Consider the following 57,671-nt stretch of genomic DNA (forward strand, 5'->3'; position numbering starts at 1 on the left):
CGCGGGATGGAGCAGCCCGGTAGCTCGTCAGGCTCATAACCTGAAGGTCGTAGGTTCAAATCCTACTCCCGCAACCAAACTTTAAGGTCGGATAATCCCAACGCAGCCCGGGCAGACTGCAATTGATCCCCCAGATCAATCGCTTAACGTCTCAAACTCGCCAGCCGAATAGCCTGCAACGTCGTAGGGCATCGTCAGGGCGTCGAAACGGGTTTTCCGTTGTAGCATGATGCTGTGTTGAGTCTGCCTGATCTGTCCCGCCTCATGGGTTTCAGTTTCCCGTGTTCCGTCGTCACCTATGCGTAAGCGTCCTATCGGGGCCCAGAAGCTCCACTTTCATTCTTTTCCAACCAGCTTAAGACTATCGAACAAGCGATTGGGGCAAGTTGATTGCGTCCGTCTATTGTATCATTTGCTGGACCGACAAAACTGATGGCAAAGTCATCTGGAAACAGGCCGGTTGGTTCGGCACGTCTCCATGTGCCTCTTTTAGGTCCCGGTACACAGTCTGGACAGAAATCGGAGAACTACGAATATCGAACTCCGTGCTAGAGAATTACCTGTATTTTACATACCCCTTGGCTGAGCACCTACCAGAATCGCGCGTTTTCAGGTATGAGTCCAAGCATTGATTTATTCTTTGAGGTAATGCCATGACCATTGTTCGCACCGTAATTGAGTACCGTGCTGCGCTCCGGGAGATTGAATACCTGTGGGATTCTGAGCCTGATACTGACGAAGGTAAGCGGCTGGAAGAGTACTTGTCCGCGGTCGAACACTACGAGCAGCTTTCCGATACGGCACCCGACAAGCAGGCCATTGCCTAAACCTGTGGCATCACATCGCCGTGAGTGCTGCTCACAGTTCTAGGAGAATAGAGATGAACAGGAACTACATAATAATCGCTGCAGTGATTGCTTTTGTCTTAGCTATCTTCATGATGAGGTCAGGCGACGAGGATGCAGGGGGTGATGAAGCTCCACCAGCTGCGGCTACGGAATAGGCGCATCTCGGGGTGGAGAGCGCCAATGCGTAAGTGTTGCATCTAACTCGTAAGAAATGATCTCCCTTATACATTGGGGGCGGTCCATATTGCCGCGTAGTGCCAATATGAAAAAAATTCCGCAGTCGGCCCAAACCAAACCTTGGACAAGTTCTCTTTGCCGCTGCGCGGCATCAGTCAAAACAGACGTTCGCACATTCGGCTATGCGCAAGTTGGTGGAACGCCACCAGGTGAACAACAAGCCACTTTATAGCTGATCATCTTTCTCAGACCCGTTTACGTCGCTTTTGAGATTTGAGAACGCTGACGAAGGATCGTTTGATCACCGCTTGGGCGGTAAAACCCATTTCATCCCGTCCGGCTTTTGGACGCGATTGAAAATTTCTTCTAATATGTCCTCCAAGTGCAATATGGGATTGAGTTGCTGCGCCGCTTTTGCCGATACGAACGAAGTCCCCACTGCATTTGTGAATCAGAGCTGAACCAACTCCGGTGATAGGCCGGTCGGCAATCAGAAAAGTTTAAGAAAAATATAGTTAAACATTTGATTTAAAACATAATTTTGACTTTTCCCACTCACAGGGAACGCACCACGCAGTTTTACCTCTGATCCGGTCCGCAACTGGAATTGGAGGCTTCGAAATGCTGGATAAAAGGAATCTCTTTCGCCCTCAGCGAGCGCCGGCCAGAGCAAATTGCAAACCTACGCACCGCGGAATCAAAGCTATGGTGGCGGCGCTGATTGCAGGATTACTGACTTCGGCGACTTCTGTCCCTTCGCCCACGTTAGCTGACGGGCTGATGGTTGTTGGCAGCGACCGAGGCGGATATCTGCATGACCGTTTGATCGAGATCGAAAACCTGCAAAAAAACGACATTCAGGTCGAAATTCGGGGACGTGTCTGCTTTTCGACCTGCACGATGTTTCTGGGCCTTCCTGGAACCTGTGTGAACCCTGACACGACATTTGGATTCCATGGACCTTCGCGCAGTGGTCGGCGGCTTGCTCCAGAAGACTTTGACTATTTCAGTCAGGTCATGGCGGCGTACCATCCAGAACCGCTCAGGACGTGGTTCATGGAAAAAGGGCGTAAGCGCATCAACGGCGTTTTCAGGATAAAAGGCACCGAGATCATCAGAATGGGAATTCCTGCCTGCCGGACCGCCTGAATGAAGCTTGCTTAGACCTGCGCGCAAATGTTAGACGCCTTGGGTCTTGACCACCGGCTCTTGAATTCAGTGCTAGCCGGTCGCAGTAGCCACTCAGGAGGCCCCCCTAACGTGCTGTCATCTCTGATTCAACGTTTCGGGCGACGCGCGGTCTTTGCCGCTCCGATGCCGGACAGGCCAACCTGTGTCATTGGTGATGTGCATGGTTGCATAAGACAGTTGCAGAATCTGTTACCTAAGATCCCAAGGGATCATCGGGTCATCCTTGTCGGAGATTATGTCGATCGTGGCGAAAACAGTGCTGACGTTCTGCGTCTGATCCAAAACCGCCCGGAATTCATCTGTCTGAAGGGAAACCACGAAGACATGATGTTGAATTTCCTGCGTGACCCTGAACAACATGGCCCGCGCTGGCTGCGCTATGGAGGTCTGCAGACGCTGGCTTCTTTTGATGTGCGGAACGTGCGCGCTGAAATGGCCGCTGCCGAGCTGGTTGCCTGCCGTGACAATCTGTTGGCGGAAATGGGACCAGAGCTGGTCCAATGGGTATCGGAACTAAGGGCCTTTGACTATTCCGGAAACGTTCTTGTGACGCATGCTGGTGCAAATCCGAATACGCCCGCCGATCAGCAACCCGAAAAAACCCTGATATGGGGCGACCCAGAATTTCGGACAACCGACAGGCGGGACGGAGTGTGGGTTGTTTACGGACACACAATTGTCGATCAACCTACAGTCCGGCGTGGACGGATTGCCGTGGATACCGGAGCCTTTGCCACCGGCGTATTAAGCGCGGTCTGCCTGGACGGTGGTGAGCCAACATTCATCAGTGCCGGCTCTTAGCGGGTTTAACGCAAATACACTGTTGAAAACACAAGGAAATTAAAAAGGTGCGCAGTTTCGGACCCTCACCGGCGTTCGTGGCGCGAGGCATCCTTTTTTTCGGTCAAACCAAGCCGGGCCTTGTCAGGTCATGACGGTTTCAATAGGAAAATTAGGAACCGCGTTAAATCATAGAGCTTTTTATGTTGATCTGTCCTGTCCTTCTTTGTGGAGGCTCCGGCACGCGCCTCTGGCCTTTGTCCCGAAAGAGCTACCCGAAGCAATTCGTTCCATTGGTCGGCGAAGAGACTCTGTTTCAGGCGTCTGCCCGCCGGTTGTCCGGAACAAACGCGGAATTGGAATTTGAATCGCCGGTGGTTCTGACCAACTCGGACTTTCGGTTCATTGTTGCGGAACAGCTGCAGGCCATCGGCATTGATCCCGGAACAATCATGATCGAACCTGAGGGTCGCAACACAGCGCCAGTGGTTCTTGCGGCGGCACTGTATGCTTATGCCAAGGATGAGGCCGCTGTATTGCTGGTTGCCCCTTCCGATCACGTTGTACCGGATGCTGCTGAATTTCAGGCTGCTGTTGCCCGTGGTCTGGAGGCGGTTGCACAAGGCAAACTGGTGACGTTTGGCATTACTCCGACACATGCGGAAACGGCGTATGGATATCTTGAGCTGGCCGCGGGTTCGGGCGGTGACGGAGCGCCTGTTCCGTTGAAGAAATTCGTCGAAAAGCCGAACTTGGCCCGTGCGACCGAAATGCTGGAGGCCGGGAATTACAAATGGAACGCGGGCATTTTCCTGTTTCGTGCGGCAGATATCATCGCAGCCTTCCAGGCCCATGCGCCCGATCTGATAAAACCGGTGAAGGAAGCGGTTGAAACAGCAACGCCGGACCTGGGGTTCCTGCGCCTCAACCCTGAAAGCTGGGCGCAGGCCGAAGACATTTCGATCGACTATGCCGTAATGGAAAAAGCAACAAACTTGTCGGTCGTGCCTTTCGGCGCTGCATGGTCGGACCTGGGCGGCTGGGACGCCGTATGGCGCGAAAGCGGCCCTGACGCACAAGGCGTGGTGACCAGCGGGGGCGCAACAGCGATTGATTGCCACAACACCCTTTTGCGGTCGGATAGCGAGCAGCTGGAAATCGTGGGTATCGGACTGGACAATATCATCGCTGTCGCGATGAATGATGCGGTTTTGGTTGCCGATGCATCGCGGGCGCAAGACGTCAAAAAGGCGGTGAGCGCGCTTAAGGAAAAAAACGCGCCCCAGGCGACGGAATTCCCAAAGGACCACCGCCCGTGGGGGTGGTTCGAAAGCCTGGTGGTTGGCGAGCGGTTTCAGGTGAAGCGTATCCATGTGCACCCTGGTGCATCGCTGAGCCTGCAATGCCATTTCCACCGTTCCGAACACTGGATTGTTGTCGAGGGTACCGCCCGTGTGACAATCGATGATCGTGAGCAATTGGTGACCGAAAACCAGTCTGTCTATATCCCTCTCGGGGCCACGCACCGGATGGAGAATCCGGGAAAGGTTCCGATGGTCCTGATTGAAGTGCAGACCGGCACATATCTGGGTGAGGATGATATTGTGCGCTACGAAGACAAATACGCGCGGGGGCAGGGGGCCAAAGGCTGAACCGCGCCTGAAGTTTCAGTGTAATGTTCATTCAAAACTGCGCGGCAAGGATCAAGTACTCCGCCGCGCAATTTTTCTTTGCGCGGGGGGGGGGGTCTGACGGCGCAACGCGCGGTGCGCTGGCGGATCGTTAAACTGATAATCCTAACGTGCCGCTGACTGACACAGACAGCGAGACATGAATCAAGATGACCAACCCATTCAGCAACCGAGCCTCCAGCCTGTCCGGCCCTGCGCGTGACATTGTTCCCGTTGTCGCTTCGGACAATTCGGATCTGGCCGATGTAGCAATCGGTCTCTACGTCGAATTCGGCGGAGCGATTGTTCTGACCACCGTTCGGGGCGAAACCCGTACAGTTCAGGTGTCGGACTTTTCGATCCTGCCGGTGGGGACAACGCGTGTACATGCAACCGGAACTACAGCGTCCGGTATCCATGCGATGGTATTGGCCTAAACGCAGGTCAATCAAGTCAAGGTTCGAAGGCGCGCAGCCAGTGACAACCGTTTAGTCTGCGCCAAACAAATCCCGGGTAAACACCTTGCCCGCGACATCCTCAAGTTCGGGGCTGTACCGGTTGGCAACGATCAAATCGGCTTCGGACTTAAAGGCTTCGAGATCCCGCACGACACGAGACCGGAAAAACTCCTCCCCCTCCAGCGCCGGTTCATAAACAATGACCTCGACTCCCTTGGCTTTCAGTCGCTTCATGATCCCTTGGATCGAGGACTGACGGAAATTGTCGCTGCCCACTTTCATGACCAACCGGTGAATACCAACGACGCGCGGGCCTCGCATCAGAATCTGATCGGCCAAAAAATCCTTTCGCGTCCGATTTGCGTCCACGATGGCGCGAATGAGGTTTTGCGGAACATGGTTGTAGTTGGCCAAAAGCTGTTTGGTGTCTTTTGGCAGGCAATAGCCTCCATACCCGAAGGAAGGGTTGTTGTAATGGCCACCAATGCGCGGATCCAGTGAAACGCCTTCGATGATCTGGCGGGTGTTCATGCCACCAGCCATTGCGTAACTGTCGAGCTCGTTGAAAAAGGCCACTCGCATGGCGAGGTAGGTGTTGGAAAACAGCTTGATCGCCTCGGCCTCATCCGGGTCGGTGAACAGGACGTCCACATCTTTGGTCACGGCACCTTCCAGCAAAAGCTCGGCAAACACCCGCGCCCGGTCCGAACGTTCGCCGACGATCACGCGGGACGGGTGGAGGTTGTCATAAAGCGCTCGCCCTTCACGCAGGAACTCCGGTGAGAAAATGAAATTGTCGCTGTCCAGATCGGCGCGCAGCGCCTGAATATACCCCACTGGGATCGTCGATTTGATGATGATCGTGGCCTTGGGGTTGATCGCGTTCACTTGCCGGGCAACGGCTTCGACGCTTGAGGTGTCGAAGTAGTTGGATTTGGCATCATAATTCGTCGGGGTCGCCACGATCACAAACTCGGCGTCTTCGAAGGCCGGTTCTGTGGTTGCCCTGATCGAAAGGGCTCGGTTTGCAAGAAAGTCTTCCAGTTCGGCATCAACGATGGGGCACTGGCCGGAATTGACCATTTCAACCCGCTCTTTTGAAATGTCGATTGCAGTGACATCGTGGTTTTGAGCCAATAGCACCGCATTGGACAATCCCACATATCCGAGACCTACAACTGCAATCTTCATTCCTTTGCCCTCATACTCGCAAACCGGTGTGTACTTCACCTGCTTTATTGCTTGCCGATTGTAAATGCGGGTGTGTGTGCCGAAAACCCCATCGTTACGAAATTATTCGAGGTTCCGATCCGTTGGATGCAGGTCCGAACCAAATGCTGGCCATCTAAGGCGTTCGTTCTGATCTGAGGCGCTTCAAGCCAAGTCAGTTCCATGACTCCAAATGAGATGAAATCAATCAAGATACTGAAAAAAAACAATTTAGTGGTAATGATAATAATATGGATGATTTTCTGGAATTCGGCATTCTCAGGTTGAAGCTGGTATGATAACGGTCAGCCAACACTTGATTTAGGAGATTCAGGATGATCAAAGCGTCTCTTCTCTTGTTAGGCTGATTCCATCCTGAAAAAGAGGGGGTTTCATGCTTTTTATCACGAACAGATTTCCGACCCAGAGTATTCGCACCCGTAAAGGACGCCGTTTTACCTTTGATCTGGACAATAACGCGCCTTCAAACTCGGTGTTTTACTGTGAAAAGGGCGAAGATGAGCATCACACCGAAATCACCAGTAAAGAGCTGCTGCGGCGTGTGCGTGACAACAATTGCCGCCAGATCCTGCTGTATCTTCACGGGTTCAACAACCTGCCGGAGGATGTGTTCGAAACCACGGCTGAGCTTCAGCGTCTGTGCGATCAGGCCAAACCCAGTGAAGTGATGGTGTTACCCCTGATCTGGCCCAGCGACGCCAAGCAAGGGATCGTTCAGAAATACTGGGATGACCAGAAATCCGCGGACCAAAGCGGGTTTTCCTTTGCGCGGGTGCTGGAGCGATTTCTGGAATGGCGCAACAGTGAGGATAACGAGCCCGAAATCGCCCCCTGTCTGAAACGGATCAACCTTCTGGCGCATTCGATGGGCAATCGGGTTTTGCGCCAAACGCTGATAGAATGGGATCGGTACGATCTGGCGTCGGGCGTGCCCCTGTTGTTTCGCAATACCTTCATGGTCGCTGCAGATGTCGTTAATGAATCCGTGCATGAAAATGAGCCCGGTGTGCTGGTCAGCCATGCTTCGCGGAATGTGGTTGTCTATTTCGCCTCTGACGATCTGGCGTTGCGGGCCAGTAAGGCTGCGAACCTCAAGAACAAAGTTGCGTCTCGCCGGTTGGGTCATACCGGGCCAGAGAACATCGACCGAACCCCGCACAACATATTTCAGGTTGATTGCGACGATATCAATACGGCCTATGACACGCCTACCGGCCACAAATATTTTGGTCCGGTTTCGCCGGGTGGCGAGGCGGGCCTTGTGTTCCGGCATATTTTTCAATGCGTCCAATCCGGGCGCGTTTTCCCGGATGATCCGCATCAGCGCTCGGTCATTTTGCGCTGAATCAGGCGTTCGCGATATGTCGGCTTTTCAAATTTGATCAGAAATCCAAATAGTTCACAATCTGGTGTTGCAACCTTCAGAATGATCTGGATGATCAGCACTACCAAGACCGGCAAAACCGGTCTGCCGTTTCATGGAACGGTACTAACGAAAAAACGGGGAGATTATAATGATCCTGAAGAACCTGATGATCGCTGCCAGTGCGACCGCATTGATGGCGGGTGCCGCATCGGCGGAAACGCTGCGATGGGCGCGTGCTGGTGACGCGCTGACGCTGGATCCGCACTCGCAAAACGAAGGCCCGTCACACACAATACGTCACCAGATGTACGAGCCGCTGATCATCCGCGACGTAACAGGCGCGTTTGAACCTGCACTGGCGACCGAGTGGGGTCCCAAGGCTGATGACCCGAATGTCTGGGTCTTCAAGCTGCGCGAGGGTGTGAAATTCCATGACGGCGCAGACTTCAACGCCGAAGACGTGGTGTTCAGCTTTGAACGGGCCAAGCAACCCAATTCCGACATGAAAGAGCTGATCGGCTCGATCACCGAAGTGCGTGCGGTTGACGATTATACCGTCGAGATCGTCACAGACGGTCCGAACCCGATCCTGCCATCGAACCTGACCAACCTGTTCATTCTGGACAAGGGCTGGGCCGAGGCGAATGACACAGTCAATGTGCAGGATTTCGAAGGCGGCGAGATCACCTATGCCACCACCAATGCCAACGGTACGGGGCCTTATGTCCTTCAAAGCCGCGAGCCTGACGTCAAAACCGTGATGGTGCGCAACGACAACTATTGGGGCATCGGCCAGTTCCCCATGGAAGTGACCGAGATTGTCTATACCCCGATCCAGAACGCTGCGACCCGTGTCGCGGCGATGTTGTCGGGTGAGGTGAACTTCCTGCAGGATATGCCGGTGCAAGACATTGACCGCGTCAATGGTGCCGATGGCCTGATGGTCAAGCAAGCCCCACAGAACCGTGTGATCTTCTTTGGCATGAACCAGGGTGCGGACGATATCGAAGCAGACAACGTAGACGGCAAGAATCCTCTGGCCGATGTGCGTGTGCGTCAGGCGATGTCGATGGCGATCAACCGTGATGCGATCAAGCAGGTCGTGATGCGCGGCCAATCGCAGCCTGCGGGCATGATCGCACCGCCATTCGTGAACGGCTGGACCGAAGCGATGGACGGCGAATCCGCCACTAATCTGGAAAAAGCCAAGGAACTGATGGCAGAGGCAGGTTATGCCGATGGCTTCTCGCTCCGGTTGGACTGCCCGAATGATCGATACATCAACGATGAAGGGATCTGTCAGGCGGCCGTTGGGATGTTGGGCCAGATCGGCGTGACCGTGAATCTGGACGCAAAGCCCAAGGCCCAGCACTTCCCGCTGATCACCGACGGCAAGACAGATTTCTACATGCTGGGTTGGGGTGTTCCGACATATGACTCGGAATACATCTTCAACTTCCTTGTCCACGGTCGCGAAGACGACATCGGCACATGGAACGGAACCGGCTATCAGGACGACGCGCTGGACTCGAAGATCAAGTCGCTCGCCTCGAACACCGACCTGGACGCCCGGAATGCCGACATCGCCGACATCTGGCGTGTCGTGCAGGATGAGGCGCTTTACATCCCCATTCATCACCAGGTTCTGAACTGGGGTATGGCTGACGGCGTCGGCATCGAAGTGGATGCCGAAGACCAGCCCAAGGTCAAATACTTCACCATTAAGTAAGTCAAAACCTTTGACGATCAGACAGGGCGCGATTTTCGCGCCCTGTTTTTTGTTGCGATCTGAGATTTCCTTGCGCATGCGGCAAAAACCAAGAAAACTCGACCACAGAAACAGGGAGACATAACAATGATCCTCAGGAACAGCGCCATTGGCATTGCAATGCTGGCTGCCACCAGTGTTCAAGCTGCAGATTTCAAATGGGCCTCCACCACGGACCCGCAAACCATGGACCCGCACGCGGTCAATTCGGCTCCGGTTCTGGGATTTCTTAACAACGTCTACGAAGGGCTAGTCCGGCGCGACAAGGACATGAGCGTTCAGCCCGCCCTGGCTGTCAGCTGGGAGCCGATTGGCGAAGGCGACGGCTGGCGCTTCAAGCTGCGTGAGGGTGTGACCTTTCACGATGGCAGTACCTTTGATGCGCAGGACGTTCTGTTCAGCTATCAGCGTGCCTCGGGCGAAGCCGCGGATACGCGAAGCTGGTTTGCGCCGGTCAGTGAGGTGATCGTGGTCGACGATTATACTGTCGATATCATGACGACCGCGCCGAACCCGTTGTTTCCATCCTCGATTGCCAACTGGATGATCATGGATCAAGGCTGGACCGAGGCGAATGATGCCGCCGTCCCAGACAAAGAGGCCGGCAATTATGCGACGATCAATGCCAATGGCACCGGTGCATTCAAAGTCACCGAGCGCGAGCCGGGTCTGAAAACCGTACTGGAACCTCACCAGGGCTGGTGGGGAGATGTCGAACACAATATCACCCGCGCCGAGTTTAACCCGATCCAGAACCCTGCGACCGCCGTTGCGGCGCTGTTGTCGGGCGATGTGGATATGATCAACCCGGTGCCAATCCAGGACGTCGCGGGCCTGCAAGAAGACAGTGATGTCGAAGTCATCAAGGGGATCGAGGCCCGCGTGATCATGCTGGGCTTTGATCACGAGGCTGAGACGCTGAAATATACCGACGATGAGGGCAAACCCAATCCGTTCCGCGACCCGCGCGTCCGCAAGGCGGTGGCGCAGGCGGTGAATGTCGATGCCATTCTGGCCACCATCATGCGCGGCAATGCCGAAGCGGCCTCGCAATTGGTGAGCCCGGCCATGAGCGGTTATTCCGCGGCTCATGCCGATCGTCCCGCATTTGATGTCGAGGGTGCCAAGGCTTTGCTGGCCGAGGCAGGCTACGCCGATGGGTTCTCATTTGGACTGAAATGCCCCAATGACCGCTATCTGAACGACGAAGCGGTGTGTCAGGCCGTAGTCAGCATGCTGGCCCAGATCGGGATCACGGCCGAGCTGGAAGCGATGCCTGTGCGCAATTACTGGCCTGAGCTGCGTGAAGATAACTATGACATGTACCTGCTGGGCTGGAGTCCCGGCACATTTGACGCCGAGCACCCTGTTCGGTTCCTTGTCGCGACGCCAAACGAAGAGAAAAAGCTGGGCAGCTGGAACTTCGGCGGCTTCTCGAACGCACGCGTGGATGAACTGCTTCCTGCCATCCAATCCGAGCTGGATGAGACGAAGCGTCAGGCCATGCTGGACGAAGTGGCTAAGATCATTCAGGACGAACAGGTCTATGTGCCCATGTATGTGCAGCCACTGGTCTGGGGCACGCGCAGCAATGTCGAGCTGACACAGCGCCCGGACAACTTCTTTTTGCTGCGCTGGGTGACGGTGAACTGAAGACGCTTGAAACTTGGATTGGCGAGGGCCGGTTCGGCACCGCCAATCCGCATTAAACCCTGCTTAAAACCAATGACGCAGGAAATAAGGATCGCTTTGATACCTTCCCGTTGGCGATACCTTGACCATCCGGTCGACGCGTGCATAGAGAAGCGGATCAATGGGGAAAGTGAATGTTCGCATATATCGTCCGAAGGATGTTCCAGTCCGTGATCGTACTGCTGGTCGTGGGTCTGGTCGCATTTTCTATGTTCCGGTTTGTCGGCGATCCGATCGACAACATGCTGGGTCAGGAGCGTACGCAAGCCGATATCGACCGGCTGCGGGCTGAACTGGGGCTGGATCAGCCTTTTCCGGTTCAGTACTACAAGTTCCTGAAAAATGCCGTTCAAGGCAATTTTGGCGTGTCTTATCGTCAGGGACGTCCTGTCTCGACCATCATAGCCGAGCGCGCGCCGGCCACACTGGAACTGGCTTTTGTTTCCGGCTTTCTGGCAATCACCATGGGGATTGCGCTGGGCGTGTTCACAGCCATCCGACGACAAGGGATTGCTGCGAATGTCATCATGACCGTTTCCCTGATCGGGGTGTCCCTGCCGACCTTCCTGATCGGGATCTTATTGATCTACATTTTCTCGGTTGAATTAGACCTCTTACCCAGCTTCGGGAGGGGCGAGACCGTTATGATTGGCAACTGGTCCACCGGCTTCTTGACGACTTCTGGCCTCAAGGCGCTGATCCTGCCCGCGATTACGCTGGGTCTGTATCAGATGACCCTGATCATGCGCCTGGTCCGGTCGGAAATGCTTGAGGTGTTGCGCGCCGATTATGTCCGGTTTGCACGCGCTCGCGGTTTGTCGGACCGGGTGATCAACTTCCGCCACGCGCTTAAGAACACTATGGTTCCCGTGATCACGATCACCGGTCTGCAGCTGGGCTCGATCATCGCGTTCGCCATCATCACCGAGACGGTGTTCCAGTGGCCGGGCGTTGGCCTGCTGTTCATCAACGCGATCCAGTTTGTCGATATCCCTGTCATGGCCGCTTATCTGATGTTGATTTCGGTCATGTTCGTTTCGATCAACCTGATCGTCGATCTTCTTTATTATGCCATTGACCCGCGCCTGCGTGTCGACGCGAGGGCCACATGACCGATACCATCGAAACCCCGACCGCCCCCACCAAATCGCGATTTGCCAAGTTCTGGGACAGCGATTTTGCGTGGTCCTTCCGGCATTCTCCTGTTGCGTTGATCGCCTCACTGGTGGTGCTGATCCTTTTGCTGGCTGCCGTTTTTGCCCCGGTCATCGCGCCCTATAATCCGTTCGATCCGGCATCGCTGAACCTGATGAACGGCTTTACGCCGCCGGGCACGCCCAATGCCTTTACGCAGGAAACCTTCTTTTTGGGGACCGACGATCAGGGACGCGACGTATTCTCGACCATTCTATATGGCATGCGCATCTCATTGTTTGTTGGCGTGTCAGCGGTGATGCTGGCGCTGATCATCGGTGTCATCCTTGGGCTGGTTGCGGCGTATTTTGGCGGTTGGGTCGAAACGCTCATCATGCGAATTGCCGATGTGCAGCTGACTTTCCCGGCCATTCTGGTTGCGATGCTCATCTTTGGTATCGCCAAGGGGGTTACGCCCCCCGAATACCGCAACGAGATGGCGATTTATGTTCTGATCATCGCGATTGCCCTGTCTGATTGGGTGCAATTTGCGCGGGTCGTACGCGGCGCTGCGCTGGTGGAAAAGAACAAGGAATACGTACAGGCCGCCCGTCTGATCGGGCGCGGGCCAATTCCGATCATGTTCCGCCATATACTGCCCAACGTCCTCAGCCCGGTTCTGGTTATTGCCACGATTTCGCTGGCGCTGGCGATTATCGCCGAGGCGACGCTCAGCTTTCTGGGCGTGGGTGCACCGCCGACCCAGCCGTCGCTGGGAACACTGATCCGTATCGGGCAGGGCTTCCTGTTCTCGGGTGAGTGGTGGATCCTGTTCTTCCCGGCCTGCACCCTTTTGGCGCTGGCCCTGTCTGTCAACCTCCTGGGCGACTGGCTGCGCGACGCGCTGAACCCCAAGCTGCGGTGATTACATGAGCCTTCTGACGATCAACGACCTGACGGTCGAATTCCCGACGCGCCGCCAACTGTTCACCGCTGTGGACCACGTGGACCTGTCCGTTGAACCGGGCGAAATCCACGGTCTGGTCGGCGAATCCGGTGCGGGCAAATCCACAATCGGAGCGGCCATCATGGGTCTGCTGGACCGGCCCGGCCGGATTGCCAGCGGCACCATCAAGCTGAGCGGTGACCAGATCAGCGGCCTGGATGCAGTCGCAATGCGCGGCCTGCGCGGCAAAAAAATCTCGATGATCTTCCAGGATCCTCTGACCTCGTTGAACCCGCTGTTCACCGTGCGCGAACAGCTGACCGAGACGATCCAGGCCCATCTGGGCGGAACGGATGCCGAGGCGAACAAGCGTGCCCGTGATCTGATCGACCGGGTGGGCATTCCTGACCCGGACACGCGGTTAGACCAATATCCGCACCAGTTCTCAGGCGGGATGCGGCAGCGTGTTGTGATCGCTCTTGCGCTGTGCACCGAGCCAGACGTGATTATCGCGGATGAACCGACCACGGCGCTGGACGTGTCCGTTCAGGCGCAGATCCTGGACTTGATCAAGGAACTGGCGCAAGAACGGCAGGTCGGCGTTATCCTGATCACCCACGACATGGGCGTGATCGCGGATACCACGGACAAGGTGACGGTTATGTATGCGGGTAAGGTGGTGGAAACCGGCCCGACGTCTCAAGTCATGGGTCAGCCCACGCACGAATACACCAAGTCACTGATCGCCGCTGTCCCGCGCCCCACGTTGAAACTGCACCGCTTCCCGCAGATCAGCTATGGAGGGCGTGAGACCCGTTTTGCCATCGACGATATGGCCCGGCACTGGCCCAAGGTGGACAATGACACCAGCAAACCGGTGTTCGAGATTCGCAATCTGACCAAGAAGTTCCTGCAGCGCAAAGGCCTGCTGCCGTGGGACCGCACTTATTTCACTGCCGTTGACGATGTCAGCTTTGACATTCGTGCGGGTGAGGTATTCGGGGTCGTGGGTGAATCCGGCTCTGGCAAGTCTACCATCGCGCGGATGATCGCGGGGCTGTACCCCGTTGATGGCGGTACGATCACCTTTGAGGGGCAGGTGGTCAGTGATCTGACCAACAGGGCCGCGTTGGATGCGTATCGCAAAAACATTCAGATGATCTTTCAGGACCCTTATTCGTCGCTGAACCCCCGGATGCGGGTAGACGATATCGTGGCCGAACCAATCCGTCATCACAAGCTGATGGAAGGGTCCGATGTAAAACGCCGCGTGGACGAATTGCTGGATCAGGTGGGACTGGGCCATGAGGCCGGGCTGAAATTCCCGCACGAATTCTCAGGCGGTCAACGGCAGCGTATTTCGATTGCCCGTGCTTTGGCGACACAGCCGCGGTTCTTGATCTGTGACGAACCAACCAGCGCCCTGGACGTGTCCATTCAGGCACAGATCCTGAACATCCTGAAAGACCTACAGGAACATCTGGGCTTGACGTTGCTGTTTATCAGCCACGACCTGCCGGTGGTACGTCAAATGTGCGACCGGGTGGCCGTGATGAAGCAGGGCAAGGTGGTTGAGTTGCAGGAAACCAACGAACTCTTCGCCAACCCGCAGACCGAATATGCAAGCGAGCTGCTGCGGTTGATGCCGAAACTCGACGATCTGTCGACGGATGGGCTAGAGGCCGAGACCTAATTCCAAAGACCCAATTGCCCGTCACTCGGGCAATTGGGTGTGCATATACATTAAAATATTCAAACTTTGCAGACTCATCCGGGTTTGTTGTGCTACGTCTGTCTTTGGAGTTGGGGGCTTCAGAGGGGCGAAATGTCTCAGGACCTTAGGGACTGGCTAAGCGCACTTGGATTATCTGACTACGCGCAAGCCTTTTTGGATAACAAAATTGATTTTGGAATTTTACCCGATTTGACGGGTGAAGACCTGATCGAAATCGGAGTCACTGCTGTCGGCGACCGTCGGCGGCTTTTGCGCGCGATTGCCGAGCTTGAGACGTTCGAAATTGCCCCGCCATTTCAGCCTCAGGAATCCCTGGAGCCTGCGAAACGGCAGGTAACGGTCATGTTCGCCGATCTGACCGGATTTACTCGTTTGACCAGCGAACTGGATGCCGAAGACATGCACGCGCTGCTCAACGCGTTTTTCACCAGGGTGGACAAGGTCGTCGAAAAATACGGTGGCCGGATCGACAAGCATATTGGCGATGCGGTCATGGCAGTGTTCGGCGCGCCGATCTCGCACACGAATGATACCGAACGGGCCGCGCGGGCAGCACTGGAAATTCACACGGTTCTGCCTGGCCTGAACCCTCCGCTGACCTGCCATATCGGGATTGCATCAGGGCAGGTTATTGCCAGTACAACAGGCAGTCAGGCGCATACGGAATACACCGTGACCGGTGATGGTGTGAACCTGGCCTCGCGCATCACTGACATGGCGGCGCCGGGGGAAACTTTGGTTTCACATGACATTCAGCGTGCGTTAGGGCCGCTTTTTGTTGGTGAGTCGATGGGCGAAAAGGCAATCAAAGGCCTTGGTGATCCGGTTGAGCTGTGGCGGCTGGACCGGATGGCGCGCAACATCCGGTCGCGCAGGCATCGCTTTGTGGGCCGCGAGCGAGAGCTGTCCCTGTTTTCGGCAACGTTCGATCGATGCCAGCGGCACGGTAAGGGTGAAGTCCATATCGTACTGGGCGAGCCGGGTATTGGCAAAACGCACCTGTCGGAACAGGTGGCTGAGCTGGCCGACAGCCTGTCTTATTCCATCCACAATGGCGTGGTCATGGATTTCGGCGCGCGCGAGGGGCATTCAGCCATCCAATCCGTGACACGCAGTATTCTTGGGCTGGAGCCGACGGATGATACGGAAACCTGTGCATCTGTCGCGAAGGATGCAATTAGCAAGGGTTGGGTAACAGCGGCGAATGCCGCGCACCTGAATGCCCTGCTAGAGCTTGAACAAGACCCCGGTCTGGCCGAGGTCTATGCGGTGATGGACAATGCAACCCGTCTGCGGGGGCGTCGTCAGGTTATAGACGACCTGATTTCGGCCCGCAGCCAAAAAACGCCTTTGTTGATCCATATCGAGGATATCCACTGGGCTTCACCCGAGATCCTGACAGCTTGCGCCCATATCGCGGCGATGACGCGCAATCTGCCCTGCGTGTTGCTAATGACCAGCCGCGTGGAAGGCGATCCGATCGACCGCGAATGGCAACTTGCGACGGATGGTGCCCTGATATCCAAGCTGGAACTGGCGCCAATGGGGGACGAACAAGCCCGACAACTGGTCGAAGAGTTCACCGGGATCGACCCGGAACTGTTAGACGCCTGCGTGAAACGCGCCGGAGGCAATCCGCTGTTTCTTGAACAGTTATTGCGCAATATCGATGTGCTGAAACAGGAATCCGTTCCCGGCAGCATTCAGGGCATTGTTCAGTCCCGTCTGGATTCGCTGGACCGGACCAGCCGAACGTCGATTCAGGCGGCATCCGTGCTGGGGCAGAGGTTCTCGCCCGAAGTTTTGAATTTTGTTCTGGGTGAAGGGCATCTGGATACCTCGACCCTGATCCGCTCTGCCCTGATCCGCGAGGCTGAGGCCGATCTGATGTTTGCCCACGCGCTGATCCGCGACGGATCTTATGCAACTTTGGTGAAATCTGAACGCGCCCGCCTGCATCGTCAGGCCGCGAGTTGGTTTGAGGACCGTGACGCCACTCTGCGGGCACAGCATCTGGATCGCGCGGGTGCGACCCATGCGGCCCAGGCTTATCTGGAAGCCGCGGACAAGCTGATACAGGTTTTTCAGTTCGACGATGCCAGCCCGTTGATCGAACGGGGGCTGGAACTGCCAGCACCCGCAGGGGTTCGCTTTGATCTGTTCTGCGCCCGGGGTGAGACGCACCGGTTGCAGGGCCTGTCCAATGATGCCCTGCGTGAATTCAAAGAGGCCGCAGAATTGGCCGAGACGGATGAACAAATCTGCCGGGCGCAAATCGGCTTGGCGCAGGCCGCGCGGCAGGCCAGCCTGTATCAGGAAGCTCTGGAAAGTCTGGACATTGCCGAGGCAGCTGCGGAACGCTGCGGGTCTGACCGCGACATTGCTCAGATCAACTATGTGCGCGGCAATGTATACTTCCCGCTGGGGCAGGTGACAAAGGCGCTTGAGAGTAACGAAAAGGCTCTAACACTGGCCAGAAAGCTTGAATCCGCGCGACTTGAGGTTGGTGCGCTCAGTGGATTTGGCGATGCCAATTTCATGAATGCCACGATGCAAACTGCGACAGGGTTCTACACGCAGGCAGTCGAACGGGCGCGAGAAAAGGGTTTGGTCCGCGATCTGGCCGCGAACCTGCACAATCTGAGCGTCGCGCGCAGCTATACCGGTGATGTAGCGCAAGGAAAGTTGGATGCGCAGGAAGCCATTGAAGTGTCACAGAAGTACTTCGCCTTTGTCCCAGAATGCGTGGCGCAGACCTGTTTGGGCGTTGCGCACACTTTCTTAGGGGAAATAGATCAGGCGTTGGACGTCTTTACCCTGTCTGCCGAGATCGCGAACCGCGTTGGAGCGAAACGCCTAGAGGCGCAGGCGCTGGAACATCTTGCCCGCACGCAGGTTTATGCCGGGCAGCTGGAACAGGCGCGTGAAACCGGTCGCCGCGCGGTCGGCATTGCCCTTGAACACGGTCGGAATTTCGTCGGACCAAAAGCGCTGTCAGCTTTGGCCATGGCCGAAGAGGACCCCGCGACGCAAGATGATAACCTAAAGCTTGGCGAGAAGATCATCGCCGAAGGCTGTGTTGGCCATAGCCATCTTCATTTCTATACGGACGCCGCTGCCGTCATGCTGGCGCGAAAGCAGTGGGACGAAGCCACGCGATACGCGGATGCCCTGGCAGCTTTCACTGCAGATGAGCCTTTGCCGATGGTCGATCTGTCGATCCTGCAGGCTCGAACACTGGCTGAATGTGGGGGTTGGGGTATTCCTTTGACGGCACATGAAGGATTCGATGAATTGAAGGCGCGGTTTCAGGACCTGGGCATCAAACAATCGCTGGTCGGGCCGCTGGACTAATCAGGTGAGGGGCTGAATGAGCATAGAAAAGAAAGTCTGGCTGATCTCGGGTTTTGTTACGCTGGGTCTGGCCCTTGTTCTGTTCAAACTCTGGATTGAACTGAATCATTTTGACGAGGATCCGACGCAACTGCCAGATCAGGCGTCGGTCGACGCTTATCTGCAAGACCTTCCAAATTTGCCAAGCTATCAGGTCAAAACTGGCATATTCATCAAATCTTTCAGTTTTACCGGCGCCAGCGATGTGCATGTCAGCGGTTATATCTGGCAGCATTATGAGGATGGTGTGCATGACGCCATCAAACCAGCCGAAGGCGAAGTGGGGTTCATCCTGCCGGAAGCTGCCGAGGCAGCGAGTGGCCTGATTGAAGAAGCCTACAGGATAGATCAGGGCGGGTCCGAGTTGATCGGCTGGTACTTTGAACAGACCTTGCGCCAGGCCTTTGACTATACCAGTTATCCGTTTGACCACAAAACCGTCTGGGTCCGTTTCTGGCCGGGTGAGTTTGACGTAAATGTGGCTCTAATCCCTGACTTTTCGGCCTATCCGGCCACTGGGCCGGACGATATCTTTGGCATCGACAACCGGATCGTCATGGGAACGTGGGAGCGTGAAAACACATATTTCGACTATCGCCTGTCCGATCTGGATACGACCCTGGGCATCGGAAAGAACGAATATCAGACCAACCTGCCCGAGCTGCACTATAACTTCGTCATCAAACGGAACTTTGCGAATGCCTTTATCGTTCACATGATCCCCCTGATTGTTGTGACGATGCTGCTGTTCGGGGCCGTCATGACGGTCACGCGACGCCCCAATCTGGTGGAACGGCACGATTTCAGTACGTCCAGCGTTATCGGCACTTGCTCGGTCCTGTTTTTCGTGATCCTGCTGGCACATGTACAACTGCGCGAAGGGTTCGCCGGATCGCCCGTGATCTACATGGAATCGTTCTTTTTCCTGATGTATTTCCTGCTGCTGGCAGTGTCGGTAAACACCTACTTCTTTGCGGCCGAGGCCGTGCCGTCCCTGTGGTTCATCCACTATAAAGACAACCTGATTCCCAAGGCCTGCTTCTGGCCCTTTGTCCTGTCGTGCATGGTGATCATCACGGCCTATAACCTCAGCCTCAAGGACATCCCTAAGGATGAGGCCGGGATACAGGTTCAAAACTAGGTGGGCGGCTGCCACCCGGGTTTTTGTGTGCCTGTCGCCATGTCCAGCGTGTATTCCCCGACAACCCCGGCTACGCCCTGATCCAACTGGTCCAGATACTTGGTGGGCTGCGCGATCACGTAGGCATAGGCGGGTTTTTTCACACCGTCGATCAGCACATTGATCCGTTTGCGGACATAGACATTCTCGGGTGATCCGGGTCCGTGGTAACCTTCGAGCTGGTCTAGCTGTTTCAGGCCCGATGAGGTCACCCGATACACTTCTCCGCATATTGGATGGCCGCGCCCTTTCTGGTCGACCAGCGTGGCCATCCTGTGCAGGAAGCCACAGTTCGGATTGTCGCAATGCGGCTCATGCGGCACGATCAGAGGCATTCGCTGTCGCGTCACGGCCTTGCCAACGAAATCATCCAGCACATCGGCGTGGGCTTCGTGGTTCGGGAAGCCTTTCTTCAACGAACCATAGGTAAAGTAGAGATAGGTGCGCTCACGGTCATCAACCACATCGTCTTCGCCCTCTTCCTCAATCTCGGTCAGCGTGTGGCTGTTGGCCCAGTCATCCAGCATGGCCAGCACGTCTTTTGATATTTTGGCGTCTTCGATTTCATGGGCGTTTTGCAGGAAATGGATGCAAGCGCTGGCATCAATGCCATCCGCTGCCAGCAGAGTTTTGACCATTTCGACCGAGTTGTTCATCACCGCCACGTGCAGGCTGGTAAACCCATGGTCGTTGGTCGCATTCACGTTGATACCGCGCCGTATCAGCTCTTGTGCAGCCTCCAGATCAGGTTTGCCCAGGTCCTGCCCGTTTTCGTTCAGCTCGCCTTCGCCGCCTGCTGCGTAGTGCAACAGCGTGTCGCCATTGTGGTCATCCACGATGTCGATCCCGGCCATGCCATTGTCGATCGCCTCGAACACACGATTCCATTGTTCGAACTCATCCGATGCGGCGGCTTCTTGCGCCCATTTGCAGATGTTGTGTTCCTGATCGGCCAGTTCCTCGAACGCTTCGTCCAGAACCTCCATGATCTGGTCCGGGGTCGCCATCATGCCAATCCCCATCATGCCGTTTGACAGCCGCCCTTTCCGGGGACCGACCAGATCAACACCCAGATCGCGCAGCTTTTCGACATTCCTTTGGGTAGTGACATTGTTCCACATGTTGGTGTTACACGCCGGGCAAAGGATCGCCGGTTTGTTCCGGTACTGCCAGGCAACAAAGACCGAGGTCAGAAGGTTGTCGGCAATCCCATTGGCAATCTTGCCCATTGTATTGCAGGTCACGGGCGCCACGATCACGCAATCGGCCCAGTCACACAAGGCAAGATGCGAGGCGCGCAGGGGCATTCCAAATTTGGTGTAGCGAAAGTTCCATTCGTCGTCATCGCGGTAATAGTCGTTGTGCGAGATATAGTCCTCGACCTTTTCCGGCTCGTACCCCCGTTCAATCTCGACGCCCTTTTCGATCTCGATATCGCGAAAGAACTTCTCAGCGGAAACCGACGGGATCAGTTTCACGTTGTGGCCAGCGGCGGTAATTTTCTTTACCAGTTGCGGCACCTTGTCTGCGGCAGAAGACCCGCAGGCACACAGCAATACGTTGCGTTTTTCGCTGGGGGCATCGGTCAGCCCACCCTTGGGATAGCCAAAGATGTTCTTGTCCAGGCTGGGAGATTCATTGCGCAGCAGAACCGGCAATCCGGCCTTCTTGATGTCTTTTTGAAATTGACCATTAAGGATTCTGTCTACGATGTCCTTGCGCGTGCCCTGAAACACATTCTGGAAAAACAGATATGGAACCGTTTCCTTGCCGGTTCTAGCGATCAGTTGCCTGCGCATTTTCATGACATTTGCCCCGTGCCCCTCGACATCAACCAGCTTGATGTCGGTGATGCCGATATTGGCCAGAATACTGCGCAGCATGTAGGACCAGGGGTCTTCATCCGCATAGAACAGAACAAGCGGGTTTTTTTCGGTGATATGGTCTACGTCGGACGGATCTTTTGGGGCTTCACGTTCTTCGATTACCAGCAACGCAGGTTTCGTAATGTCCCGAAGACCGCGGAACAAATGTCCGCGTGGCGCTTGCCACACTTGTGAGGTCGCGGGGCTCATGTCCACAACCGTCACCATATCGGTGGCCTCTTTATATGCGATACACAGGCACCAGAACTCCTCCAACAGGGCCGTTTCGCGGAACGCATTCTTCGGGGGGCGAATGACCTCAGACCCCAGTACCTTGTTGAAATCGATATTGATCATCAGGTGACGACCTTTGTCATCGTTCAGGCTTAGCAATTGGTGGCGGAACCAGTCTTCGGGTGATTTGATGCTTTTGTCCGAACGATTGGCATAGCTGCGGAAAGTGCTGCCCAGATGCACGTCCGGTTCCTGGCTGAGGTACCGTTGCGCCATCGCGTGCATTTGCCGGGCGGTCGACACGCGGCTAAGCGCCTCGGCCAGATCGGTTTGTGTTGCTCTCAGCAGTTTATCCTCGTCAACCTGTTCATCCCCAAGGATGGCCAGGCTTTCGGCAAGAACGCCCATCGAGTTCATGTTCGGGCTGGCCCGTCGGAACAGGTTACGCCGCTTTTTGGGGTCCTTGGCCAGGTATTCCGTACTGTCGACATAATTGCAGTCCTGCTTCAGGGTTTGCAGGTATGTTTTGACAGCGTCTAGCGCCGAAAACCGCAGCATCCCCCGTGATCGCATCGATGTTCCGTCGCGGTCGGTCATCCCGGCCCACAGTCGATCAATGGTTGTCACCCATAGCTTGCCGTACTTTTCCGGGTGAACGTCCATCATATGAACGAGGCCGGTGCTGGGGTTGCACTTTGCGATAATGGCGAAATGGCCGCCCGGCATGTTTTCCTTGCCATGTGCGACACCGACCTGAAAGTTCGCCACAAGGATATCGTTCTTTCCACCCAGCCGATTGGATTCGTCTATTGCCTCAAGCAGCAGATCCACGGATGTCGTGGCCTCATCCATGAAATAGGCCTGCACCTGAATGACATCGCGCAGGTCCTGGGTATGGATGAATGTGCAGGCAACATCGAATAGCTCGCCCAGCGATATTCCGTCGTTTACGACAAACGAGGTTGGCAAGCCGCATTCGCGAAAGATGTCGTTGACTTCGTAGCTGAATCCAAGCGCCGACATGCTAAGGGCTGCCGCAGTCACGCTGCAGCAATTGATCGGCTGTTGATAGTTTTTCAGATGCACGCTGACCAGATCGCCAAATAGCGTATCTTCACAGGCATCTTTGATCTTTTTCGGGATTGCCTTCCATTGGTGTTTGGGCAGATAGGCCAACCGGGTGCCCGGAGTGGCCAGGGCCTGAAGACTGACGGGAATGTCCTCGATTTCGAGATGTTCTTCGTAAAAATAGTCCCCGCTGTCTGCGGTCGCCAGAACCGCTTTGTCCTGCCGAAGCTGAACCATGCCGCCAAGGACCACAAACATACCCTCAGAGGGCAGGACCGTCTCTTCGGATACTTCGTAGAATTCGAATTTCGAATGAATGACTGATGAATCCTTGGATGGCAGGACCTCATCTATCAATTTCAAATCGTCTTGGGATGGGTTGAATGATTGAGAGCTTTCAATTGGATCTTTAGGCACGTCTTGTCCCCCCTGAACTTCGCCGTGAAAATTGTCAAAGACCCAACGCAGAAGCTTGTTCTTGGGTCAGGCACCCATCGGTCATACAGAATAAAAAAACCGGCCTGACGTAATTTCCCGCGCTGGGCGGACCGATTGAACACATTGATATGCGCGAACAAAAGGGTCCAATTGAGCGCACTGTATAATATCTGAATATAAAAATCACTGGCGTTGTTGAGTGGGCCAATTGCGTTGCTGCCATGGGGTGATCACGTCGTTCATCGTACCGCCGAGTGCGGAGGGTCGCACAGGTGGTACGACGAATTGACAAAAACCTTGTCAATATGACAAGCATAACCACGATTTCGTCAAGATTGCCCCTGCGTTTCGGACAGAAGCGGCCTCATACTTTTAAAAATGAAAGAGGAGGCGCGTTTTGAGCTGGAACATTTGTGTCATCGGAGCAGGCAAGATCGGTCAGATGATCACGACCTTGCTGAAGTCATCGGCCAATTACTCGGTCACAGTGGCCGACCGCGATTTGGCTGCGTTATCGGCATTGAACAAGCAGGGCATTTCGACCCGGCAAATCGATGTGAGCGACGAAGCGCAACTGACCGAAGGTCTGGGTGGGTTCGATGCCGTAATCTCCGCGGCCCCATTCTTTCTGACGCCGAAAATTGCCAAGGCGGCCAAGGCCGCTGGTGCACACTATTTTGACCTGACCGAAGACGTCGCCGCGACCAATGCGGTGCGTGACTTGGCACAAGGCAGTGATACGGCGTTCATGCCGCAATGTGGTTTGGCACCGGGTTTTGTCGGTATCGCGGGGGCATCGCTGGCGGCGGAATTCGATGAAATCGACAGCCTGCATATGCGGGTGGGCGCGCTGCCGCTCTATCCAACCAACGCGTTGAAATACAATCTGACCTGGTCCACCGACGGGTTGATCAACGAATACTGCAACCCTTGCGATGCCATCGTGAATGGTGAACGGGTCAAGACCGCTCCGCTGGAGGATTATGAGCTGCTTGGCCATGACGGGGTGGAGTACGAATGCTTCAACACCTCTGGCGGATTGGGCACCTTGCCCGAAACACTGGACGGCAAGGCGCGTGCGGTGTCCTACCGATCAATCCGGTACCCGGGCCATTGCGATATCCTGAAATTGCTTCTGAAGGACCTTGGCCTGGAACATCGCCGCGACCTGTTGAAGGATATTTTTGAGACTGCGCTGCCGCGCACCGATCAGGATGTGGTTTTGGTCTATTGCACCGCAAAGGGCATGATCGACGGCGCGCTGCGCGAGAAATCCCTGATCAACAAAAGCTTTGCCCGCACGATCAACGGGCAGGTCTGGAGTGCCATTCAGGTCACCACCGCTGCAGGCGTTCTGGGCGTGGTTGACTTGATGCGGACCGGCGCACTGCCTGCGAAGGGCTTTGTCCGGCAAGAACAGGTGAACCTGTCCGATTTCCTGAACACCGAATTTGGCCGGCTCTATCGCGCCGGCGACGTAACCGAACAGAACAAGGCGGCCTGAGATATGAAAGACATCGTGATGACAGCCCAAACAACCCTCGCCAATCTGGATCTGACCGAGGCCGAACTGACCGGCGGTACGCTCAAAGTGACGTCTCCAATTGATGGCAGCGTGTTGGCCGACGTGCATGAGACACCCGTTGCCGACATGGACGCCATCTTTGCCCGTTCTAAAACGGCGTTCAAAGAATGGCGGACAGTACCGGCCCCGCGCCGGGGTGAGCTGATCCGCCTGTTGGGAGAGGAACTGCGCGCCGCCAAGGACGATCTGGGTGCTCTGGTCAGCTGGGAGGCTGGCAAGATCACCTCGGAAGGCTTGGGTGAAGTGCAAGAGATGATCGACATCTGCGACTTTGCCGTTGGTCTTTCGCGTCAATTGTACGGCCTGACCATTGCGTCCGAGCGTCCTGGGCACCGAATGATGGAGACGTGGCATCCGGCAGGTCCGGTTGGCGTGATCTCGGCTTTCAACTTCCCGGTTGCGGTGTGGTCGTGGAATGCGGCATTGGCGCTGGTTTGTGGTGACCCGGTGATCTGGAAGCCGTCCGAGAAATCTCCGCTGACCGCGATGGCGTGTCAGAAGATTTTTGAACGCGCGCTGGCCCGGTTTGGCGATGCGCCGGACAATCTGCTGCAAACCCTGATCGGTGGTGCGGCGCTGGGCGAGGCTTTGGTCGCAAGCGAAGACGTTCCGGTTATCTCGGCCACAGGGTCCACCCGTATGGGTCGCGCCGTCGCGCCCATCGTGGCGCAACGCTTTGGCAAGTGCATTCTAGAACTGGGTGGCAACAACGCGATGATCGTTGGCCCCTCGGCCGATCTGGAAATGGCTGTCCGTGCGGTTGTGTTCTCGGCCGTCGGTACGGCCGGTCAGCGCTGCACCACGCTGCGCCGCCTGATCGTACATAACTCGATCCGCGAGGAGTTAGTGGGCCGTTTGAAAAAGGCCTATGCGGGCTTGCCCATCGGCAACCCACTGGTCGAAGGCACGTTGATTGGCCCGTTGGTAGACGAAGCCTCGGGCACGGCCATGATCGCTGCGCTTGAAGCCGCCAAGACCGAAGGTGGCACCGTGCACGGCGGTCGTCGCGTGACCGATGGTGTACCTGCCGGTGTCTATATGGAACCGGCCATTGTCGAAATGCCAGGCCAGACGGCGGTTGTTAAAACCGAAACCTTTGCGCCCATCCTCTACGTCATGGGCTATGACGATTTTGATGACGCGATCGAGCTGCAGAATGACGTCCCGCAGGGCCTGTCCTCTTGCGTGTTCACCCTGAACATGCGCGAGGCCGAGCAGTTCTTGACGGCAGCCGGTTCAGATTGCGGCATCGCCAACGTCAATATCGGCCCGTCAGGTGCCGAGATCGGCGGAGCCTTCGGCGGTGAGAAGGAAACTGGCGGTGGGCGCGAAAGCGGCTCGGACGCGTGGAAAGCCTACATGCGTCGTCAGACGAACACTGTGAATTACTCGGCTGAGCTGCCCTTGGCGCAGGGCGTCAAGTTCGACATCTGAACCAGTTATCCAGCGGCACCTTAAAGCGCCGCTGGATGTTCCAGATTAATCGGCAAAAAGATAATCAAGGCTCATGATGGCTTGCGCCTTGTCCAGCGACACGCCCAGAAACTCGGCAATCGCGGTCTCATTCTCAATATTTGAGTTGGTCTCGCGGATACGCAGGTATCCGTCAAACTCTGCCTCGCGGATCAATTCGGATTCGTGCACCAGTGAACTGCGCAGCGCCGGGATCAGACGGGCCACGGTTTCCCGAGGACTGCTGTCCCCGGCCAACCCAACCCGGCGAGCGTGACCGATCAGATAGTCGTCGGAATACTCGCACTCGATTTCAAGAACATGGCTGCGGGCCTGAACCGAGCAGAAATCCTGAATGATATCCAGATCTGCGGGATCCACGCACAAGACCAGCTTGTTGGAATCAAAGCTTTCAAACAGCATGCGGGCCACTGCACGCCGATGCCGTGTGCGCTTGGCCAAAGACGATTCAATGCCGCCCAGATCAGGCAAAGAAGTGTCTTCTTCGTTGAACAGGTATTCCACGCATGGAATCTCGGTTTCCGAGACGATCTGGTCCACCAGACGCTTGGCGACATGCCATTTCTTGCTCACGATCAGAAACACTTCGCGCTCAGGGCCCAGGGAATTGCCCGCCTCCCAGAACCGCTGCGCATAGCGCCGCCCCACCCGGCCTCGCCCGGTCAGAAAGCTGTACAGGTTGCGGCCTTCGTCCGAGATGTGAAACGTCATCCCTTCGGTTGCGTACATCTGACCCAACCTGTCCTTCAGCTCATGGGCTTCGGGGCTGATCTTGCGGGCGAACAGGTAATCTTGGGATAGCAGCAAGTCATAGTGATCGTTGTAGAACGTCACCGGCATGCCATAATCCGAGAACATCAGAAACGTGGGCGTGCGGTTGTCGATTTCAGTCTTGGGGATCAGATGGCGCACCAAAGTCTGAAAAAAGGTCTCGTCCGGAATCCAGGTGGTCGAGAAAAACCGTTTCACATCCGGGCGCTTTTGCAGAAAATCCAGGATCATTTCGATGGTCCTGCGGCGCAGGCACCACCATTGGCTGCCGATCATTATCTGAACGTCTGACGGAATCTCGCGCGTCAGACCAAACCGTTTTTGCAGATTGTACGACCCGTAAAACAGCTTGGCCTGTGTGCGTTCGTTGAAATAGTGCCGATAGATCAGCCGGTCCTCGACCATGCCGGTCTTGATCCAGTTGCTTTCCAGGAAATCATGGCTTTCGACGAAATCAACGTCGTGTTGATTCAGAAAGTCGTGGAAGTATTCAGCCGATTTGATCGGCATGCAGTCACCCGACACCATGTAGAAATGAGTGGCGCGGGGAAACGCATCCACAGCGGCCTGCAGGGCATTCAGCGTGGCCTGAACCAGTGACCACGCCCCCCAGCCGCATTTGATGCGCTTGCTGGCAAACGTGACATTGGGGTTGTCTTTCAAAGCCTCGCGAATGCGTTCGAAAGCGGCCGCACTGGCACGCGCGTCAAAGTGGATCGCCATGCAATCCCCGGCTGCGGTCAGTTGCTCGGCCTGCGCGATGATTGCGTCAGGGTCTTTGTGACAAAGCAATATGTAGGCAATTCTTGCCATATTGGCCTATTGTTTTCCGTTTCTGCCCGTTTCCAACCGTGATACTGAGGATGAGCGATTGAATAAATAGAATATTTTTGGTTTTTTGGTTTCGAATGCTGGCGCGTCAATTATGAGACCAGATCAGCAAAGGAGGCACAGCAGATGGGTTTTCCCGGTACATGGATGACCGAAAGCGAAAGCATGGTTTACCGTGTGGTGCCGAAATGCGCCTGTTCGACCATTGGTCAGATCATGTTTTATTCGGATCACGGGCAGTTTTTTGACGGTGATATCCATGACGCGAAGGACGGGATGCACAAATGGGCCTTCGGTCCAAGTCAGGATCAGATCTCGGGAAATGTCCGCAATCACAAGTCCTTGGCCTTTACTTGCGTACGCAATCCTTATACCCGAATTCTAAGCTCGTTCTTCGACAAAATCTGCGGCATTCAGCGCAACGGCAAGCGGTATCGGGGCAATTTGGTGCCCACGCTTATCTATAATTACGGGATCGAAGTTGGCGGCGACGATGGCAAGGGTGAGTTCGATCAGATCGCCAGTTTCCGTCGGTTTTTGCTGTTTGCGCGTGATACGATCCGCTGGCGCCGCCCGATGGATCCTGACATTCACTGGTCGGCCATGTCCGGGCATGTTTCTACCTTCATCGTGAATGGTGGGCAGTACGATCAGATTTTCTGGACTGAGCAGTTCAATGAAGGAATGCAAAGTGTCCTTGATCGGTTAGAGACACCGCACGCTGTGAATTTGTCCGAAATCCCGCGATTCAATGAATCCGAAGGCCATGGGCCCAAACGTGCGCATCCGGTCGAGGACTACTTTGACGACCTTTCGATGCACTTGGTCTACGAAATCTACAAACACGATTTCGAGTTGTTCAAATACGATTTTGAGAACCCGGGCAACAAGATGCCAATTGGGGAGATTGATTTGGACGAAGTTCACGCCAAACTGGGCGATTAGACGAACTGATCAGCGATCGATCAGCCGCTCTTTCAGGCCGGTCGGGTATAGCTCTGGACCGCCGATATCCAGAGCATCCAGACTGAACCATCCTGCCGTCCAACTCAGGCCATTGTCTTCGGTGAATGAAATCGGCGCGTCGGGCCAGTTCAAAAGCTCGGGGCACTGAATCTCGGCCACAAAGATGATCTCATGTCCCTGATGCCCTTCATGCTGGTACAGGTTCTCGATCACCAGCGGTTGCCCACTGACTTCAACTGTCACATCGAGCTCTTCCCGGAACTCACGTTTCAGCGCGTCACGCCATGTTTCGCCGAATTCGACCGATCCGCCCAAAGGGCGAACACCCTTGATGCGACCGTCGTCATTTGGGACTTCGGCAGCAAGAAGGCGGTCCCACCGCCAATGCAAGCCGATGGCTTTGACACGGATACCGTTATGAGGGCGCCAGAATGTCATACTTGTCACCGATTTTGCCATGGATGCCGTTGAATACAAAAGAAAAAGGTCTCGCTAAACGAACTAGAGAGACCTTTGAAGTTATTGCAGTTTGGGTGGTTTGGAAACCGCTTCTTCAGACTTGGCGCACGGCACCTTTCGCGGCACTTGTCGCCAGCTTGGCATAGGCCTTTAGCGCGGTTGACACCTTGCGCTTGCGCGGTGCGGCCGGAACCCATCCCTTTTCGTCCTGCTCTTCGCGGCGGGCGGCCAGTTCTTCGTTTGACACGGCCAGATGAATCGTCCGGTTGGGGATGTCGATCTCGATCTTGTCGCCTTGCTTGACCAGCCCGATTTCGCCACCCTCGGCGGCCTCAGGTGAAACGTGGCCGATGGACAGACCCGAGGTGCCACCCGAGAAACGCCCATCGGTCAGCAGGGCGCAGGCTTTGCCCAGACCTTTGGATTTCAAGTAAGACGTCGGATACAGCATTTCCTGCATCCCCGGACCGCCGCGCGGGCCTTCATAGCGGATCACCACCACGTCGCCTTCTTTGACCTTGCCGGTCAGGATGTCGTTGACCGCCTGATCCTGGCTTTCGCAAACATAGGCCGATCCGGTGAACGTCAGGCTGTTGGGGTCAACGCCTGCCGTTTTTACGATACAGCCATCTCGCGCGATGTTACCGAACAGAACCGCCAGACCGCCATCTTGGCTGAAGGCGTGTTCCTTGGACCGGATCACGCCACCTTCGCGGTCGGTGTCCAGTTCTTTGTACCGGTTCGACTGGCTGAAGGCCTGTGTCGTGCGTACGCCGCCCGGCGCGGCCTTGAACAGGTCCTGCGCCGCCGGGTTGTTCGCAACCTTGATGTCCCAGTTGGCAATCGCCTCACCCATCGTGCCTGAGTGTACGGTGCTGCAATGTTCGTGCAGCAGCCCGGCCCGGCTAAGTTCGCCAAGGATCGAGAAGATGCCACCGGCGCGGTGCACATCCTCCATGTGAACATTTTCGGTGTTGGGTGCGACTTTACAGAGACACGGCACCTGACGGCTCAGGCGATCCATGTCGGTCATGGTGAAATGCACCTCACCCTCATGCGCGATAGCTAGCAGGTGCAAAACCGTGTTGGTCGAACCGCCCATGGCAATATCCAGCGACATCGCGTTCTCGAACGCGTCGAACGTTGCGATTTCGCGTGGCAGGAAGCCTTTTTCATCCAGATCATAGTGACGCTTGGTGATCTCAACGATCCGACGACCGGCCTCAAGGAACAACTCTTTACGGTCGGCATGCGTTGCGAGCGTGGAACCGTTGCCCGGCAGCGCCAGTCCCAGAGCTTCGGCCAGACAGTTCATCGAGTTTGCGGTGAACATACCGGAACATGAGCCACAGGTTGGGCAGGCGTTTTCTTCGATATGCTGGACCTGTTCGTCGGTGAATCTGTCGTCGGCGGCGGCGACCATCGCATCCACAAGGTCGATCTTCTTGGCGTCCAGATCGGCGATGTCGATCTTGCCGGCCTCCATCGGCCCACCCGAGACAAAGATCGCCGGGATGTTCAGGCGCATCGCGGCCATCAGCATGCCGGGGGTGATCTTGTCGCAGTTCGAGATACAGACCATCGCATCAGCGCAGTGGGCGTTGACCATATATTCGACCGAATCCGCGATCACTTCGCGCGAGGGCAGGGAATACAGCATCCCGTCATGGCCCATGGCGATACCGTCATCCACCGCGATTGTGTTGAACTCTTTCGCAACACCGCCAGCGGCCTCAACCTCGCGCGCGACCATCTGGCCCAGATCCTTCAGGTGCACGTGGCCGGGTACGAACTGGGTGAACGAGTTGACGATGGCGATGATCGGTTTGCCGAAATCGTCGTCACCCATGCCGGTGGCGCGCCACAGGCCGCGAGCACCGGCCATGTTGCGGCCGTGGGTTGAGGTTCTGGATCGGTACATTGGCATGATGCTGTTTCCCTTTTGCCCCGGTTGCGATACTCGGGTTGCGTACGTTATAGCGCACGTACCACATGTGCGCTATAACGCACAAGAGGATTCGAGAGACGATCAAGATGGCACCGGACGAAATTACGTTAAAACTACGCGATGTGCGGGCGGCCTCGGGGTTGAGCCTGTCCAAAGTGGCCGAGATGACGGGTGTCAGCAAAGCCATGCTGGGTCAGATCGAACGAGGCGAATCCAGCCCGACCATCGCAACGCTGTGGAAAATCGCCAAAGGGTTTCAACTGCCGCTGAGTGCGTTGATCGGAACGGCGGCCCTGCGGGATACCGCCATGACCGACGTGTTTCACACGGTGACCTTTCCCGGCAGCATTGAGGTCAAGATCGTCTTTCCCTTCGATCCGGCGCTGGGCGCCGAAACGTTTCACGTCGACCTTGCCCCAAACCAAAGCCACGAATCCGCAGCCCATGCCGCAGGGGTGACCGAAGAAGTGTTTGTGCTGAACGGATCGCTTGAGATTCTGCGTGATGGTGACTGGGTACCGCTACAGGCCGGGCAGGGCCTGCGCTTTGCAGCCGATCTGCCGCATGGTTACAGGGCGGGGACGAATGGCGCTGCGTTTCTGAACATGCATCATTATGCACAACCAGCCGAAGTCACCTGAGGCAACGCGCTCGCTGGAAAGGTTGGGCGAGATGAAACAAGTATGTGACCCAAGTACACAGCTATGACTTTATGTCGAGGTGGCACACAGCGCGGGTCGCGCTGTGTACGGGTTCTTTTGCACGAACCGATCAGTTCGACGCAGATTGCAGCTTAGAGCTGTACTCGGACAGCGAGCTGGAAACGATATCGTACCACTCGCCCGACTGCCGCATTTCGTTCAGGCCATTGTTCAGCATCGAGATATACTGCAGCCCGTATGGGTTGGATTTATGGGCCAGCAGGCGAATGGTGGACAGATGGGTGAAGTTCTCATTCTGAACCACCTCGTTTTCCATACCCAAAGCCGCAATTGCCCCATTGGCTTGCTGAATAGCCATCCCGGTGGCGTCCGCGGTTCCGTTCATGACCGCCTCGATGCACTCTTCCGGGGTGCGGGGGCGAACAAGCGTGATTTTGGGTTCGACCAGGCCGGCCTCTTCCAGGTCATTGGTAAAGAACCCGTCCATACGACAAAATACGGCCCCTTCAAGCTCTTCGATGGAGGCTGCGCCAGCATATTTGCTGTCGGGCAGTGTGAAATACCCAACGACCGATTCATACAATGGCTGTGATGCGTAGAACCCGTTACAGCGATAAAGGCTGTCTTCACCCATGGCATCGGGGTTTTTTGCGCAATCTGGCACAACCCAGGCAACGGCGATGTCATACGCTCCGGCGGGCAGAAGTGTGTAAAGATGCGAGTTGAAATCGTTCACCCAACCCTGATTGTATTCGCGCTTGTTGCCAGCACGATGCAGGGCCGTTGTCGACAACCGCATCAAAAAGCCGCCACCCGAAAGACCTTCGTCCGTATAGGGTGCCCAATCGTTCCCGGCCAAAAGACGAATCGGTGGCTCGTAAACGTTTCTGGGTTTGATTTTTGCGGCTTTTTCTTCCTCACGCTCAACAACTTCGTTGAACTGCGATGTGGCGGTCAGTCGGCCGTCAGCGCATGGCAAATTCAGAATGGTACCAGGGGTCAGATTGTTCGGATTTCCGGCAATGACGTTTCTGTTTGCGTTGAAGATGATCTGGTAATCCCGAGAGCCATATGCCGTTTCGGAAATAGTCGCCAGCGTTTCGCCTGCTTCTACTGTGTACGATTCGCACGCGACCTGCGCCGCAGCACTTATCGGTGAGATCAAGGCAGCCAGACCCAGGGTCATGAGGCCAAACTTAATTCCAGGGGTGTTCATTTCGTTCTCCTGTAGAGTGAGTTTTTTCAACGTGCACCAGGGTCCCGGTTTTTTGTTCTATCACCCTAGTGACGTTGTGTTTTTTCTTTCGCTTACAAAATGGTAGGAAAGATGTGCCGCGCCGATTAAAATTTTACAGACTGCGGGGGAAAGCGTTTGTTCTTTTCCTGATTGCCCGTTTCCTTTGCTTCAGCGCCGATTTGTATTGGCTGTTTCCACGGCCTGAGTTCGGGCGCTTTCACAGATACTCCGGGGTACATTGACGTGGGGAAAACCGACCTTTTTGGGGCGGAAAGTGCGTTTTTTTGGGTTCAACCCTTGGTGGAGTGATAAATTACACACGGACATAAGCCCGATAAGCGGGGCTTTAGTCTTACACGCATTACTATTTGGGGTGTTTGCAACCCAGAGTATGCATGTGGTCAAACGGGTGCGCGCGCAGGACTGGTTCCTGAGAGCGCTCGCGTCAGTTGGTTTTGCCCAACATAGTCCCAATCATTCGCACATGCAGGTTCAGAGGCGTCCGTTAGCGTCATCATCCCATCCAGCCTTGAACCCGCATGCGCGCGCGTATAGGGAAAAACCAAACGCGTTTAGGGGAGGCTTTTATGCAGGACGATCCGAAAACCCTCGTTTCTACCGAATGGCTTGCTGCCCATCTCAAGGACCCGGATCTGCGGGTACTGGACGGGTCATGGTATCTGCCACAGCAAGGGCGCGACGCAAAGGCCGAATACGCCGCCGCTCATATCCCCGGCGCACGGTTCTTTGATATCGATGACATATCGGACCACCGCTCGGACTTGCCGCATATGGCGCCCCCGGTCGAAAAGTTCATGTCCCGCCTGCGGGCGATGGGCGTGGGCGACGGCCATCAGGTTGTCGTCTATGATGGGGCCGGTTTGATGTCTGCCGCCCGTGTATGGTGGTTGTTCCGGTTGATGGGGCAGGAAAACATCGCCGTTCTGGATGGTGGTCTGCCGAAATGGCAGGCCGAGGGGCATGAGATCGAAGATCTGCCGCCGGTGATCCGCGACCGCCACATGACCGTCCGGGTCCAGAACCATCTGGTCCGTGACGTCACGCAGGTATCTGCCGCCGCCAAGCTGGGAGATCATGAGATCATCGACGCACGCTCTGCTGACCGTTTTGCCGGAACCGGAACAGAACCGCGTGAAGGTCTGCGAACGGGCCGCATTCCCGGATCGCGCAACGTGCCCTTTGGCACTTTGCTGAACAAGAATGGCACGATGAAATCCCCCGAGGAATGCCGCGCCATCTTCGAGTCCGCAGGTGTGGACCTGTCGAAACCGGCTATCACATCCTGCGGGTCGGGTGTGACCGCCGCAATCCTCAGCCTTGCGCTTGAGCGCATGGGCAAGAAAGACCACTCGCTTTATGACGGCTCCTGGGCCGAATGGGGTGCCTTCCCGACCCTGCCCGTCGCAACCGGAGAGAACTGATGTTCGAAAACCTCAAACCGCAGCCTGCCGACAAGATTCTGGCGCTGATGCAGGCGTATCGCGAAGACCCGCGCGATCAAAAGATCGACCTGGGAGTTGGTGTTTACAAAAATGCCGAGGGCGTGACCCCGGTGATGCGTGCGGTGAAAGCGGCCGAAAAGCGCATCCTGGAAGAGCAAGAAAGCAAGGCCTACACCGGATTGGCGGGCGACCCGGCTTATGCCGATGCGATGATTGGCCTGATCCTAGGCACCTCGGTTCCACGCGGCAACATCGCTGCCGTGGCGACGCCCGGCGGAACCGGTGCCTGCCGTCAGGCATTCGAGATGATCCGCATGGCCAACCCCTCGGCCCGCGTGTTCGTGTCGAACCCGACATGGCCCAATCATCTGTCGATCCTGAACTATCTGGGGATGGAGACGGTCCAATACCGGTATTTCGACGGCGAAACCCGTGGCGTTGATTTCGACGGAATGATCGAGGACCTGAAAACCGCGAATGCGGGCGACGTAGTCCTGCTGCACGGCTGCTGTCACAACCCGACAGGCGCCAACCTGAACATGGTGCAGTGGCAGGAGGTCGTGAACCTGATTAACGAGCGCGGCCTCGTGGCAATGATCGATATCGCCTATCAGGGCTTTGGCGACGGACTGGAAGAGGATGCGCAGGCAACCCGACTGGTGGCCTCGTCGGTCAAGCGCTGCCTGATTGCAGCGTCCTGCTCGAAGAATTTCGGTGTCTACCGCGAGCGGACCGGCCTGTTGATGGCCATCAGTGATGACCCGGCGCAGACAGCTCTGAACCAGTCCACGCTGGCATTCCTCAACCGTCAGAACTACTCGTTCCCGCCGGATCACGGCGCACGGGTGGTGACGACGATCCTGAATGATGAAGCCCTGCGCGCTGACTGGGCGGCTGAGCTGGAAGAGGTGCGCCTGTCCATGCTGGGCTTGCGCCAACAACTGGCAGACGAGCTGCAGGCCCAAAGTGGGTCCGATCGCTTTGGGTTTGTCGCCCAGCACCGCGGCATGTTCTCGCGTCTGGGGGCGGCACCGGAACTGGTCGAAAAGCTGCGCGCGGACCACGGCATCTACATGGTCGGTGACAGCCGGTTGAACATTGCCGGCTTGAACGCGACGACAGTTCCGATTCTGGCCAAGGCGATCATTGACGTCGGTGTCTGATTCAAGCCAATAAATCAGAAAACCCGGGCGCGAACGCCCGGGTTTTTTTTGTTTTCGAGTGGCAGGCTCTTAGCCTTTCGAAAACTCTGGATAAGCTTCCATACCCAGTTCTGCCATGTCGAGGCCGTTGATCTCGTCTTCTTCGCTGACGCGGATGCCGACCGTCGCCTTCAGAATTGTCCACAGGATCAACGCGCCAACAAATGTGAACACACCATAAGCTAAGATACCGGTCAGCTGTGTGATTAGGTTTGCTTCGCCGTAGAAGATCACGGCGATGGTGCCCCAGATGCCTGCGAACAGGTGAACCGGGATGGCACCGACGACGTCGTCGATCTTGAACTTGTCCAGCATCGGAACCGCGAAGACCACGATGATGCCGCCAACTGCGCCGATCCACAGCGCTCCGAAAAGGGTCGGGGCAAGCGGTTCTGCAGTGATCGAGACCAGACCGGCCAGCGCGCCGTTCAGCACCATGGTCAGGTCAGGTTTCTTGTACAGCACCTGCGTCATGATCAGGGCTGCGATAGCACCAGATGCGGCGGCCATGTTGGTGTTGGCGAAGATGCGCGAAACGTCGGATACGTCACCTACGGTGCCCATCGCCAGTTGCGATCCGCCGTTGAAACCGAACCAGCCCAGCCACAGGATGAACGTTCCCAGAGTTGCCAGCGCAAGATTGGAACCGGGCATAGGGTGGACTTTGCCGTCCTTATACTTGCCAATACGCGGGCCAAGGATCAGGCAGCCCGCCAGAGCGGCCCAGCCGCCGACCGAATGCACAACTGTCGAACCGGCGAAGTCGGAAAAGCCCATGGCATCCAGCCAGCCGCCGCCCCATTTCCACGACCCCGAGATCGGGTAGAGGATACCAGTCAGCACGATGACGAAGACCAGGAAGGGCCACAGCTTTATGCGCTCGGCCACGGCACCGGACACGATGGACGCGGTTGCCGCCACAAAGACCAGCTGGAAGAAGAAGTCCGAACCGATAGACGCGTAGTCTAACGCCGCGTCTGCGGGCGCAACACCCACGGCATCAAGTACGGTCGGACCGCCAAGGGCAAAGAAACCATTAAAGTCGCCCGGATACATCGTGTTGAAGCCGACCAGCCAGTACATGATCGCGGCAATCGAAAATAGCGCGATGTTCTTGATCATCTGCATGGCGACGTTCTTGGAACGCACCAGACCGCCCTCGAGCATGGCAAATCCTGCAGCCATGAAGAAGACAAGGAAGCCTGCCATAAGAAACAGCAGGGTGGTAAAAATATACTGGGTGTGCAGCGCAGCTTCGCCCTCGGCGGCCTCTTGCGCCAGACCCATCTGCGGCAGCACGACTAGCGCGGCGGCTGGGATGAGAGATTTCATCAGGTTCATGTGACTTCCTCGAATGTATGTGAGTGGCGGCGCTTACAGCGCCTCTTCGTTCGTTTCCCCGGTCCGCACGCGCAGGGCCTGCTCGACATCGAGGACGAAAATCTTGCCGTCACCGATCTTGCCGGTTTTGGCGGTTTTGGTGATGGTCTCGACGATTTGGTCGGCCATCGTGGCGGGCACCACGATTTCCAGTTTGATCTTGGGCACGAAGTTCACCGCATATTCGGCCCCGCGATAGATTTCGGTGTGACCCGATTGCGAGCCGAAGCCCTTGATCTCGGTCACCATCATGCCGCGCACGCCGGCCTCGGTCAGTGCCTCGCGCACCTCCTCCAGCTTGAACGGCTTGATTGTCGCAATGATCAGTTTCACGTCTGTCCCCTCTTCCTGTCCGGCGGAACCGGTTTGTTTGCACCTGCAGAAAGAGAGCGTGACTGACCGCAGTAAGAAACGGTCAGGGTGGGAGAACGCAGGGGAAAAGGGGGGTGAGGTGCACAATTTTTGCACAAAAAAACGTTGATGCCCAAAAATCAGGCAAACTATTGAGGCCGGTTAGCGGAATTTCATACCTCTACTTCGCGCCGGTGGCAGGGTATGGTGCCTCAAAATGATAACCGGGCAGAGTTTGAGCATGACTGAGTCCAGGCGTCGCAAGACATCGCTTGTTGCAGACAAAAGATACCCTTCAAAGGGGCGTAAACCCGCTGCAACAAAGCGGACGACAAAGCCCGCCGGCAAGAAGGCGACGGCGCGCAAGACGTCGACTCGCAAAACCGCCCGGAAGAAAACCCGCAAGACGTCCGGCGGTGGCGGCGGTTTCTTTCGACGTCTTTTCCGTTGGTTGTGGCGACTGATCTGGGGCGTGACCTGGCGTGTGGGCGCGGTGGCTGCCATGCTGTTGGCTTTGGCGGTTGGGGTTGTCTACTCCTCTCTGCCTGACGTCGATGCTTTGCTAGACGGTCGGGCGCGCGGGTCGGTGACCCTGTTGGATCGGGACGGCAAGGTCTTTGCCTGGCGTGGGGACCAATTTGGTGGGGTGATCACGGCCGATACCGTATCGCCCCATCTGAAGAACGCGGTCGTCGCGACCGAGGACAAGCGGTTCTATCGCCATTTCGGCGTCAGCCCGCGCGGTGTCGCAAGCGCTGTGCGCATCAACCTGAGCGAAGGGCGCGGACCGCTGTCGGGGCATGGTGGGTCGACCATCACGCAGCAGACGGCCAAGCTGTTGTGTCTGGGTGTGCCTTATGAGCCCAGTGAATGGGAATCCGAAGCTGCTTACGAGTCCGATTGCCGTCAAGGCTCGCTTTGGCGCAAGGCCAAAGAGGCGGTCTATGCGATGGCGATGGAGGTCAAGTATTCCAAGGACGAGATCCTGACCATCTATCTGAACCGGGCATTCCTGGGCGCGGGTGCGCGCGGGTTCGAGGCGGCAAGCCAACGCTATTTCGGGATTTCGGCGGCTGAGGTCAGCCCGTCGCAGGCTGCTATGCTGGCTGGTCTGCTGGTGGCACCGACGCGCTATGCACCGACGAATAACCTTCAACGTTCGCAGGATCGGGCGCGGCTGGTGGTTGGCCTGATGGAGGCACAGGGGTATCTGACCTCGGCACAAGCAAGCAGTGCACGCAGCAATCCCGCGCAACTGTCAGAAGCCGCTGCTGCGCGAGCGGGGGGCTATTTCGCCGATTGGGTGATGGCGAGTGGACCCGAGTTCTTTACGCGCAACACGACCGAAGACGTGGTAATCCGTACCACGCTGGATCAGCGTATCCAGAAATCAGCCGAAGAGGCGCTGCAATTCATCTTTCAGGAGAAGGTCCGCGAAGGTTCCAAGGCTCAGGCCGCGATCGTGGTGATGTCGGCGGATGGGGCTGTGCGCGGCATGGTTGGGGGGCGCAAGACCCGCGTGTCCGGTGCCTTCAACCGTGCCACGCAAGCGCTGCGGCAAACGGGGTCATCATTCAAACCCTTTGTTTATGCCACCGCGCTGGAACTGGGGTATTCACCGCTGGATACGGTCGTGGATGAACCTTACTGCGTGAATATTCCGGGGTCCGGTCAGTGGTGCCCCAAGAACTACACCAACAAGTTCTATGGGCGCGTCACGCTGGCGGACGCGCTAAAGAACTCGCTGAACATCCCTGCGGTGAAAGTGGCTGAGATTGCCGGGTTGGACAATGTCCGTACCGTGACCAGCGAGTTTGGCATCGATAGCGATCTGGCGCAGGGCCCCGCATTGGCGCTGGGCGCGTCGGAAAGCACGTTGATCGAGATGACGGGGGCCTATGCGGGCATCCTGAACGGTGGCTCGGCGGTGGAACCCTATGGTCTGACCGAATTGAAGCTGTTGGGCGATCAAACCCCGGTCATGGTGACGACAACGGGCATTGGTGAGCGGGTCATCAACGACAAAGCTGCCAAGCAGCTGACGTGGATGATGGAGCGTGTGGTGTCCGAAGGCACCGGTGCGCGTGCACAACTGCCCGGTTGGCAGGTGGCGGGTAAAACCGGCACGACGCAGGCTGCGCGGGATGCCTGGTTCATCGGCTTCACGGCAGATTACGTCACGGGCATCTGGATGGGGTATGACGACAACACCCCATTATCCGGTGTGACCGGAGGCGGATTGCCGGCTGAAATCTGGAAAGAAACCATGCTGCGCGTGACCGAAGGCATGACACCGACGCCGCTGCCGATGCTCGCCCCGGACCCACCGGTCAGAACAGCGCAACCGCAGCAGCAGCGCCGAAAGACCCAAACCGGGTTGGATCGGGCCATCAACAATCTGCTGAACAACATATTCGGTGGAAATTAAAAAAAAGGCGGTGCGCTGGGCACCGCCTTTTGAATTGAATGAGCGCCTGATCAGAGGCTGTCGTCAAGGGCGGCCAAAATCGCATCACCCATTTCCGTGGTCGAAACCGGCGTGACGCCTTCATCTGCCAGCAGGTCGCCCGTGCGAACACCGTCGGCCAGCACTTTCTCGATCGCTGTTTCAAGACGATCTGCTTCCTCAAGCTGATCAAAGCTGTAGCGCAGCGCCATGGCAAAGCTGAGGATACAGGCGATTGGGTTAGCTTTTCCCTGACCGGTGATATCCGGGGCCGAACCGTGGACCGGTTCGTACATCGCTTTGGGGCGACCATTCGCCATCGGGGCACCCAGGCTTGCCGACGGCAGCATACCCAGCGAGCCGGTTAGCATCGCCGCGCAATCCGACAGGATGTCGCCAAACAGGTTGTCTGTCAGGATGACGTCGAACTGCTTGGGCGCACGCACCAACTGCATCGCGCCATTGTCGGCATACATATGGCTCAGCTCGACCTCGGGGTAATCCTTGGCCACACGGTTCACAACTTCGCGCCACAGGATGCCCGATTCCATGACGTTGGCCTTCTCCATCGAGCAGACCTTTTTGTTCCGGCGCATTGCCAGTTCAAAGGCTGAGCGCGCGGCGCGTTCGATCTCAGATTCGGTATAGCGCTGGGTGTTGATGCCAACACGCTCATTGCCTTCCTCGAAGATGCCCCGCGGCTCACCGAAATAGACGCCCGAGGTCAACTCGCGCACGATCATGATATCGAGACCGGCAACGATGTCTTTCTTCAGCGACGAGAAATCGGCCAACGCGTCAAAGCACTGTGCCGGGCGCAGGTTGGAATACAGGTCCATCTCTTTGCGCAGGCGCAGCAAGCCGCGCTCGGGCTTCAGTGAAAAGTCTAGATCGTCATATTTCGGGCCGCCAACGGCACCCAGAAGAACCGCGTCGACCTCTTGCGCTTTGGCCATGGTCTCGTCCGACAGGGGCTTGCCATGCGCGTCGTAGGCTGCACCGCCGACCAGATCCTCGCTCACGTCGAATTCCAGGCCGCGTTTCGCACCAAACCAGTCGATGACTCTGCGCACTTCGGCCATGACTTCGGGGCCAATTCCGTCTCCGGGCAGGATGAGGAGCGAGGGGTTGGACATGAAGGATCTCCTTGCGTTTTACAGCACAGGCCCTAGCGCCTGTGCGGCATCGGGTCAATGAGACGATCCCGCCTGACGGCAAGGAAAATACAGGTTTGTTTCCGTTAGCGTCTGAAAATTGCGTCAGGTCTGCTTTGCAGGCCAGATCATGGCGCAAAGTGCCGTATCAGCGAGGCAGTGTCAGGTCGACCCAGATCAGCCGATGACGGCTGGCGCGTTCGGCGGTTTTGCGTTCTTCAGTGCCTGCGGCGGGCCAGTGCACCCCGGATTCCAACACTTGCCATTGGGCGGATGGCAAGACGTAATCGACCCGCATTGGACCAACCGTTTTCCAGACCACCGTGGTTAAGTCGCCTGAGGGGTCTTCGGGTGAAGGGTCCTGAAGGCGGGGGTCGTTCAAAAACTCTTGGATCGCCTCTTTACGTCCATCACCCCGCACTGGGTCCAGATTGGCGTCACCCGCGATAACAAACAGACGACCGGGTTTGCGCCCGACTTCCCCGTCCATGACTGCGGACCAAAGGCGAATTTCATCCCGGTTTCGCAGGCCGTTGCGATCCTCGGGTCCGTCAAACACGGGGGGTGAGGCATGAAAAGTCATCAAATCCAGCTGCCCCGCCGGAGTTTCAATGGGCACAATCCAATGCGCCACGGATGAGAGCCGCTGGACGTTCTGCGCCGGTTCTGACGGGTAGGGGCCTGCGTCATGTTGGGGCAGTTCAGCGCCGGGCAGTTCCAGCCATAGCACGTTGGACAGGTCCTGAACCTGATCCGAAGTGATGGGGTAACGAGACATCACGGCCAGCCCACCTTGTCCGGTGAAGCGACCCCAACCCTGCGCGTCGCCGGGGCCGTGGGTTCGACCATCTCCGTCCAGATCAAGATCCGTTTCCAGGCCGGAATTTGGTTGGGCTGTGAAAGTGTAGGGATAGTCCAATCCGGCCTCGCGCAGCCGATTTGCCAGTGCCGCCAGCGCCAGCCCCTCAAAATCCCAATCGATCCCCTGCAAAGCAATGATATCGGGGCGGGTTTCCGCCAGAACCGCAGCAACCGCCATCACCTGATCATCACCGCGGCGAATATCGCGCAACAGCAACCCCGGGCCATCGCGGCTGAGCTCTGTGTTGAAGGTGGCAATACGGATCGTCTCTGCCTGCGCCATAACGGGCAACAGCAGCAAGATCAGGATGCGGATCATGCGGTCTGGGTAGACTCGGCTGTGGAATAAGCGCGCCGTTTTTCGACGATCAAATTGGCGATGCGCAGGGTCGCCATGCCACGCATGATCATGCTGGCGGGCAGGAAAGCCCAAGCGCTGAGCGTCCAGATCAGAGTCTGAGGATTGCTCAGAGAGATCGGATCTGCATAGTCAGTCAGCAGTTTGATCAGGGCCGGGATCAGGAACGGCAACAGAATACCGATGCAAATATTCAGCCGTCCGTCGCGCTGCAGGCGCGTTACCACATCACCGCCTTTGGTGGGGTCGAACAGCGGAAGGTTGGTCCAGACATTGAAGGCGCCGTTTCCGGTCGGCCAGCCGCGCACTTTCACCGCGTAGGCAAAGCTGGCGATCGTCACCAAAGCAGCGACATACGCGACGCTGGCAGAAATACGGACAAGTTCGATCAAGGGTGCGCTTGCATCAGTCGGCAGCATTAGGATGATCAGCCGTACTGGCGAATAGGGAAAGTCGACCACATTTGCGACGCCCAAGCCAAAGGAATAGAAGGTCGTCGTCAGGCCTGTCGGCGTATACGCATTTTTGCAGATCAACGTCAGGAAGGTGACCATCGACATCAGCCCGACAAAGCGCAAACGGTTCACAGGCGGCGCGTCGCGGAACTCGATAAAGCTGGGAAAGGCAGAGTTGTATTCAGCGAATGTCAGGAAAAACGCGAGAATGGCGAGAAAGACGACAATCTCGGTCCCATTCGTAGACGTTACTGGCAGGTACAACGCAGGTGTCAGCACCAGTAGTGCGACCAAAACTCCCCGAATCGCCGCCCCTGTTGTGCGCGCAATCACTATCCAAACCCTTTCAAAACGGATTGACCGTTTCTATTTCTTTGACGGCTTTGTCCCATCTTGCATCCGACATTTTTTGCCGGAGACCACCATTACCGCCAACATTGACGATAAGCGACAATCCGCTCAAGCCAAGGCGTAGAAAACATGTGATTTTGGGCAAAATGATGGCAAAACTGGTGCACCTTTGCATCATCCGTGCCGCAAATTAGGCGTGTATTGGAGGGTGGCCGCTACATGTTGTGATTGCCAGGACTTCAACCCCAAGAACGCGAAAGGGGCCGCCTAGGCGACCCCGATAGGTTGAGTATCCTCAGATTCGCTGCTGGAATCACACCCAGGGGCGGGCCTGGCTTGCGTGATCTTCGAATTTGTCGATGTGATGATCTTTCTCCATCGTCAGGCCGATATCGTCCAAACCATTCAGCAAGCAGTGCTTGCGATGTGGGTCGACACTGAACTCGATCACAACGCCATCTGAGGTGGTGATCTGCTGATCTTCCAGATGCACGGTCATGCGAGCGTTTTCGCCTTTGTGGGCATCTTCCATCAGGATCGCGTGGTGCTCTTCCTCGACCACGATGGGCAGAATTCCGTTCTTGAAGCAGTTGTTGAAGAAGATGTCAGCAAAGCTGGTCGAGATCACAACCTTGATGCCGAAATCCTTGATCGCCCATGGCGCGTGCTCACGAGATGAGCCGCAGCCAAAATTGTCGCCCGCGACCAGAATTTCGGTCTGACGATAGGCGGGTTTGTTCAGAACGAACTCTTCGTTTTCGCCCCCGTCATCATGATAACGCATCTCATCAAACAGCACGACGCCAAGGCCGGACCGTTTGATGGTTTTCAGGTGCACTTTCGGAATGATCATATCGGTGTCGATATTGATCAGCGGCATTGGGGCGGCCACCCCGTGGACTTTGTCAAACTTTTCCATGTCTACACTCCTGCAGGAGAGGGCCGCGCCCGTGTCCCGCGTTTAAGCTTGTTTCGCTTCTGTTGTTGCGTCGTTGGGTGCGTTCCGGATGAAGAACGCCATAAAGACTAGGCCGAACCCGTTGAACAGCATCTCAATGCCCAGGAAGATACCCAAAATGCTCAGCAGCACCTGAGGATCGCTTCCTACATAAGTCCAGATGATACCGGCAAGGACGATCGACAAGATGCCCGAGATCATCGTGGGCCAGAAAAACTGTGTTCCTTTCATCTGGAACGACAGAATAACCCGCGCGATGCCGCCTGCCATGAACAGGATCAGCATCACGGTCGCCAAGGTCAGGGTTCCCTGCAACGGGTGGTCCAGGAAGGACCAGCCCAGAAACAGCATCACAGCACCCATGATGAGTGACAGAATTTTGTTGCCGGTGCCTTCAACCGTAAAGCCGCCAACAACCTGCAGCGCGCCTGATATCAGCAGCAACACACCGGTTACCACCGTCACCGCGACGGATGCCACAACTGGCGCGCCCAGTACAAAGATACCGAACGCTATGGATAGTAGCCCCAGTAGGAGCCATTTGACCCAGTCACTCATGTTTTCAATCCCTCAAATATCTAGATATGAGGGGACCTTACATCAATTCACGGACGTCTGTCAGCCGTCCTGTGATTGCCGCTGCGGCAGCCATCGCCGGGCTCAGCAAATGGGTGCGTCCGCCCCGGCCCTGACGGCCTTCGAAGTTGCGGTTCGAGGTCGCGGCACAGCGTTCGCCGGGCTGCAGCTGGTCAGGGTTCATCGCCAGACACATTGAACATCCTGCCAGCCGCCATTCGAACCCGGCCTCTTTGAAAATCTCGGCCAGACCTTCTTCTTCAGCCTGCGCACGAACCAGACCTGAACCGGGTACGACCATGGCACGCATGCCGTCCTTGACCTTTTTGCCCTTCAGGATCTCGGCAGCGGCGCGCAGGTCTTCGATGCGGCCATTGGTGCAGGACCCGATGAAAACGGTGTCAATCTCGACGTCGCTCAGCTTTTGACCGGCTTCCAGACCCATATATTCGATAGACCGGCGGGCCGCGTCGACCTTGCCGCCTTCGAAATCTTCGGGGTTCGGCACGGTTGCGGTGATCGGCAGAACGTCCTCGGGGCTGGTGCCCCATGTGACGACCGGCGCGATGTCTTCGCCGCGCAGGGTGATGACCTTGTCAAAATGCGCGTCTTCGTCGGTAAACAGCGTTTTCCACCAGGTCAGAGCGGCTTCCCACTGGGCACCTTTCGGCGCGTGGGGGCGGCCTTTGACATATTCATAGGTGGTCTCGTCCGGCGCAATCAGGCCAGCGCGGGCGCCGCCTTCGATGGCCATGTTGCAGACGGTCATTCGGCCTTCCATCGACAGATCGCGGATCGCTTCGCCGCAATATTCGATGACATAGCCGGTGCCACCGGCAGTGCCGGTTTCGCCGATAACGGCCAGAGTGATGTCCTTCGCGGTCACGCCCGGCTGCAATTTGCCGGTGATTTCCACCTTCATGTTCTTGGATTTCTTCTGGATCAGGGTTTGCGTGGCCAGAACATGTTCAACCTCGGACGTTCCAATGCCGTGGGCCAGTGCGCCAAACGCGCCATGGGTGGCGGTGTGGCTGTCGCCGCAAACCACGGTCATGCCGGGCAGGGTCCAGCCCTGTTCGGGGCCGACGATGTGCACGATGCCCTGACGAACGTCATTCACCGGGTAATAGTGAATACCAAAATCCTTGGCGTTCTTATCCAGTGCTTCGACCTGAATGCGCGACTCGGGGTTTTCGATCCCGTTTACGCGATCCGCAGTGGTCGGAACGTTGTGATCCGGCACGGCGATGGTCTTTTCCGGTGCGCGCACCGGACGGCCCGCCATCCGCAGGCCTTCGAACGCTTGCGGGCTGGTGACTTCGTGCACCAGATGGCGGTCGATATAAAGCAGGCAGGTGCCATCATCGGCTTCGTGCGCGACATGGGCATCCCAGATCTTGTCATAGAGTGTTTTGGGGGACATCGGTCCTCTCCCGTATGTAATGAGAAATAGCTGGCGAGTGGCTGGGCGCCGCTTATAGGCGGGCCAGAACCGTGCGGGCGGCCCCAAAGAACCGTTCACGCAGGCGCGTGCGGTCTTGCAGTGTCGGAGCGGGGGCCAAATAGACTCTCATGCGCCTCAGATATATCGCGGGTGCCCGTCAATCAAGGTTCAATCCGGCCTCGGGCTTGCATCACCCCGAGTTGCTGTCCAAGCTGCGGGTCAGGAGACCTGTATGAACCAAGACCTGATCCCCAGCTCGCTGTCGGAACTCTATGAAAACATGGTCGCGGGGTTTTCCGTGCAGTTCGGCAAACTTGTTGATCTGATCGTCACGCCGGGTTGGCGGCGGCACCAGTTGATCATCATTCTCGCTCTGTGGGCTTTGGCATATGTGCTCAAGCTGGTCACGCAAAACCGGTGGGAAACCTGGGCACGTGCCCGCACCGGCTGGCCCAAATGGCGGCTGCGCACTCTGGTTCAGCTGATGCAGCGCCTAACACTGGTCTATTTCGTTTTGTTGTCCTGGACGCTGTACCTGTTCATGCAGAATGTGACCTGGCCGTCGCACAGTTACATTATCGGCGTGATCGCGACATTGGCCGCCGCTTGGCTGGCGATCGCGCTGGTGGCGCGACTTGTCCGCAACCGTACGCTGCGGCGGATCTTTAAATGGGCGATGTGGGTCTATGCAACGCTGGTTGCGCTGAATCTGACCGATGATGTGGCCGAGTTTCTGGACGGCGTGGCGATTTCCATTGGTGATCTGCACATCTCGGCGCTGGGGATTCTCAAGGCCGTATTGCTGATCGGCGTGCTGCTGACGTTGGCCCGCATCGGGACCCGCACGGCCGAGCGGGGATTGCAGAGGAACGACGACATCACGCCTTCGATGCAGGTTCTGTTGGCCAAAGGCATTCAGGTTCTACTGTACGGCGCTGTCTTTATGGCGGCCATCCGCACGCTTGGGTTTGATCTGACTGGCATCGCGCTGTTGTCAGGCGCAATCGGCGTGGGCATCGGTTTTGGTCTTCAAAAGGTTGTGTCGAACCTGATTTCCGGGATCATCATCCTGATGGACCGCTCGATCAAACCGGGCGACGTGATCTCGTTGGGCGATACCTTTGGTTGGATCAATGCGCTGGGCGCGCGCTATGTATCAGTGGTCACCCGAGATGGGCGTGAATACCTGATCCCGAACGAGGATCTGATCACCAATCAGGTCGTGAACTGGTCGCATTCGGACAAATATGTGCGGTTGGATCTGGATTTCGGCACCAGCTATGACGACGATCCGCACCTGGTGCGCGCAACCGCGATCCGGGCAGTTAAATCGGTGAAACGTGTTCTCAGCGGCGGTTCACATGAGCCGGTCTGCCATATAACCGGGTTCGGCGACAGCAGCGTGGACTATGTGCTGCGGTTCTGGATCAGCGATCCGACCAAGGGGCTTACCAATATTCGGGGCAATGTTTACCTCGCCCTCTGGGACGCCTTCAAGGCCGAGGGGATATCGATTCCTTTCCCCCAGCGCGAGGTTCGGCTGCTGCCCGACGGCGCAGACTCGCAACAGATCGCCAAAGAGTGAGCACCCGTGCGGACGCAAAAGCGCCCGTTCATTGAAATGTTGCATTCCCCTTGTTACCTTATTAGTACCCCTGCGCCGGGGTTTGGCGGCGCGCAACAAAGGAGGACTATGTCCTGTCTCTACATACACAGGCGGGTTTGCCCGCCGATGACGGGGCCAATGTAATGGCCCACTCTCAGTCAATCAGCGACAAGCTGCTTGAGCGTATCCTTTCCTCACTTTCCGATGACAAGGCCGAAGATGTCGTGCAGATCAACCTGCAAGGCAAGTCGTCTGTCGCGGATCACATGGTCATTGCGTCCGGGCGTTCGACACGTCAGGTCTCGGCCATGGCCGAAAAGCTGACGGATCGCATCAAGCAGGAATTCGGTTTCACCTCGAAGGTCGAAGGCAAGGATGCCGGCGACTGGGTGCTGATCGATACGGGCGACGTGATCGTCCATATCTTCCGCCCCGAAGTGCGTGAATTCTATCAGCTGGAAAAGATGTGGCTGCCTCAGGGCGGCAGCGCCTCGGCCAACTGAGGCGCTATCCCGGCCTGCATTAACAGGCCGGAGGCGAGAGAAATATGCGTATAAGCATTTGTGCGGTCGGGCGATTGCGTGCCGGACCGGAGAAGTCCCTGCTTGACGATTATCTGACCAGATTTGACCGGACCGGCCGTAGCCTGAGCCTTGGTCCTGCACAGGTGATCGAAGTTGAGGACAAAAAAAACGCAGGGATGGGGGCCGAGGCCGCGTTGCTGCGCAAGGCCCTGCCCAAAGGTGCGGTGATCTGCACACTGGATGAACGTGGGCGGGTGATGTCCTCGCCTGATTTTGCAAAAAAACTGGGTGGCTGGCGCGATGCCGGGCGGCAGGATCTGGCATTGATCATTGGCGGTGCGGACGGAATAGACCCTGATCTGCGGGCCGAGGCCGATTTTTCCATCTCATTCGGGTCGATGGTCTGGCCGCATATGCTGGTCCGTGTGATGCTGGCCGAGCAACTTTACCGGGCCGCGACCATCCTGTCGGGCGGTCCCTATCACCGGGTCTGACATGGCGCAGCTTTTGATCGTCTACCATTCGCGCACCGGCGGCGCCCGTCAAATGGCCCAAGCCGCCGCGGCAGGAGCGCGGGACGAAGCGGAAACGGTTCTGAAAACTGCAGATCAGGCGACCCCTGAGGATTTGCTGGCCGCGGATGGGTTTATCTTCTGCGCGCCCGAGAATCTGGCTGCGATTTCAGGTTTAATGAAAGAGTTCTTTGATCGCTGCTACTACCCTGTTCTGGGCAAGATCGAAGGACGGCCCTATGCCCAGATGATCTGTGCCGGGTCTGATGGCGAGAATGCGGCCCGCCAAACCGCGCGGATTGCCACTGGGTGGCGCTTGAAAGAGGTTCAGTCGCCGCTGATCATCTGCACCCATGCGCAAACGCCCGAAGCTATTCTGGCCGAAAAGACCATCCCGCAAAACCAACTGGATGAGTGCCGTGATATTGGGGCTGCGTTGGGTGCGGGTCTGGCGCTGGGTGTGTTCTGAAGATCAGTTCAGTGTGACCAACGTCGTCTCGTCACCCCAGCCATCGACACTGCACCGCGCCTGAATCTGAACCTGAGACACGCCATCTGGAATCGCCACCCCGGATAGTGAGCGTGTAAAGGGCTGCTCATTCTCATGCGGGTGATGCAATACGCGCATACCCAGTTCATTGCCGTCCATGTCCAGAACACGCCAGCCATCGGCATAGTGATCCCACCCGGTATCGGGATGGCGGATCGTCACGTCGAATCGCCACGTGTCGCCGCTTTGGCTGGCCGCCACGTTTTCAAGCATAGAAGGGTCGGCAAGCGCTGGGCTGGCGAGAAAAAGGCTGAGAATCAAATACCGCATGAGGCGATCCTAGGCTGTGTCCGTCGGCTTCGCGATCACGAATCCGTGTCGCGCGGTTGGGACAGCAGGACCAGCCGGGAATGCGACGCAAACTCGCGCCGGTATAGGACACCAAATGTGATCGCCGTGCCCAGCATCAGCGCCACGGGGCCAAGTATCCAAGCAACGGATGCCAGGGCAAAATAAGTCACGCGCAAACCGCGGTTAAAGCTGCGCGCCGCGGTGACGCAGATCTCGGCCGCTTGTGCTGCGCGCGGATAGGCTTGTGGGTCCGACGGTTCATTGGGCACCGAGGCCATCAGAACCGCGCAATAGCCAAACAACCGGTGCGCCCACACATATTTCAGGAATGCATTGGCCAGAAGCAGGATGATGATCAGGATCTTGATCTCCCACACCATGGCCGGTGCGCTACCGATGGCCAGATCATTGGCGACGCCGGCAAGACTTTCGGTATTGCCCAGCAGGGCCAATCCGCCCCCGATGGCGATCATCGTGGTCGAGGCAAAAAATGTGCTGCCCTGCCGCATCGCCGCGACCACCTGCGCGTCAAACATTCGGGGTTGCCGGGTGACCATTTCCCGCATCCATTCTCGACGATAGTCATCCATCATCACTGTGACGGAATGCTTGTTGGGTGACGGGTTTTCGATCCGCCATCCGATCCACAGCCAAGTGATCAGCAACACGGCAATGGCCGCATAATCCAGCGGTGAAAACAGTTGTGCGCGATCAATCCAAGTCATGCTGCGACCTTAGGGCCAGACATGAGAACTTGCCAGATGGGGAAATTGGTAATATTATTTTACCAAATAGAGGATCAGCCATGGAAATGCCAACGCCAAACCCTGACATTCTGCGCCGCAAGACCGTGGTTCTACAACGTTTGTTGCAAGTGTTGCCCGAGGACGCGGTGATTCACGAACCGTCCGAGACTCGTGCTTATGAATGTGACGCGCTGACGGCATATCGGTGCCCTCCGATGCTGGCGGTTCTGCCGTCGACCACGCAAGAGGTCTCGGACGTATTACGCATCTGTAATGAAGAAGGTGTTCCTGTGGTTCCGCGCGGTTCGGGTACGTCATTGGCCGGTGGCGCCTTGCCAACGGCGGATTGCGTCATCCTTGGCGTCGCCCGGATGAATGAGGTGCTGGAGGTCGATTATGACAACCGTTTCATTCGCGTTCAATCAGGCCGCACCAACCTGAGTGTGACTGGAGCGGTCGAGGAAGACGACTTCTTTTATGCGCCGGATCCGTCCTCACAGCTTGCCTGTGCCATTGCCGGGAACATCGCGATGAACTCGGGCGGGGCGCATTGTCTGAAATACGGCGTGACCACGAACAACCTGTTGGGCGTAAAGATGGTGCTGATGGATGGCAGCGTGGTCGAGATTGGCGGCGCGCACCTGGACTCTGGCGGCTTGGACCTGTTGGGAGTCATCTGCGGGTCAGAAGGGCAGTTGGGCGTGGTGACCGAAGCCACATTGCGGATATTGCGAAAACCCGAAGGTGCACGACCCGTGCTCATGGGATTTGATGACAACGAAGTTGCCGGGCAATGCGTCTCGGACATTATCAAGTCGGGCATCCTGCCGGTTGCAATCGAATTCATGGATACCCTGTGCATTAAGGCCTGCGAAAACTTCGCCCATGCAGGCTACCCCGACTGCACCGCTTTGCTGATTGTCGAGGTCGAAGGGTCCGAGGCCGAGATGGACTATCAATTGTCAAAAATCATCGACATCGCCAAGCGCCATAACCCGGTGGAGCTGCGCGAAAGCCAATCGGCTGAGGAAAGCGCGAAAATCTGGCTGGGGCGCAAGTCGGCCTTTGGTGCGATGGGGCAGTTGAACGACTACATGTGCCTGGACGGCACGATCCCGGTATCGTCCTTGCCGGAAGTGCTGCGCCGGATTGGTGAAATGAGCGAAGAATACGGCCTGCCGGTCGGCAACGTGTTTCATGCAGGCGATGGCAACATGCACCCGTTGATCCTGTTTGATGCCAACAAGCCGGGTGATCTGGAGAAATGTGAGGCGTTCGGAGCCGATATCCTGAAGCTTTGCGTTGATGTGGGTGGCTGCCTGACAGGTGAGCACGGGGTTGGGATCGAAAAGCGCGATCTGATGCACCATCAATACGCGCCTGCGGACCTTGAGGCGCAGATGGCCGTAAAGGATGTGTTCGATCCAAAGTGGTTGCTGAACCCCGCCAAGGTTTTTCCGTTGAATGCGTCTGAATCCCGACGCATCGCGCAGATTGCCGCTGAATAATCGGCTCTAACAAAGAAGAATTGTCATGAAACCAAAGACAGAAGCCGAACTGGCCGAGTTGGTGGCCGGGCTGAACGAACCGGTCCGCATCAAGGGAGGCGGTACGCGCGGTGTTGCGGGACAAGATGCGGTGATTGAAACAAGCGGAATAACCGGCATCACACTTTACGAACCCGGTGCGCTAACGCTGGTGGCGAAAGCCGGCACGCCGGTGACAGAGATCGAGGCCGCATTAGATGCAGAAGGTCAGCAATTGGCTTTTGAGCCTATGGATCATCGGGGACTGTTGGGGACCAGCGGCATTCCGACCATAGGCGGTGTCGTGGCGGCCAACATATCAGGGCCACGGCGGATACAGGCAGGGGCATGTCGTGATTTCCTTTTGGGCGTGCGCTATGTCGATGGCATGGGGCAGGTCGTCAAGAATGGCGGCCGGGTCATGAAGAACGTCACCGGCTATGATCTGGTCAAGCTGATGGCGGGATCCTGGGGCACTTTGGGTGTTTTGACCGAAGTGTCGTTGAAAGTACTACCCAAGCCCGAAATCTCGGCTACGCTGTCCGTTCAGGTGCCCGATGTGACCACGGCAGTTGCAGCGCTGTCCGCCGCATTGAAATCCCCTTTTGACGTCAGCGGAGCGGCGTACGACCCGGATATGGGAAGCGCCTTACTGCGCCTCGAAGGATTTGCGGGTTCGGTGACATACCGATCGGATCAACTGAAATCCCTACTGTCTGTTTTCGGCGAGGTTGCCGAACTTGAGCATCCTGGCACATTGTGGGCCGACCTGCGTGATGCAGCCGGTTTCCACGAACAAAGCGGTGATGTCTGGCGCATTTCGGTCAAACCCTCGGATGCGCCGGACATCGTTGCGCGCATCCGGGCAGATCGGACGTTGTTTGATTGGGGTGGCGGGTTGATCTGGGCCTTGGTGCCGGTTGGAACTGATCTGCGGGCGCAATTAGGCGCGTTTGACGGTCACGCAAATATCGTGCGGGCAGGACAGGATACACTTGCCGAACTGGGGCGTTTTCAACCGGAGGCGCATGGTATTGCGGCTCTAACCAAGGGTATTCGTCAAAGATTCGACCCCCGCGGTTTGTTTAATCCGGGGTTGATGGGGTAAGCCGATGCAGACGACGTTCACCGAAAAGCAGTTGCAAGATCCCGCGATCCAAAGATCAAATGAAATCCTGCGAAACTGCGTCCATTGTGGGTTTTGCACAGCCACATGCCCGACATATCAGGTGCTGGGGGACGAGTTGGATAGTCCACGGGGGCGCATTTACCTGATCAAGGACATGCTGGAAAACGAGCGTGTGCCGGATGAGAAAACGGTCAAGCATATCGACCGCTGCCTGTCTTGCCTGGCCTGTATGACCACATGCCCATCGGGGGTGCACTATATGCATCTGGTCGACCACGCGCGGGAATACATCGAAGAGAACTACAAACGCCCCTTCTCGGATCGTGCGCTGCGTTGGGTGTTGGCTCAGATCCTGCCTTATCCGATGCGGTTCCGCTGGGCTTTGATCGGGGCGAAGCTCGGGCGGCCATTCCGCTTTCTGATGCCTGATGCCCGGTTGCGTGCCATGCTGGACATGGCACCCAAACATATCCCGCCCGTTAGTCGCAATGACGACCCGCAGAGATTTCCGGCTAAAGGACCGCAGAGCAAGCGCGTTGCGCTGATGACGGGTTGTGCGCAAAAAGCTTTGAATACAGACATTAACGACGCAACTATTCGACTTTTGACGAGGATGGGATGCGAAGTCGTCGTGGCCGAAGGGGCAGGGTGCTGCGGCGCCCTGACCCATCACATGGGCAAGACTCGCGAAAGTCATGAGGCCGCAAAAGCCAATATCAGGGCCTGGACCGCAGAAATGAACGGCGACGGGCTGGACGCCATCGTCATCAACACCTCGGGCTGCGGTACGACGGTGAAGGATTATGGCCATATGTTTCGCAATGATCCCATGGCCGAAGACGCGGCGCGGGTGTCGTCGATTGCAATGGATATCAGCGAACTGCTGATCCAGCTGGAGCTGCCACAGGGCGAAGACAAGGGCCTGACCGTTGCATATCATGCAGCGTGTTCTCTGCAGCACGGTCAAAAGATCAAAGCTCATCCCAAAACTCTGCTGAAACAGGCTGGTTTCGCCGTGTTAGAGCCTGCAGATAGCCACCTGTGCTGCGGCAGCGCAGGGACTTACAACCTGATGCAGCCCGAGATTTCGGGCAAGCTGAAGGACCGCAAGGTCACAACGCTGGAAGCCAAAAAGCCGGACGTGATCGCGGCAGGCAATATCGGATGCATGATGCAGATCGGCTCTGGCACGAACATTCCCGTGCTGCACACGGTCGAGCTTTTGGATTGGGCAACCGGCGGGCCGGTGCCGCGGGCCTTGCGTGAACCAGCCAAATCTGAGGTTCCGGTCCTTAGATAGACCATGCTGATGCAACTGCGCACCACTCGCCACGTTAAACGGACGCGGGCGTCATCGCCCTATTTTTGCCGCACCGGAGACGTAGGAAAATACGTCAACAGCAAAGCCGGAGTGCCGTTTGCGAAACTGGATCACAGCATTGGCACTGGCTTTGACGCCATTGTCCGCCGCAGCCCAGGATACCGGGTTGAAAAGCCTGGACACCACCGATGCGGGGCGCGCGTGGATGGCGGTCGGGCGCCTGGATATCAAGGACGGCGCCGGGTTTTGTACCGGGACACTGATTTCTCCGACCCAGGTTTTGACGGCTGCCCATTGTCTGTTCGATAAGGTAACTGGTCAGCGGATCGACCTGGCAGAGGTCGAGTTTCTGGCCGCCTGGCGTCTTGGACGTGCATCGGCCTATCGGGCCGCACGTCGCGCTGTTGTTCACCCAGACTACGAATACAGCACCGAGGCAACGGCCTCGCGGCTGTACAATGACATCGCGCTGATCGAGCTGTGGCAACCGATCCGCAATACGAGCGTAATTCCGTTCGAGACCGGAAACCGTCCGGCCCGAGGTGCCGAAGTGGGGGTCGTGTCCTACGCGCAGGATCGGGCCGAGGCTCCCTCGTTGCAAGAAGTGTGCTCGGTCATGACGCGCACATCCAACGTTTTGGTGTTGTCCTGTGACGTCGAGTTCGGGTCGTCGGGCGCACCGGTCTTTTCCTTTGAAGGGGACCGGCCGCGCATCGTTTCGGTCGTCGCAGCCAAGGCCGAATTCAACGGGCAGCGCGTGGCCGTCGGCACCGCGGTCGAAGATTCATTGGAACTGCTGCAGGCAGAATTGTCGGCTGGCCGCGGATTTGGCGTATCTTCCTCCCAAGGAGGGACACGCCGCAATATTGGAGCAAGGTTCATAAAACCATGAGTCGCTTTTTTCTGAATTTTCTTTTGTTTCTTTCAATTTCCGCCTCTGCAACTTACGCCCAGACCGCCAAGCGCAAACTGACGGACCGCGATGACCTTTACGGGTGGGAGGCGGTTGGACGTCTGGACATCGGCGATGACGGGTTTTGCACAGGCACCCTGATTGCGCAGGATCTGGTTTTGACCGCTGCGCACTGTGCGTTGGACAAGGCTAGCGGCAAAACCTACGAGCCGGGAAAGGTGACTTTTCGCGCTGGTTTGAGCCATGGTGAGGCGCTGGCAGATCGCAAAGTCATGCAGATTGCCGTGAACCCGGAATATGTCAGCAATGCCCCGCTGTCACCGAATAATGTCCGCGCCGATGTTGCGCTGATGCGTTTGGAACAGCCGATCCCTTATTCTATCGCCAATCCGTTTGCCTTGCACACGGGGCGCGTTGCCGGAACCGAGGTCAGCTTAGCCTCATACGGGCGCGGCCGGTCCGAGGCGATCACGCGGGAAAGGTCCTGCCGTATCCTGGGTCGCCAGCAAGGGTTGATCACCTTCAACTGCGACATCACTTTTGGCTCGTCCGGTTCGGCATTGCTGGCCAGAAATGGCCCGCGCTGGCAGATCCTGTCAGTTGTCTCAGCAATCGGAACCTACGGGGGCCGCGTGGCCGGCTACGGGATGGAACTGTCTGGAATTGTTGCCGAACTCAAGGCGGACTTGCGGCGCGATGCCCCGCGCCCCCAGGCAACGATCCGCCGGCTGCAAGTCGGATCCGACAAGTCGAATTCCGGCGCGAAATTCATCAGCTCGGGCGGGGGTTGAACTCGATCAAAATGCTACCCATGTGAACTGTGTCGGGTCGCCACGAACGGGGCCCGTATCAACCAGATGCCCGTCCGAACGGAGGGCAGAACACAGATCGCTCTGATATGAGGATATGACACATGCGTAGTTTTGATTTTGCACCCCTGCACCGCGCCACCGTTGGTTTCGACCAGATCGCCGATATGATGGATCGCGTGCTGACCAATGATGTGGCTCAGCCGAGCTACCCGCCTTACAACATCGAAAAGACCGATGCCGACACCTATCGCATCTCGGTTGCTGTCGCCGGCTTTTCGGAAAATGACCTGTCGGTCGAAGTGAAAGAAAACGCCCTTATCGTTGCTGGCAAAAAAGCCGCCGAGGACAAAGAGCGCAGCTATCTGCATCGTGGCATCGCCACCCGCGCGTTCGAACGCCGCTTTGCGCTGGCCGATCACGTGCGTGTCACCGGTGCCAACCACGAAGACGGCATGCTGAACATCGACCTGAAGCGCGAAGTGCCCGAGGCCTTGAAACCGCGCCGGATCGAGATCTCTTCGGCCAATGCCATCGAAAAGGATGTGGTCGACGCCAAAGCTGTAAACTAAGGCGACCTAAAACGCCGCGATAATCGTTCCTCTCTGGATTATCGCACCATACGCCCCGCGTTCCTCCAGACGCGGGGCGTTGTTTTTTTGTAGTACCAGAAGGTCCGCAATGCGGGACAAAGCTGACGTCCACAGGGCTCATCGATGATTGCCGCAACAACTGTGGTCAACGTGTATGATGTCAAAAAAGAAACAACTGTGTCACGAAATCAGAATCGAACACTAAGATTTGCCCCCAAACCATGTTCTTGACCATTTGAACGTACCGAATAGCCGTATCCTGCTGTTAGTCTGGCTTGCTCGGATATTTGATATCCCAGCCCCAACCCGAGGACGAAGCCGTTGGTTCCTCGGTTTTGCCCGACCTGCGTAAATGTCCCAAATATCGGGCTTGTAACCGTGACTTCATGCTCACTATCCTTGTTGGCAAAAAAGTCGTACTCGTAGCGAGCAAAGGCAATTGGGGTTAGCACACCATTGTCACTCAAAAAGTCCCGTTGATAGTCGACGCCAATCGAGGCGACCAAAGACTCTGCATCCGCTTTTTCAATTGAATAGTTGAAATCGCCGCCTCCGGTTTCTGTTCCAGAGCCTTGTTGGATGCGCCCGTAGTTTAGTCCGAAAACCGTGGAAACTCTTGCGCCACTCTCCAGATTAAACAGCTTCCGTGCCTGGATACCGGCGTGAATGCCTTCTTGGTCCAAATCCGACTTTGCCTCGCCTCCCGTAAATCCGTCTACAGAAGGGTTATTCCGCTTGGCGTCAGTTTCACCGAACATGTAACCGATCAGCCCAGAGAACTCCCACGTTCCAGTCGTTGTACGCCCGTAGACGCCCGCGTGATAGCTGTCGGTGGAAAAGTCCTGATCAACTTGATCGTGCTCATCCATTGAGGACGTCCCGAATCCTGCGTACACGCCAACGACCCCTCTTTCCGAACTGAAGACATCCGCACCGACCAAAATGGTGCCGAGCGAATAGTCGAATGTCCCGAGGCCGTTAGTTCCATCAACGTCCCCGCTCACATACGCTGTGTCGATCCACCAGCGCCGATCAGAGCAGTCGACT

General features: G+C 56.8%; 48 protein-coding genes and 1 tRNA gene (1 of these 49 running past the window's edge). 31 read left to right on the top strand and 18 right to left on the bottom strand.

Features of this window, described 5'->3' with window-relative positions; all coding sequences use genetic code 11:
* The 6 genes from AC2FI9_RS17895 to AC2FI9_RS17920 all read left to right on the top strand — a co-directional run bounded on the left by AC2FI9_RS17895 (position 1) and on the right by AC2FI9_RS17920 (position 5,103).
* Positions 1-77: transfer RNA gene (locus AC2FI9_RS17895), tRNA-Met, on the top strand.
* A 576-nt stretch (positions 78-653) separates the two neighbouring features.
* Positions 654-827 carry a hypothetical protein gene (locus tag AC2FI9_RS17900; RefSeq protein WP_496742110.1) on the top strand — a complete coding sequence of 58 codons (174 nt, stop codon included), beginning with the start codon at positions 654-656 and terminating at the stop codon, positions 825-827.
* A 903-nt stretch (positions 828-1,730) separates the two neighbouring features.
* Positions 1,731-2,174, top strand: a complete 444-nt coding sequence (locus AC2FI9_RS17905; RefSeq protein ID WP_496769519.1) for a hypothetical protein — start codon at positions 1,731-1,733, stop codon at positions 2,172-2,174.
* Positions 2,175-2,285: 111 nt separating this feature from the next.
* Positions 2,286-3,017: a metallophosphoesterase family protein gene (locus AC2FI9_RS17910; RefSeq protein WP_496769521.1), complete on the top strand. Its 732-nt coding sequence runs from the start codon at positions 2,286-2,288 to the stop codon at positions 3,015-3,017.
* A gap of 182 nt (positions 3,018-3,199) precedes the next feature.
* Positions 3,200-4,648, top strand: coding sequence for a mannose-1-phosphate guanylyltransferase/mannose-6-phosphate isomerase (locus AC2FI9_RS17915; protein ID WP_496769523.1), 1,449 nt, complete (start codon positions 3,200-3,202; stop codon positions 4,646-4,648).
* Between the two features lie 188 nt (positions 4,649-4,836).
* On the top strand, positions 4,837-5,103 hold the full coding sequence (locus AC2FI9_RS17920) for a spike base protein, RCAP_Rcc01079 family (protein WP_496769525.1): 267 nt from the start codon (positions 4,837-4,839) through the stop codon (positions 5,101-5,103).
* 51 nt (positions 5,104-5,154) lie between these two features.
* Here AC2FI9_RS17920 and AC2FI9_RS17925 read toward each other — a convergent pair whose 3' ends face one another.
* A complete protein-coding gene (locus AC2FI9_RS17925; protein ID WP_496769528.1) occupies positions 5,155-6,315 on the bottom strand; it encodes a nucleotide sugar dehydrogenase in 1,161 nt (386 codons plus the stop codon).
* 412 nt (positions 6,316-6,727) lie between these two features.
* Here AC2FI9_RS17925 and AC2FI9_RS17930 point away from each other — a divergent pair, with 412 nt between their 5' ends.
* The 8 genes from AC2FI9_RS17930 (at position 6,728) to AC2FI9_RS17965 (ending at position 19,529) form a co-directional block, all read left to right on the top strand.
* Complete coding sequence (locus AC2FI9_RS17930) at positions 6,728-7,699, top strand: alpha/beta hydrolase (RefSeq protein ID WP_496769531.1); 972 nt, start codon at positions 6,728-6,730, stop codon at positions 7,697-7,699.
* Between the two features lie 169 nt (positions 7,700-7,868).
* Positions 7,869-9,449 (top strand): ABC transporter substrate-binding protein, encoded by a 1,581-nt coding sequence (locus AC2FI9_RS17935; protein ID WP_496736985.1) that lies wholly within the window; start codon positions 7,869-7,871, stop codon positions 9,447-9,449.
* A 126-nt stretch (positions 9,450-9,575) separates the two neighbouring features.
* A complete protein-coding gene (locus AC2FI9_RS17940) occupies positions 9,576-11,141 on the top strand; it encodes an ABC transporter substrate-binding protein (protein ID WP_496769534.1) in 1,566 nt (521 codons plus the stop codon).
* A 173-nt stretch (positions 11,142-11,314) separates the two neighbouring features.
* On the top strand, positions 11,315-12,292 hold the full coding sequence (locus tag AC2FI9_RS17945) for an ABC transporter permease (RefSeq protein WP_496769536.1): 978 nt from the start codon (positions 11,315-11,317) through the stop codon (positions 12,290-12,292).
* Positions 12,289-13,239 carry an ABC transporter permease gene (locus AC2FI9_RS17950; RefSeq protein ID WP_058273051.1) on the top strand — a complete coding sequence of 317 codons (951 nt, stop codon included), beginning with the start codon at positions 12,289-12,291 and terminating at the stop codon, positions 13,237-13,239. Before AC2FI9_RS17945 ends, AC2FI9_RS17950 begins: the two co-directional genes overlap by 4 nt.
* A 4-nt stretch (positions 13,240-13,243) precedes the next feature.
* Positions 13,244-14,953, top strand: a complete 1,710-nt coding sequence (locus AC2FI9_RS17955; RefSeq protein ID WP_496769538.1) for an ABC transporter ATP-binding protein — start codon at positions 13,244-13,246, stop codon at positions 14,951-14,953.
* 132 nt (positions 14,954-15,085) lie between these two features.
* Positions 15,086-18,349, top strand: coding sequence for an adenylate/guanylate cyclase domain-containing protein (locus AC2FI9_RS17960; protein WP_496769540.1), 3,264 nt, complete (start codon positions 15,086-15,088; stop codon positions 18,347-18,349).
* Positions 18,350-18,365: 16 nt separating this feature from the next.
* Positions 18,366-19,529: a hypothetical protein gene (locus AC2FI9_RS17965; protein ID WP_496769542.1), complete on the top strand. Its 1,164-nt coding sequence runs from the start codon at positions 18,366-18,368 to the stop codon at positions 19,527-19,529.
* On the opposite strand, the gene AC2FI9_RS17970 is transcribed toward AC2FI9_RS17965, so the two are convergent.
* Complete coding sequence (locus AC2FI9_RS17970; RefSeq protein WP_496769545.1) at positions 19,526-23,098, bottom strand: flavoprotein; 3,573 nt, start codon at positions 23,096-23,098, stop codon at positions 19,526-19,528. The two genes, AC2FI9_RS17965 and AC2FI9_RS17970, sit on opposite strands and share 4 nt — an antisense overlap.
* A 472-nt stretch (positions 23,099-23,570) precedes the next feature.
* Here AC2FI9_RS17970 and AC2FI9_RS17975 point away from each other — a divergent pair, with 472 nt between their 5' ends.
* Both AC2FI9_RS17975 and amaB read left to right on the top strand, forming a co-directional pair.
* Entirely contained in the window at positions 23,571-24,677 is a 1,107-nt protein-coding gene (locus AC2FI9_RS17975; protein WP_496769547.1) for a saccharopine dehydrogenase family protein, read from the top strand.
* An 18-nt stretch (positions 24,678-24,695) separates the two neighbouring features.
* Complete coding sequence (gene amaB, locus AC2FI9_RS17980) at positions 24,696-26,192, top strand: L-piperidine-6-carboxylate dehydrogenase (protein WP_496769550.1); 1,497 nt, start codon at positions 24,696-24,698, stop codon at positions 26,190-26,192.
* 45 nt (positions 26,193-26,237) lie between these two features.
* Here amaB and AC2FI9_RS17985 read toward each other — a convergent pair whose 3' ends face one another.
* The gene (locus AC2FI9_RS17985) at positions 26,238-27,815 is read right to left on the bottom strand and encodes a DUF5928 domain-containing protein (RefSeq protein ID WP_496769553.1); all 1,578 of its coding nucleotides are present in this window, start codon (positions 27,813-27,815) and stop codon (positions 26,238-26,240) included.
* 144 nt (positions 27,816-27,959) lie between these two features.
* Here AC2FI9_RS17985 and AC2FI9_RS17990 point away from each other — a divergent pair, with 144 nt between their 5' ends.
* Positions 27,960-28,778 (top strand): sulfotransferase family protein, encoded by an 819-nt coding sequence (locus AC2FI9_RS17990; RefSeq protein WP_282120959.1) that lies wholly within the window; start codon positions 27,960-27,962, stop codon positions 28,776-28,778.
* 9 nt (positions 28,779-28,787) lie between these two features.
* Here AC2FI9_RS17990 and AC2FI9_RS17995 read toward each other — a convergent pair whose 3' ends face one another.
* The gene (locus AC2FI9_RS17995) at positions 28,788-29,237 is read right to left on the bottom strand and encodes an NUDIX hydrolase (RefSeq protein ID WP_496769556.1); all 450 of its coding nucleotides are present in this window, start codon (positions 29,235-29,237) and stop codon (positions 28,788-28,790) included.
* A 115-nt stretch (positions 29,238-29,352) separates the two neighbouring features.
* The gene (ilvD, locus tag AC2FI9_RS18000) at positions 29,353-31,185 is read right to left on the bottom strand and encodes a dihydroxy-acid dehydratase (protein WP_496769557.1); all 1,833 of its coding nucleotides are present in this window, start codon (positions 31,183-31,185) and stop codon (positions 29,353-29,355) included.
* A gap of 107 nt (positions 31,186-31,292) precedes the next feature.
* On the opposite strand from ilvD, the gene AC2FI9_RS18005 reads away from it, so the two are divergent.
* Entirely contained in the window at positions 31,293-31,847 is a 555-nt protein-coding gene (locus AC2FI9_RS18005) for a helix-turn-helix domain-containing protein (protein WP_496769559.1), read from the top strand.
* A 130-nt stretch (positions 31,848-31,977) separates the two neighbouring features.
* Here the strand turns inward: AC2FI9_RS18005 and AC2FI9_RS18010 are convergent, their stop codons facing one another.
* The gene (locus tag AC2FI9_RS18010) at positions 31,978-33,084 is read right to left on the bottom strand and encodes a peptidoglycan-binding protein LysM (protein WP_496726735.1); all 1,107 of its coding nucleotides are present in this window, start codon (positions 33,082-33,084) and stop codon (positions 31,978-31,980) included.
* A gap of 608 nt (positions 33,085-33,692) precedes the next feature.
* Between AC2FI9_RS18010 and sseA the strand changes: the two genes are divergently transcribed.
* Together sseA and AC2FI9_RS18020 are read left to right on the top strand one after the other, a co-directional pair.
* Complete coding sequence (gene sseA, locus AC2FI9_RS18015) at positions 33,693-34,547, top strand: 3-mercaptopyruvate sulfurtransferase (protein WP_496769561.1); 855 nt, start codon at positions 33,693-33,695, stop codon at positions 34,545-34,547.
* Positions 34,547-35,731, top strand: a complete 1,185-nt coding sequence (locus AC2FI9_RS18020; protein ID WP_496769563.1) for an amino acid aminotransferase — start codon at positions 34,547-34,549, stop codon at positions 35,729-35,731. The genes sseA and AC2FI9_RS18020 overlap by 1 nt, the downstream gene beginning before the upstream one ends.
* Positions 35,732-35,800: 69 nt before the next feature.
* Here the strand turns inward: AC2FI9_RS18020 and AC2FI9_RS18025 are convergent, their stop codons facing one another.
* Together AC2FI9_RS18025 and AC2FI9_RS18030 are read right to left on the bottom strand one after the other, a co-directional pair.
* Positions 35,801-37,111, bottom strand: a complete 1,311-nt coding sequence (locus AC2FI9_RS18025) for an ammonium transporter (RefSeq protein ID WP_496769564.1) — start codon at positions 37,109-37,111, stop codon at positions 35,801-35,803.
* A gap of 33 nt (positions 37,112-37,144) precedes the next feature.
* Positions 37,145-37,483 carry a P-II family nitrogen regulator gene (locus AC2FI9_RS18030; RefSeq protein WP_058273036.1) on the bottom strand — a complete coding sequence of 113 codons (339 nt, stop codon included), beginning with the start codon at positions 37,481-37,483 and terminating at the stop codon, positions 37,145-37,147.
* A 259-nt stretch (positions 37,484-37,742) separates the two neighbouring features.
* On the opposite strand from AC2FI9_RS18030, the gene AC2FI9_RS18035 reads away from it, so the two are divergent.
* Positions 37,743-39,929 (top strand): transglycosylase domain-containing protein, encoded by a 2,187-nt coding sequence (locus AC2FI9_RS18035; RefSeq protein WP_496769566.1) that lies wholly within the window; start codon positions 37,743-37,745, stop codon positions 39,927-39,929.
* Positions 39,930-39,979: 50 nt separating this feature from the next.
* Here AC2FI9_RS18035 and leuB read toward each other — a convergent pair whose 3' ends face one another.
* The 7 genes from leuB to AC2FI9_RS18070 form a co-directional block, all read right to left on the bottom strand.
* A complete protein-coding gene (gene leuB / locus AC2FI9_RS18040; RefSeq protein ID WP_496769567.1) occupies positions 39,980-41,083 on the bottom strand; it encodes a 3-isopropylmalate dehydrogenase in 1,104 nt (367 codons plus the stop codon).
* A 166-nt stretch (positions 41,084-41,249) separates the two neighbouring features.
* Complete coding sequence (locus tag AC2FI9_RS18045; protein ID WP_496769569.1) at positions 41,250-42,281, bottom strand: endonuclease/exonuclease/phosphatase family protein; 1,032 nt, start codon at positions 42,279-42,281, stop codon at positions 41,250-41,252.
* Entirely contained in the window at positions 42,278-43,108 is an 831-nt protein-coding gene (locus AC2FI9_RS18050; protein WP_496726728.1) for a hypothetical protein, read from the bottom strand. Before AC2FI9_RS18050 ends, AC2FI9_RS18045 begins: the two co-directional genes overlap by 4 nt.
* Positions 43,109-43,439: 331 nt before the next feature.
* The gene (leuD, locus tag AC2FI9_RS18055; protein WP_496726727.1) at positions 43,440-44,045 is read right to left on the bottom strand and encodes a 3-isopropylmalate dehydratase small subunit; all 606 of its coding nucleotides are present in this window, start codon (positions 44,043-44,045) and stop codon (positions 43,440-43,442) included.
* A 42-nt stretch (positions 44,046-44,087) separates the two neighbouring features.
* On the bottom strand, positions 44,088-44,642 hold the full coding sequence (locus tag AC2FI9_RS18060) for an HdeD family acid-resistance protein (RefSeq protein WP_109311305.1): 555 nt from the start codon (positions 44,640-44,642) through the stop codon (positions 44,088-44,090).
* A gap of 37 nt (positions 44,643-44,679) precedes the next feature.
* Positions 44,680-46,083, bottom strand: coding sequence for a 3-isopropylmalate dehydratase large subunit (leuC, locus tag AC2FI9_RS18065; protein WP_496726726.1), 1,404 nt, complete (start codon positions 46,081-46,083; stop codon positions 44,680-44,682).
* A gap of 52 nt (positions 46,084-46,135) precedes the next feature.
* Entirely contained in the window at positions 46,136-46,234 is a 99-nt protein-coding gene (locus AC2FI9_RS18070; protein WP_108861670.1) for an isopropylmalate isomerase, read from the bottom strand.
* Between the two features lie 102 nt (positions 46,235-46,336).
* On the opposite strand from AC2FI9_RS18070, the gene AC2FI9_RS18075 reads away from it, so the two are divergent.
* From AC2FI9_RS18075 to AC2FI9_RS18090, 4 genes are all read left to right on the top strand, one after another.
* On the top strand, positions 46,337-47,689 hold the full coding sequence (locus AC2FI9_RS18075) for a mechanosensitive ion channel family protein (RefSeq protein WP_496769571.1): 1,353 nt from the start codon (positions 46,337-46,339) through the stop codon (positions 47,687-47,689).
* Between the two features lie 164 nt (positions 47,690-47,853).
* Positions 47,854-48,213 carry a ribosome silencing factor gene (gene rsfS / locus AC2FI9_RS18080; RefSeq protein ID WP_058276550.1) on the top strand — a complete coding sequence of 120 codons (360 nt, stop codon included), beginning with the start codon at positions 47,854-47,856 and terminating at the stop codon, positions 48,211-48,213.
* A gap of 44 nt (positions 48,214-48,257) precedes the next feature.
* A complete protein-coding gene (gene rlmH / locus AC2FI9_RS18085; protein ID WP_496769573.1) occupies positions 48,258-48,728 on the top strand; it encodes a 23S rRNA (pseudouridine(1915)-N(3))-methyltransferase RlmH in 471 nt (156 codons plus the stop codon).
* A gap of 1 nt (position 48,729) precedes the next feature.
* The gene (locus tag AC2FI9_RS18090) at positions 48,730-49,215 is read left to right on the top strand and encodes a flavodoxin family protein (RefSeq protein ID WP_282170872.1); all 486 of its coding nucleotides are present in this window, start codon (positions 48,730-48,732) and stop codon (positions 49,213-49,215) included.
* A 3-nt stretch (positions 49,216-49,218) separates the two neighbouring features.
* On the opposite strand, the gene AC2FI9_RS18095 is transcribed toward AC2FI9_RS18090, so the two are convergent.
* On the bottom strand, positions 49,219-49,566 hold the full coding sequence (locus AC2FI9_RS18095) for a hypothetical protein (protein ID WP_496726722.1): 348 nt from the start codon (positions 49,564-49,566) through the stop codon (positions 49,219-49,221).
* A 35-nt stretch (positions 49,567-49,601) separates the two neighbouring features.
* Positions 49,602-50,312 carry a DUF599 domain-containing protein gene (locus tag AC2FI9_RS18100; protein WP_496726721.1) on the bottom strand — a complete coding sequence of 237 codons (711 nt, stop codon included), beginning with the start codon at positions 50,310-50,312 and terminating at the stop codon, positions 49,602-49,604.
* An 80-nt stretch (positions 50,313-50,392) separates the two neighbouring features.
* Between AC2FI9_RS18100 and AC2FI9_RS18105 the strand changes: the two genes are divergently transcribed.
* From AC2FI9_RS18105 to AC2FI9_RS18130, 6 genes are all read left to right on the top strand, one after another.
* Positions 50,393-51,841, top strand: coding sequence for an FAD-linked oxidase C-terminal domain-containing protein (locus AC2FI9_RS18105; protein WP_496769575.1), 1,449 nt, complete (start codon positions 50,393-50,395; stop codon positions 51,839-51,841).
* A 25-nt stretch (positions 51,842-51,866) separates the two neighbouring features.
* Positions 51,867-52,967 (top strand): FAD-binding protein, encoded by a 1,101-nt coding sequence (locus tag AC2FI9_RS18110; RefSeq protein WP_496769577.1) that lies wholly within the window; start codon positions 51,867-51,869, stop codon positions 52,965-52,967.
* A 4-nt stretch (positions 52,968-52,971) separates the two neighbouring features.
* Positions 52,972-54,288 carry a glycolate oxidase subunit GlcF gene (gene glcF / locus AC2FI9_RS18115; RefSeq protein WP_496769579.1) on the top strand — a complete coding sequence of 439 codons (1,317 nt, stop codon included), beginning with the start codon at positions 52,972-52,974 and terminating at the stop codon, positions 54,286-54,288.
* A 118-nt stretch (positions 54,289-54,406) separates the two neighbouring features.
* Positions 54,407-55,201: a trypsin-like serine peptidase gene (locus AC2FI9_RS18120; RefSeq protein ID WP_496769581.1), complete on the top strand. Its 795-nt coding sequence runs from the start codon at positions 54,407-54,409 to the stop codon at positions 55,199-55,201.
* Positions 55,198-56,013: a trypsin-like serine peptidase gene (locus AC2FI9_RS18125; protein WP_496769583.1), complete on the top strand. Its 816-nt coding sequence runs from the start codon at positions 55,198-55,200 to the stop codon at positions 56,011-56,013. The genes AC2FI9_RS18120 and AC2FI9_RS18125 overlap by 4 nt, the downstream gene beginning before the upstream one ends.
* 122 nt (positions 56,014-56,135) lie before the next feature.
* A complete protein-coding gene (locus AC2FI9_RS18130; protein WP_496769585.1) occupies positions 56,136-56,603 on the top strand; it encodes an Hsp20 family protein in 468 nt (155 codons plus the stop codon).
* Positions 56,604-56,812: 209 nt separating this feature from the next.
* On the opposite strand, the gene AC2FI9_RS18135 is transcribed toward AC2FI9_RS18130, so the two are convergent.
* Positions 56,813-57,671, bottom strand: the 3' portion of a protein-coding gene (locus tag AC2FI9_RS18135) for an autotransporter family protein (protein WP_496699838.1). 1,514 nt of this gene lie beyond the right edge of the window; 859 of the gene's 2,373 nt are visible here — the last part of the coding sequence; its start codon lies off the right edge, out of view; it ends in the stop codon at positions 56,813-56,815.

The sequence above is a fragment of the Ruegeria sp. CDSA246 genome, from assembly GCF_059611225.1.

What these genes read in the sequence shown, in the direction of transcription:
- AC2FI9_RS17900 (WP_496742110.1), top strand. Translation starts at nt 654, where the DNA reads ATGACCATTGTTCGCACCGTAATTGAGTACCGTGCTGCGCTCCGGGAG.
- AC2FI9_RS17905 (WP_496769519.1), top strand. Translation starts at nt 1,731, where the DNA reads ATGGTGGCGGCGCTGATTGCAGGATTACTGACTTCGGCGACTTCTGTC.
- AC2FI9_RS17915 (WP_496769523.1), top strand. Translation starts at nt 3,200, where the DNA reads ATGTTGATCTGTCCTGTCCTTCTTTGTGGAGGCTCCGGCACGCGCCTC.
- AC2FI9_RS17920 (WP_496769525.1), top strand. Translation starts at nt 4,837, where the DNA reads ATGACCAACCCATTCAGCAACCGAGCCTCCAGCCTGTCCGGCCCTGCG.
- AC2FI9_RS17925 (WP_496769528.1), bottom strand. Translation starts at nt 6,315, where the DNA reads ATGAAGATTGCAGTTGTAGGTCTCGGATATGTGGGATTGTCCAATGCG.
- AC2FI9_RS17930 (WP_496769531.1), top strand. Translation starts at nt 6,728, where the DNA reads ATGCTTTTTATCACGAACAGATTTCCGACCCAGAGTATTCGCACCCGT.
- AC2FI9_RS17935 (WP_496736985.1), top strand. Translation starts at nt 7,869, where the DNA reads ATGATCCTGAAGAACCTGATGATCGCTGCCAGTGCGACCGCATTGATG.
- AC2FI9_RS17940 (WP_496769534.1), top strand. Translation starts at nt 9,576, where the DNA reads ATGATCCTCAGGAACAGCGCCATTGGCATTGCAATGCTGGCTGCCACC.
- AC2FI9_RS17945 (WP_496769536.1), top strand. Translation starts at nt 11,315, where the DNA reads ATGTTCGCATATATCGTCCGAAGGATGTTCCAGTCCGTGATCGTACTG.
- AC2FI9_RS17950 (WP_058273051.1), top strand. Translation starts at nt 12,289, where the DNA reads ATGACCGATACCATCGAAACCCCGACCGCCCCCACCAAATCGCGATTT.
- AC2FI9_RS17955 (WP_496769538.1), top strand. Translation starts at nt 13,244, where the DNA reads ATGAGCCTTCTGACGATCAACGACCTGACGGTCGAATTCCCGACGCGC.
- AC2FI9_RS17960 (WP_496769540.1), top strand. Translation starts at nt 15,086, where the DNA reads ATGTCTCAGGACCTTAGGGACTGGCTAAGCGCACTTGGATTATCTGAC.
- AC2FI9_RS17965 (WP_496769542.1), top strand. Translation starts at nt 18,366, where the DNA reads ATGAGCATAGAAAAGAAAGTCTGGCTGATCTCGGGTTTTGTTACGCTG.
- amaB (WP_496769550.1), top strand. Translation starts at nt 24,696, where the DNA reads ATGACAGCCCAAACAACCCTCGCCAATCTGGATCTGACCGAGGCCGAA.
- AC2FI9_RS17985 (WP_496769553.1), bottom strand. Translation starts at nt 27,815, where the DNA reads ATGGCAAGAATTGCCTACATATTGCTTTGTCACAAAGACCCTGACGCA.
- AC2FI9_RS17990 (WP_282120959.1), top strand. Translation starts at nt 27,960, where the DNA reads ATGGGTTTTCCCGGTACATGGATGACCGAAAGCGAAAGCATGGTTTAC.
- AC2FI9_RS17995 (WP_496769556.1), bottom strand. Translation starts at nt 29,237, where the DNA reads ATGACATTCTGGCGCCCTCATAACGGTATCCGTGTCAAAGCCATCGGC.
- ilvD (WP_496769557.1), bottom strand. Translation starts at nt 31,185, where the DNA reads ATGCCAATGTACCGATCCAGAACCTCAACCCACGGCCGCAACATGGCC.
- AC2FI9_RS18005 (WP_496769559.1), top strand. Translation starts at nt 31,293, where the DNA reads ATGGCACCGGACGAAATTACGTTAAAACTACGCGATGTGCGGGCGGCC.
- AC2FI9_RS18010 (WP_496726735.1), bottom strand. Translation starts at nt 33,084, where the DNA reads ATGAACACCCCTGGAATTAAGTTTGGCCTCATGACCCTGGGTCTGGCT.
- sseA (WP_496769561.1), top strand. Translation starts at nt 33,693, where the DNA reads ATGCAGGACGATCCGAAAACCCTCGTTTCTACCGAATGGCTTGCTGCC.
- AC2FI9_RS18020 (WP_496769563.1), top strand. Translation starts at nt 34,547, where the DNA reads ATGTTCGAAAACCTCAAACCGCAGCCTGCCGACAAGATTCTGGCGCTG.
- AC2FI9_RS18025 (WP_496769564.1), bottom strand. Translation starts at nt 37,111, where the DNA reads ATGAACCTGATGAAATCTCTCATCCCAGCCGCCGCGCTAGTCGTGCTG.
- AC2FI9_RS18035 (WP_496769566.1), top strand. Translation starts at nt 37,743, where the DNA reads ATGACTGAGTCCAGGCGTCGCAAGACATCGCTTGTTGCAGACAAAAGA.
- leuB (WP_496769567.1), bottom strand. Translation starts at nt 41,083, where the DNA reads ATGTCCAACCCCTCGCTCCTCATCCTGCCCGGAGACGGAATTGGCCCC.
- AC2FI9_RS18045 (WP_496769569.1), bottom strand. Translation starts at nt 42,281, where the DNA reads ATGATCCGCATCCTGATCTTGCTGCTGTTGCCCGTTATGGCGCAGGCA.
- leuD (WP_496726727.1), bottom strand. Translation starts at nt 44,045, where the DNA reads ATGGAAAAGTTTGACAAAGTCCACGGGGTGGCCGCCCCAATGCCGCTG.
- AC2FI9_RS18060 (WP_109311305.1), bottom strand. Translation starts at nt 44,642, where the DNA reads ATGAGTGACTGGGTCAAATGGCTCCTACTGGGGCTACTATCCATAGCG.
- leuC (WP_496726726.1), bottom strand. Translation starts at nt 46,083, where the DNA reads ATGTCCCCCAAAACACTCTATGACAAGATCTGGGATGCCCATGTCGCG.
- AC2FI9_RS18070 (WP_108861670.1), bottom strand. Translation starts at nt 46,234, where the DNA reads ATGAGAGTCTATTTGGCCCCCGCTCCGACACTGCAAGACCGCACGCGC.
- AC2FI9_RS18075 (WP_496769571.1), top strand. Translation starts at nt 46,337, where the DNA reads ATGAACCAAGACCTGATCCCCAGCTCGCTGTCGGAACTCTATGAAAAC.
- rsfS (WP_058276550.1), top strand. Translation starts at nt 47,854, where the DNA reads ATGGCCCACTCTCAGTCAATCAGCGACAAGCTGCTTGAGCGTATCCTT.
- rlmH (WP_496769573.1), top strand. Translation starts at nt 48,258, where the DNA reads ATGCGTATAAGCATTTGTGCGGTCGGGCGATTGCGTGCCGGACCGGAG.
- AC2FI9_RS18090 (WP_282170872.1), top strand. Translation starts at nt 48,730, where the DNA reads ATGGCGCAGCTTTTGATCGTCTACCATTCGCGCACCGGCGGCGCCCGT.
- AC2FI9_RS18095 (WP_496726722.1), bottom strand. Translation starts at nt 49,566, where the DNA reads ATGCGGTATTTGATTCTCAGCCTTTTTCTCGCCAGCCCAGCGCTTGCC.
- AC2FI9_RS18100 (WP_496726721.1), bottom strand. Translation starts at nt 50,312, where the DNA reads ATGACTTGGATTGATCGCGCACAACTGTTTTCACCGCTGGATTATGCG.
- AC2FI9_RS18105 (WP_496769575.1), top strand. Translation starts at nt 50,393, where the DNA reads ATGGAAATGCCAACGCCAAACCCTGACATTCTGCGCCGCAAGACCGTG.
- AC2FI9_RS18110 (WP_496769577.1), top strand. Translation starts at nt 51,867, where the DNA reads ATGAAACCAAAGACAGAAGCCGAACTGGCCGAGTTGGTGGCCGGGCTG.
- glcF (WP_496769579.1), top strand. Translation starts at nt 52,972, where the DNA reads ATGCAGACGACGTTCACCGAAAAGCAGTTGCAAGATCCCGCGATCCAA.
- AC2FI9_RS18125 (WP_496769583.1), top strand. Translation starts at nt 55,198, where the DNA reads ATGAGTCGCTTTTTTCTGAATTTTCTTTTGTTTCTTTCAATTTCCGCC.
- AC2FI9_RS18130 (WP_496769585.1), top strand. Translation starts at nt 56,136, where the DNA reads ATGCGTAGTTTTGATTTTGCACCCCTGCACCGCGCCACCGTTGGTTTC.